Raw genomic sequence first — 57,671 nt, 5'->3', positions numbered from 1 at the left:
GATGTCAATGCGCAACCGTGGCACCCAGTGTTTTCTGCTGATGGGCAATACGTTTATTTCGGCAATAAAGAGGCACATACCGTTACGGTCGTTGATATGGAGTCGCGGTCGGTAGAGAAGGTTATTGAGGGTAATGGGCTGGCTCAACCTCACGGCAGTGCCTTATCTGCTGACGGCAAATATCTCTATATTTCTAATAATAATCGCAAGGGCACCTACAATGCTGAGGGGACGTCACTAAGTGGGGATCCCAATGGAACGGTAACGGTAATTGATACCAAAACCAACGAGATTGTGAAGGTTATCGAGGTGGGAGCCTATACTACAGGCATTGGAACCAACGCCAGCTTGTAGGAGGTTCTCCATCAGCTAAATGAAGAATTTTGAGCATCTTAACTTTTTGCTTTTATCATGACTATTCGTGCATTTCTGTCAATCTCTGCAATAGCAACTTTGCTGATTGGTTGTAGCAGTACTGGTTTGGTGCAGAAAAATGCCGAGTCTGCTGATTTCCAGAAGGTGATTACTCCTATAACCGTTATTGACAGTACAGGTTCGGAGATTGCCCATCCTTTTTTAGGGGGATTTAACGCGCCCCGTCCCCAGTTTGTGGATATCAACGATAGCGGTGATCCCGACCTTTTTGTGCAGGAAAACTCCAATGAACTGATCTTTTTTGAGAATCAGGATTCTGAATTGAAGTGGCAAAGCGATAAGTATCGAGATCTCGATATCGGGGAATGGTACCGCTTTGTCGATTTGGATCAGGATGGGGATATGGATCTGCTAACCGAGCAACCCTACAGCTACATTCGTTATTATCGCAACGATGGTGACGAAAAGAATCCTGATTTTTCGTTGGTTAGCGATACTCTTAAAGGTGCCGGCGGCGAACCTATTTTTTCAGATCGACAGAATATTCCAAACGTAACGGATATTGATTGTGATGGCAGGTTGGATCTATTTATAGGACGGTTAGACGGTACGATAACGCGTTATGAGTCGGTGGGTCGTAATAACGCTGGTGTTCCACAGTTTGAGCTGGTAAACGAGCAGTTTGAGGGTATCGAGATTGTCAAACAAGTGGGCACTATGCACGGCGCTAATACGCTCACTTTTGTAGATATTGATGATGATGGGGACCAAGACCTGTTTTGGGGCGACTTTTTTGAACCCAGTTTGCTATTGGTAGAAAACCGTGGTAGTTGTGGCAATCCTGAATTACAGGGAGAGCCTCAGCCGTTTCCAAATTCGAACCCGGTGGAATCCAGTGGATATAATGCACCAACTTTCGCCGATTGGGAGCAAGATGGTCGGCAGGATTTGTTGATTGGCGTGCTTGGTGGAGCGTATAATGCCAGTAAAACGCTATCGGAGAACCTGTATTTTTATAAGCAAAACGATAATGGTCGATTCAAGCAGCAATCTAAGCAGTTTTTAAATACTATTGATATTGGCAATGAAAGCCTGCCTGCTACGGGCGATATTGATGGTGATGGAGATATAGATCTCCTTTTGGCGAATAAAATTGATCCCGGTGGACGAAAAACGTCTGTAGTTTATAGATTCGAAAATCACAATTCTGATGGTGAGCCGGAACTTCATCAAAATGGAGTAGTAGATTTACCTGATGCTTATCATTACGCCCCGGCGATGGGCGACCTCAATGGAGATGGATTGGATGATTTGCTGGTGGGTACGTGGAGAGGCCGCATAGCGTATTATCGTAATACGGGAGAAGGTTTTGAGGAGGTTGATAACACTTTTATTGAACCTGAACGGGGCAGTAATAGTACGCCCGTACTTGCAGATCTTGATGATGACGGAGACTTGGATTTGTTGGCAGGAGAATCGGGGGGAGGGATCCACTTTTACCGTAATGAAGGTACCGCTGAAAAGCCTAATTTTGTTCTTGAAAGAGATACTTTTTTAGATGTTGAGGTAGGCCATCGCAGTGTGCCAGAATTGTTTGATGTGGATGGTGATGGCGATCTGGATTTATTTATAGGGAATAAGGATGATGGGATGGCTTTTTATCGAAATACCGGTACCAAACAACAGCCTGTTTTTGCAAAAGAGTCATTACCGTTGCCAATTGAGGGTCCTAAACTATCATCACCGCGATTTGTCGATTTTAATGGCGACGGGAGTTTTGACTTCATTTCTGGTAGTCGGGGTGGGGGACTTATTTACTACCGGGGGAGTAAATAACAGATCATTCTTAATGATGCTATCATATGCATCAAATCAAGATATTGAAGTATAAGGATGGTGCAGGTAATACTTGGGACGAGAGTCCAGCCGTACATGAAGCCATGCCACTCCGCCACCGGCGGTATTGAGCCAAATAGGATCACTGGAAAGACAGTTTAAAGTTACACGTCCTACTATTTGCCATAGTTTTTTCTGCTGTTCTTGCGGGGCTTGTTTCGTAAACACCCCAATGTGAGAATAGTTTAGCTGCTGATCGCTTGGCGTAGGTGCAATCAACTTTGCATCACCACCCAAATTATCAAAAGTAATCACCGATTTTTGAGGATCGAGATATTGTCGAAAGGGTCCGGGGTTGGAAGGCAGATCAATTCCCGGGCTTTTAGTGACAACAAATTCAAATGGTTGTTGTTGTGTTTCTTTTGTCACGGGCGGTGTTTCCCAGTGATAGGCCCGAAAGGGAATATCTGATAGCAGGTCTATAAAAAATTGTTGAAAGTCCTCATCGTTTTCAAGATAGTACAAGAAATCTGAATAGCTAAGTACCCCTTGCTGCTTAAAGAGCTGATATCTTTGGGATTCATTATCAGCAATAGTAGTTGTTCGTGACGTAAACATAAAATCTGCTTTAAAACGATTTTAACCTTCTTCACGCTTTATAATAATAAGGGTAATATCATCGCTTTGTTGGTCAGAATCGCTGAACGCCTTGACGTCATCAATAAGCAGTTCAATTGTTTCTTCGGGGGTACAGTTGGGATGGTCGAGCAGCCAGTCCTTAAAGCGGACCTCTTCGTATAGATCGCCATTGGTATTTTGCGGTTCGCTGATGCCATCCGAATAAATAATGATCTGTTGTCCGGGCTTGAGTGCTATTTTTCCTTCTTCAAACTCAATGTCATCCATGATACCTACCATCAAGCCCCCTTTATTGAGATGTGTGATTTCATTGTTTTTGTAATCAATATGGAAAGCATCGGTATGGCCAGCATTAACATACGAAAACGTATGATCTTCAGCATCCAATTGTCCACAAAAGAGCGTGACAAACTTATCAATGGGGGTATCTCTGAACAGGGATCGATTTACAAATTCGAGTGTTTTTGGTGAGGGAGTGATTATTTTCGACCTGTGTGCGTAATACGGCGCGTGATGAGGCCATAAGCAGGGAAGCGGGAACTCCTTTTCCAGTGACATCACCCAAGGCAAACGTACAGCTGGTGTCTCCATTCGTAGAAATAAAATCGTAGTAGTCGCCACCTACATAGGTGGCCGGTTGAGTAATACCCGCAATTTGGTAACCCGAAATAGCTGGTGCTTCTTCTGGGATAAAACCGGATTGAATAGATCGTGCCAAATCAAGCTTTTGTTCAAGCAACATCTTTTGTTTCTGCTGTTCATGCAGACGTGCATTTTCAATAGCAATGGCAGCTTGGTTAGCCAAGGCCTGAAACATGGGAATCTCGTCGGCAGTAAAATTTTGGCCTCCTTTTTTGTTTAATGCCTGGATGATTCCAATGATCTCTTTTTTATGATTGAGCAGCGGTACACAAAGAATATTTTTGGTGGTAAAGAGATCGGGTTCAATATCACCGCCAAAGCGTGGATCTTTATCTACATCGTTTACAATAGCGGGCTCTTCGTTCATGAAAACCCAGCCACCTACGCCTTCATCTTTTGGGATATGTTTACCTGTAATTTCATCTGTTGCCGGGCCCGTGGGGATACTTAGTATTAACTTGTCAGTATCTTCGTCATAGAGCATTAGCGAGCTGGCCTCGGATTGCATGATAAGTTTTACAGCCTTAATGATATCCAAGAGCATATCATCAAGATCAACATTAGAGTTAATCTGACCAGTAAGCTTCATCAATAGGTCAAGATGTTCATCATCTAAAATTTGGTCGGTACTGTTGTGGATAGGGGGTTCCTGGGTGGTCATAATAACATCTCTTGATAAAATTAAGCCTTTCTTTTATAGAACTTAATAAGGGTACTAATTTTCGTTTTGTCTATCAAATTAGCATAATTATCTAAGTGTTGTATATTATGAGTTCTAAATTAATTACAGAGACAATTTAAACTGGATGAAACTTTATGAATTATACGATTAATGAGCGTTATAATTGTATTGTAATAGAATTTAGTGGCAACTTAATGGGTGGTCCTGATGCGAGTACATTCAATGAAGATCTGCATGATTTAATTGATGAGGATAAAAAAGAAGTTGTGGCCGATCTGAGTGGTGTCAAATTTATGAATTCTTCGGGATTGGGAATTCTGATTGGCGGGCTCACGACTATGCGTAATGCTGGAGGAGATTTGCGAATTGCTGGTGCGGATAAACGTATTGAGAGTTTGTTGATGGTCACAAAGTTGGTGACGGTATTCAATAGTTACCGAACGGTCGAGGAAGCGGTCGAATCATATGAGGAAGATCCGATTGGCGAAGAAAGTGAAGAGGAGTAACTATTTTTTGGGAAATATTAGTTAGATTAAAAGTGCCGCGAGATAATACTTGCGGTACTTTTTTTTATTTGTTGGATGTATTAGCAATTCTTTATCAAAATAAAAAAAGGCCACTTTTAAAAGCGGCCTTTTGAAATCAATAAAGTAGAAGTACGAAATTAGATTTCGTCAACTTTGCCAGTGTTTTTCCACTCTTGAATTTCCATTCGAATTTCTTGCGCCTTTTTCTTCATAGCCTGAAGAGTTTTACGAGCGCGTGTACCTGCAGCTTTGTTCCCTTTGTTGTAGAACTTGTTAATGTCAGGTTCCAGTTCGCTTAACAGTTCGCTCATTTCATCGAATCGGCTCATTATATAACTCCGTTTTGATTAGTATTAATAATTTAAAATCTCGATCGATGTGTGCTTTATTACATCGAATGGTCGAATCTATGTATATGCAACTGTTGTGTCAAGTTAAAAGGCCATTTTAATTCATTAAATGCTGTTTTTTCAAAAAAAGTGAAGATCTTGGCTGATTTATTTCGCAAATCAGTCGTTTTGGGAGTTGTCAATCGATATTGTGTGCTCTAAATTTGGCAATTGGTTGAAATCACGAGCGGTCGCCAGACGTATGGGGTGACGATAATCCTCAAAATCGTCGGGGATTTGCTTATCCTTAAATGCCGGTGTCAAGCTTCCCCAGTTCAGTTTGTCGTTATCTTGCTTGTCTGTAAAGATTTCTGATTCATCTGATTTTGAAAATAGAAAAAGCTGGTCGGCATTGAGCTCTTGAAACAAGTACGTTGCAAAATCAGGAAGGGAGAGGATTTCGGTATCATCCTCATCGGCATTATAAATTAGTGTTGAGAGCAACAGAACCGACTGTGATGGAAGGGTATCCAAAAAGGAATGATCGAGCGTTAGTTCGTTATTTTTGCGCGTAATTACCTTGCGCTGATAGGGGTTAATCCCAACAGCTGAGACCCCCTCGTCGGCCAACAGTGCTACCAACCTGTTGTTGAGATCTTTAATGCTCCGTTTCGTAGCCGGGTTACGCATCACCCCCGTTTGAATGATTCGCTCGGTATATTCACTGTCGGAATGGATGATGATGGGGCGGAGGTCAGTATTGCCTTGCTGTTGGGAAAGCGAACGTGCCAGTGTGGTTAAAAATACTCCGTTATCTAAATGATCGTAGTCGAGTGCAGCTATATACTTCATGAAATTGGTAGAAAATTATTTATTTGATAGCGATGTTGATCGAAAACTGTGGGGAAGCAAATCTTCACTAAAATGGATAGATTCGGTTTGATCAGCATGGTGCAAGTGAATCTGTGTTTTGGGCAAGTGTTCAATAATAACTTGTCGGCAAGCGCCACAAGGACTGCTAAATTCTCCTTTACGTGTGTGAATTGCTAAGCTGTTGAGTTTATGTATACCATATGTTAAGGCCTTAGAGATAGCAATCCGTTCGGCACAAAGCCCCATATTCCACGAGCGACACTCGATATTAACCCCCGAAAAGTATCCCTGGTCGGTTTCAATCAACGCCGATACGGGAAAGTCTGATTCGTTTACAATAGCCTTATCTAAAAGCTCTTTTAGTTTTTTTCTTTTGTTAATGTCAGCAGATAGTATGGGGTTGTCAAAAGTGATCCCTTGCAACTGATCTTTATCTAATGGCTGAGCCGAAAGGTTAAACTCCTTTTCCCAGCTCGGTATCATGGGGGATTCGATCTCTTCAGTAAAAAGCTCATCTGGTTGATGCCCCTCGCTGAGACAGCAAAATAGGGCATTTTGTGTGGCGCTTATACTCAGTGGATATGATATGTTTTCAATGCGAACTCCAGGGAACCATTGACCCGTTTGGCTGCGGACAACAGCAATAGATGGTTCCTTAGAATAGGGGACATAATTGTGCTTTGTAAGCTCTTTAATATCCATTACTTAACAATTGATGACATTACTATATCCGCAATCTTAGCTCTTATTTTGCTGATATCTTTCCCATAAGAGCGATGGGGATAGGTTCTATTAGTTAAAATGATGACGGCCAAATCGTTTTGTGGGTCCATCCAATAGCTGGTTCCGGTAAAGCCGGTATGACCAAACGCTTTTTCACTCATGAGCGATCCGGCTGTGCTAAATCCATCACTTTTACGATCAAACCCATATCCGCGATTGACTTGTTTAGACTGTTGTGTTGTAAATGTTTCGATCGTTGATTCCTTCAAAAATCGATGACCGGCATACCATCCATCGTTGAGCAGCATCTGACAGTATTTAGCCAAGTCACCACCAGTAGAAAAAAGTCCGGCATGCCCGGCCACTCCATTTAGATAATAAGCACGTTCGTCATGTGCGTAAGCATGGACGGTAGTATCCCGGTAAGTTGTATCGATTTCGGTAGGAGGAATACGTCGGGTAATATATGTTCCCCGTTTATGGGGATTAAAAAAGGTATTATACATCCCCAGTGGATGGTAGAATTTGTCGTCTACATATTCATCCAGCGTTTGGCCGGTTACCTTTTCGATAATTTCGCCAAGTAAAATAAATCCGAGATCGCTGTACCGGTAGTCGGTACCTGTTTGATACGTGAGTGGTTCATTTTTAACCGCCTTGATAATTTCTTCTTCTGATTTTAGAGAATCAATATATACCCGAAAAGGAGGCAGCCCCGAGTTATGGAGCAAGAAATTTTTGATGGTGATATTCTTTTTATCTCCTTCACTAAATTCCGGAATATATTTTCCAACCTTATCATCCACATTAATTTCTCCCTCTTCAACAAGTTTCATAATAGCCGGGGTGGTGGCTGTTACTTTTGTGAGCGATGCCAAATCATAAATGGCATCTTCGTCGATCTTGTTGAGTTTGTCATATGACTGGTAACCGAATCCGCGTTGATAAGCGACGGTTCCATTTTTAACTACCGTTACAACTCCGCCGGGAAAGGTTGAATCAAAAACTGCCTCATTCATGATATCATCAATGCGACTGAGGGAGTCGGGTGAAAGTCCTGCGACCTCGGGTTCATCGTCGCGCAGTGTCGTTTGAGGCAAGTGTATACCGTGATCGATAGCATACATACCCGGTATATTGATGGGGAGTCGGCCACTGATCTCAGATCCACCAAAAAGGGCAGGTACCGTATTTCTAACCTGGCTGCTATGGGCTGACCATGCCATTAGCTGTACATTGATATCAGGGAGGTCTTGTACCACATAAGGGTTTCCAAAAGCGATAAGAGCCGAGGGCTTATCTTGTGTAAGATCTTGCAAAAAGGATAAGTCTTCTTCGCGCATTTGTGTATTTTCGCCAGAGCGTACATACACAAATGATCCGATTATAATAAGGTCAGCGTCTTTGGCATCCTGTTCCATTGCTCTGCGATCTTCCTTACTCGTCCGTTGATCCAGCACATGGGATTTAATATTGGGATGATAGTTACGCAGTCGAGATACAAAAGAGGAGCCGGCATTTCCACTACTACCATCCGAGACAGAAACCACCATAATATTTTCGAATTCCGAAGCCCTAATAGGCAGGATGTTATCATCATTTTTAAGCAGCGTCAGTGATTTTCGGCTGATTTCATCAGCAATAAGTTGGTGGCTGCGTCGATTGATTTTTTTGTTAAGGCTGTCAATATCGATTTGGCTATCTTCGAAAAGTCCCTGCTGTTTTTTCCATTGAAGCAACTTACGGACTGATCTATCAATGCGTTTCTCAGAAATATCTCCTGATTGTACTGCCTGCTCAATCTCATGGAGGGCGGTTAACTCATCAGGACTCAACAGCATTAGGTCTACACCGGCTTTAAGGGCTTTTATTACGGCTTCTCCCGGTGAAAAATGAGCCGATATTCCACGCATTTCGAGTCCATCACTTACTACTACGCCGTCGAAGTTGAGGCTGTCAGCCAGAATGCTATTGATGATCGATGGATCCATGGTAGCGGGCAGGGCCGTGTCGGGACTAATAGCTGGAAAAGAAATGTGAGCACTCATGATACTATTAATCCCATTATTTATTGCCGATCGAAATGGAGATAGTTCCAACGTATCGAGTCGGGCAAAATCGGCGTTTATAACCGGTAGCGAAAGGTGAGAATCAATATTGGTATCGCCGTGACCGGGAAAATGTTTGGCGGTGGAAATAACATTTTCGGAGCGTACACCTTCAATAAATTTATTACCGAAGACACTTACAACAGAGGGATCTGCTGAAAAAGATCGAACGTTAATGACGGGATTCTGTGGGTTGTTGTTTACGTCCAAAACCGGAGCATAAATTTGGTGTACCCCTAATGCTTTAGCTTCCTGAGCAGTGATTTTACCCATCCAATAGGCATAATCGGGATTTTGTGTTGCCGCGACTCCCATTGCCGGGGTAAATCGTGTTGCACCATCGATACGCATAGCCGCTCCGTATTCCATATCCTGAGAAATCCAGAGTGGAATTTTTGCAGCACGTTGCAGCTTATTCGTCATAACCGCCTGTGCATAAATATCTCCACTAAAGAAGGTGATGCCGCCTACCCCATATTGCTGAACCTTGCGCAGCAGTCGTTGATATTGGGAGTGATCTTCACTCAGATAACGGCCGTTGGCTCGAATAGAGAAGAGCTGTCCAATTTTTTCTTTTAATGATAATTGGGTCAGCAATGTATCTACATTAATAGTGTCAGCTTCAAAAGAAGGTTGGGGGTCGGTCTTTCTTTGAGATTCTTCAGCCTTTTTTACGGAATCAATTTTGGAAAGTAAACTGGGTTGTTCAATGTCTCCACTGATCTCTTCGTTGTCGGTACTTTGCTGGAATGTGGCACATGACTGAAATCCTAAAAAGAGAAAAGTAATGGCGATTATAACAACCAGGGGATGGTGGGGGAATGATTTTTGCTGCATAGCTGCTAAAAGGTCAGGTAGATAATTTATAGGTTAAGAAAATCGAAAGTAACATAGCTTATTGTCACTGGGTAATCAAAAGAAAGGAAGCGGTTTCATTGGTTTTATTGCTAATCTATTCTGGAATAAAGGTCATCGTATTAAACTGGTTTTCATCAAAAAACGTACTATCCTGATAGATAAATTTATATTGCCCGGTGAGCCAGCTTTCAGTTTGATCCCCGTAGTATTGCGAAATAGGGTTGCCCGACTGTCCCGTGGAATTAATGGACCAGCTTTTACTGAGATCAGAGAAGTCAATGATGCGGCGGATGGATGGTCCCAAAATCATTTCGTAAGGGTTATTCCAGCTATATTCTCCATTATTGATGCTCATATCATGTCCATTAACTGGGTGGGGACCGTTACTCAATAAATTATTTACAATCAGTTTTAACGAAGTAGGTGCATTGGGATTGTTAGCTGCTTCTCCAAAAAGTTCGGGTTTAAAAGTGATGGTGTGGAGTTGCTCCCAGCGCCATTCAAAAGGCTCTTCGCCAAAGTTCGACCGAAGGTAGGTAATAGCCTCCGCCATACTTTTTAGGATGATATCATTCCGTGTTTCAACCTTGTCTTCTGTTTCTATATTGTCAAAAAATGTACTTCCGTTTTGCAAGAAACGTGTAAGTGCTCGTATGGGCATAGATGAAAACCGTACATACCGCTGGTAGGCTTCTTCACCCATTTCATCAACAAAGGTGTTTTTAGCCAAATGAATTAAAAAGACATCCATAATAGAGGCCGCCGTTTCTGAGCGATCATAAGTATAGTCCCAATTTTCTAAATATGAGATGGCGGTCCCAAATTCTGAGTCCTCACTTTCTTTGAGGATGGGCAAAATAATTTGGGAGAGTTCCCGGGAGAACTGGGAGTAGGTATCGTTTTGCATCTGCTGAAATGTTTGGGGCGAAAGTTGTTCATCACTGGTCAGGTACCCCTCTATTCTATTGATACGAGAGTCCGGTTCCCAATAGGCCGAAATATAGTAGGGATAGTTACTGCCAGTGGGAGATGTATTGGCATTGGCAACCCAGCCACGGTCAGGATTGATGATGGTGGGAAGTTGATCGTCGGGGACGAAGCCCTGCCAGTCGTGTTCACTGTTCCAGCCCTCGCGAAGTAAAATTGGGTTTTCATCTCGAATGGGAATATTTGCCATCGAGAGCTGGGCAATATTTCCGGCTTTATCGGCATAGATGAAATTTTGTCCGGGCACTTTAAAGTTATAGGCGCCTTCTTGAAATTCCTCAAACGATTGGGCCCAGTTCATCGTCAATAGTGCTTCAATCTCGTTTGTCACCTCATACCCGGTCCATTGCATTGAAATAGCGCGATTATCGATATACTGCTGGTCGGGATATACATCCGAAATAATAGGGCCATGGTTAGTGACTTTTCGTGTGAACAGTGTATCGTTGGCACCCTTAACTTTGATAACCTCTTTTTGGGTTTCAAACTCTTCATAAATAGCTTCGTTGGCCAGCGAATCAATAACGTATTGGTTGGGATTATCGGGGTTTATCGCTTCTTCAAAGAAATCGGTATCATCGAGCATAATATTGGTGAGCGACCAGGCAAGGTGATCATTTTGACCCAATATAACGATGGGAGCGCCGGCCAGTGTTGCACCCGATAGATTTTTCCCGTTCACATTCAGGTGCGCCTCATACCACTTGCCGGGCATGCTTAATCCAAGGTGTGGATCTCCTGCCAGTAAAGGTGCCTCTGTGGTGGATTTTTCTCCACTTACTGCCCAAGCGTTACTTCCCACATGCGACCCCTCCCGACCCAGTATTTTATTCAGCTGTTCGTTCGTTTCGAGCAGGGGCATCAACGTCTGCGCCCAGTTGGAATCGGCACTTGAGGCAGACGCAATAAAGCGGTTGTCAGGTAGTAGTTGGGCAAATTTTTTATCAGAAAGCGTCTGGGAGAAATAGGCGTAGTTGAGTTCCGATTTCCAGGCAAGGTTCAACTCCCAGGCCATCATGCGAGCCAGGGCAATAGAATGAGTGGGGGTCCATGTAATGGGATCCATATCGGCAAGCGAAAACTGAATGGGTAAGCTCTTGGGGTTATTTTGGATGTAAGAGTTTACGCCCGCTGAATAGGCCTTCAGTAATTTTAGCGTTGAATCGGAAAGGGTGGGTTTAATATCCTGGGCGATACGCCAAAATCCTAAGGTACGTTGTAATTTGTCATAAGAAATAAGGTCTTTCCCCAAAAATTCTGCAAAGCGTCCTTCTGCTGCCATCTGACTCAGCGTCATCTGCCAGAGGCGATCCTGGGCGTGGGCATATCCCAGACTGTAGTAAAGGTCGTTCTTGTTATCAGCGTAAATATGTGGAACGCCATGGGTATCCCAGTGGATATCAACTTGTTGCTGAATCGTATCATGCGTTTGAGTAGTTTGGTAATCGGGAAGGGGCCGGTAGAATGTCCAGTAAATGGCTAATCCAGTGATGCCAACAATTAAAATCAGCAGAAAAAGGGCAATACGTACAAATTTATTCATGGCAAACAATAAGTGGTTGATGGACAGTCAAGAATGTAGCAAACATAGCAATAAATAGGTAACCGTAAAAAGCTGTTTGAAGCGTTGAAAATGCCCGAGAAAATCGATACTCTCATTCATCAATAAACAACACCAAATTGCAATAAAGTTTTTGAGTTATGGATATTAAAAAAGTAGCAGTTATTGGCGGTGGTACTATGGGGAACGGCATTTGTCATGTTTTTGCCATGAATGGTATTCCCGTGAATCTTGTGGAGATGGATCAAGAGTTGGCCGACAAAGCGTTGTCTACCATCGAGAAAAACCTTGAGCGAATGGTCAAGAAAGAGAAGATTGATACTGAACAAAAGGTGCAAGCGCTCGATAATATTGAAACGCATACCGATACCGCTGTGGCTGTTGGTGATGTGGATTTGGTGGTAGAGGCGGTGCCCGAAAATTTTGAACTGAAGAAGAAGGTATTTTCAGTCGTTGACGAGGCTGCTCCCGATACCGCTATTTTGGCTTCCAATACGTCGTCGATATCGATTACCAAACTTGCTGCTACCACGGCGCGCCCCGGACGTTTTATCGGGATGCACTTTTTTAATCCTGTGCCGGTAATGAAGCTGGTAGAGGTAGTGCGCGGACTTGATACTGATGCAGAGGTTGTTGAAATCATCGAAGATACTGCTGAGCTATTAGGAAAAAATCCTGTTGAAGTGGCTGATTATCCGGGCTTTGTGTCGAATCGCGTGCTGATGCCTATGATCAACGAGGCCATCTACTGTGTCTACGAAGGCGTGGCCGAGCCCGAAGATGTGGATCAAGTGATGAAACTTGGCATGGCACACCCGATGGGCCCACTGCGACTGGCCGATTTTATTGGCTTGGATGTGTGCCTGGATATCCTGAACGTCCTTCATGATGGATTTAAAGACCCCAAATATCGACCGTGTCCGCTATTAGTTAAGATGGTGGATGCCGGAAAGCTGGGCGATAAGTCCGGTGAAGGATTTTATAAGCATGACTAAAAGTTTAATCTGTGTCATGCTGAACCTGTTTCAGCATCTCTAAGTTGCAATTAGGCCCTCGGGATTTCGATTATTCCGAGGGCTTTTTTATTGAAGGCTTTAGTTAGTATTCTTTTTTTTCTGATCCAGAATTCCGGTCACAAGGGAAAACCGTAAAGCTTTTCGTTTTTTCGCTAAAGGTTTTAAAATACAGAATAGGTTTAGGCTGAAATCACCAAAACCTCCAGTACTCGATATAATTCTTCAGGCGATGGATAAAAACCTTGCCACGGAACCATCCGAATACAAAGCATAAGGACAGAACAGTATAGATGAGTACGGTGGTCATTTCGCTGGCAATGGTTCCCACCTTGTGGTATCCGGCGAACAGGTAGAGGGCACCGATGCCGGCCCCGGGAAACATCCAAAAGATAATAATATTAAGCAGCAGAAATCCCAGCAAGGCACTGAGCAGGGCATGGGTAATGCGTTCGCCGAGAGAAGGGATCTGCTCGTGGGTATGCTCATCGATATGTAATTCGTCTTCACTCAATGATGTTTTGCTCGTTCTTGATCTTCAGTAAGGTCTAAAAGTTGGGGGAGAAATAAAAAGCCCCGGCTGTAAAAGAATATTTCACATCTTCCATTTCTGGTAAATTCTTGTTATTTGTTGACTTCATGTTATTGGTAGAAATAAAGAGGTGGTTATGAATACAATAAAAATTCCTACGCCCCGACAAATTGAACAGGCCAGAGAGAAGTTGGGAGAGAGCGTCCGACGAACGCCTGTTTGGGAGTGGAAAAGTGATGTTAAGGATAAGCTGCTAAGTAAAGAAACGAATCTGTTTTTAAAGTTGGAGCTCTTTCAATATGCCGGCAGCTTCAAACCGCGCGGTGCGCTGATGAATATGCTGGATCTTTCTGAGGAGCAGCTTAAAAATGGTGTTACTGCTGTTAGTGCGGGTAACCATGCTATAGCAGTGGCGTATGCAGCTAAGTCGCTTGGTACGACCGCCAAAGTGGTGATGCCGAAAACGGCTAATAATTTCCGGGTGGAAAAGTGTAAATCACATGGTGCTACAGTAGAGCTGGTGGATGACGTGCATGAGGCCTTCCATCGCGTGAAAGAAATCGAAAAAGAAGAAAACCGTGCCTTTATTCACCCGTTTGAAGGCGAACAAACAGCGTTGGGAACGGCAACCGTTGGGCTTGAATTTGCACAGGATGTCCCCGAACTGGATGCTGTAATTGTTCCCATTGGCGGCGGTGGATTATGTGCCGGTATTGCTGCAGCGATTAAACAGATGGTTTCTGATTGTAAGGTTTATGGCGTAGAGCCGGTGGGGGCCGACAGCATGAGTAAGAGTCGTGTAGCCGGTGAACCCGTGGAAATTGATGAGGTTGATACCATCGCTGATAGTCTGGGCGCTCCCCATGCCGCTCCCTATAGCTTTGGGTTGTGCCAGCGTTTTGTGGACGAGGTGGTGACGGTTACGGATCTGAAAATGGCGCAGATAATGCGTGTGATGTTTGAGGAGTTAAAGCTGGCCGTTGAGCCTGCGGGAGCTTCGGCGCTCGCTGCTGCTACGGGTCCGCTGGCCGACCAGGTTATTGGTAAGAATGTGGGGATCATTGTCTGCGGCACCAATATTGATCCTCAAAGTTTCTTCAGCATTTTGGAAAAAACAAAATGACTTATAACCTCCTTTGGGGCTGAAATATGAATCAATAATATGTCATCCTAAACTCATTACAAGATCTTTAATAAACTAAAAACATAAGTTATCAATGATTGACTTGCGAAGTGATACGGTAACGACTCCAACTGCTGAGATGCGAAAAGTGATGGCGGATGCGAAGGTTGGGGATGACGTCTTTGGGGAAGATCCCACCGTGAATGCACTTGAAAAGAAGATAGCCAAAATGTTTGGTTTTGAGGCCGGACTTTTTACGCCCAGCGGCACCATGGCTAATCAGTTGGCGGTAAACATGTTAACGGATCAGGGAGATGAAGTCCTCATCGAGGAAACGGGGCATATTTTTAATTACGAGTCCACGGCAGCATCGCATTTGTCGTCCGTTCTTCTGCGACCGTTGAAGGGCCAAAAAGGCAAATTGTCAGCCGATCTGCTAAAGGATACGGTTCGCGGCCAAAAGGAATGGGAGCCCCAAACGAGAGTTATTGCCCTTGAAAACTCGACGAATAAGGGCGGGGGATGCTGTTATACCGAACAGGAGCTGGCAGCAATCAGCTCATTTGCCACCCAAAACGAGTTGGGTATCCATCTCGATGGTGCGCGAATCTGGAATGCGATGACTGCTACGAATACAGCTCCCAGTTTTTATAGCCGAATTGCCGATACGATGTCTGTATGCTTTAGCAAAGGACTTGGTGCGCCTGTGGGGTCGATGCTGTTGTCATCCCAGGAAAATATTACCGGAGCACGACGAATGCGTAAGATGTGGGGCGGGGGTATGCGTCAGATTGGGTTGCTGGCCGCCGCAGCCGATTATGCTATTGAGCATCATCTTTCAAAACTTAAAGAAGACCACCGCCGGGCACGCGAGCTGGCCGAAACAGTAAGTCAGTGCTCGCAGCTTTCCATTGATTTGGAATCCGTTGAAACCAATATTCTCATCTTTGATGTCAATGGTATGCCTGCAGAACAAGCGGTAGAATTGCTGGCAGAGGAAGGGATAAAAGTTGTACCATTCGGTCCGCAAACGCTGCGTGCAACCTTCCATTTCCAGATTGATGATGAGGATCTGCAAAGAGTAAAAGGGGCTTTTTACTCAATTTTTAATTGATTAACCACTTGCAAAAAATATTCCCCTTAATCTTTAAGCGGTAAAAAGAAACTTACTCAAGTTCTTCATCGTTGCTGTACGACTGCCAGAGCGGATTATCACGTCCCACAATATCCAGGGTATTGAAATCGCGAACACCTAAGTGGAGTCTTAAGTAGGGACTTACAGCCTTCAGAAAATTCCAGTAAGTATTTTCCTCCATCTCTTTTCGGTACTCTTCCATGAATTGATCCAGCTCTTTTTGCGCTTCAAAAGGAGCCTGATAGTATTGCGTGGAGGAAGGGACATTATACGTACCCATATCCGTAAGCGCTCCGCCCGAAACTGATCGGCTATATTGTTGGTCCAACTGGATGGGAGCATCCGTTTCTTCATCCTGTTCGATAGTAATGCGGGTTGTATCTGTTTCTTGTGCCAATCCCTGTTTAGATATCCCAAACAGTAAACAACCCCCGGTCAGCATCACAATTAATAAATGATTTAAAGACATCCCCATGTATTGCTCCTTATAATTTCACTTACTATAACAAAAATATGGGCATTTTGTTTTCTTAGGATGTAATTTTTTTGATTGCTGATACTAATACCTCAGCTAAGGTAGATAACCCTTCTTTTTTGGTCACCAGCGGCGGCACAAGTCTCATAACATTCCCTTGCGTACAGTTCGATAATACACCTTGGTTCATCATTTCTTCAACCACTTGACGTCCTTCAAACGAAAGCTCCACGCCGATCATCAGCCCTCGACCGCGGATATCAATAACCTCAGCCATCCCTGAAGTGCGATCAGCAATTTCTTGCTTTAAAAAGGTTCCTTTTTGCTTTGCCTGATTGACCAAGTCCTTGTTGATAACTGTTTGGAGAGCAGCAAGTGAGGCCGCACAAGCCAGTGGATTACCGCCATAAGTGCTACCGTGGTCACCATAATTCATTGTTTCAGCAACCTTATTACGGCAGACCATTGCTCCAATGGGAAATCCGCCGCCCATGGCTTTAGCCATCCCAATAATATCAGGTTGCACGCCGTAGTGATTAAAACCAAACATCTTGCCGGTTCGGGCAACACCCGTTTGTACTTCATCTATGATCAGGAGTGCATTATGTTTATTGCAAAGTTCTTGAACACCATCCATAAATTCCTGGGAAGCGATGTGTAGTCCGCCCGAACCCTGGATTGTTTCAAGTACGATACCGAGCGTATCTTCATTAAAATGCGCTTTTAAGGCCGCAATATCATTCATTCCGATCTGTTGGAAGCCGTCTAAGAGGGGATCGTAGCCCTTGGCATACTTGTCCATGCCCATGGATATAGTACCCATTGTACGCCCATGGAAGGCGTTACTAACGGTTAGGATGGCTCCTTTTTTGTCGTGAGCCTGCCCAAATTTGCGTGCTGCCTTGATACATGCTTCCATAGCTTCGCCGCCGCTATTGCAGATAAATCCTTTATTCAAGCCGGTAATTTCTGATAACAATTGCAGCAGCTCAGCCTGCGGCTTGCTGTAGTAAAAGTTAGAGATATGCATCAGCTGACCCACCTGATTTTGAACGGCTTCAACGACATTGGGGTGACAGTGTCCCAAACTGTTGACGGCAATACCGGCCAAAGCATCCAGGTATTTGTTGCCTTCATCATCCCAAACATACGCTCCTTTTCCTTTGGTAATTGTGATGGGATAACGATTGTAAACTGGGAGATGATACTGTTCGGTGAGCTGTTGAAAATTCATAAAATAGAAGAATTAAATTCTAAAAATATAAGCCCTGTATCCTGATAATTATAAGGGGTGGATTACAATAAAATAGTTCACTTATAGTAATAAAAAATAAAGGGAACTTTGAAATGAAAAGTCAGGGGGATAGGGGGCAGATTTGAGGTCTGAAAGTAACCGGACAAATAAGCTAAAAGGGCATGAAAAATAAGGGGGCAAATTCTGCTAAATTTAATGACGAAACAAGATCAATTTGAAGAAATAGTGCTGGTGTCATAATAGAAATATTCATTGTACATAATAGTAGGGATGGCGGATAGACGGAAGTGGTAAAGTGAGGATAAATTCTTCTGAAATTGTAGTGGTTCTGACAAGAAGTTAATGGGTGGGGAAGAGGCGTTTAGCTAATCAAATAAAACAGCAATAGTGGAGATATATGGACTCCCACTTTTTTGGATATCGGGAAATACTCTTTGTCTGGCAATTTGACATAGTAACCAGGTATAGAGGTAAGGTTGAGGGATAAGATAGAATATCATATTGCCTGACAACAACTTAGAAGGATTGATGTAGTAATAGTTGAAAATTTGGGACATACGGGCCAGAATAGCGAATGATTAAATTGTCAATAGTAACTGAATATGACGCATATATTTATGTATTCCTATTGAAATAAGAACGTTAAGTAAATTACTTAAAAAATACTATAGATACTTGGGTATGCTTATTCTGTGCTTTCCCTAAATTATTTAGGTGGGAATGTGGGTCACGCAGCGAGAATTGTATATAAAACGCCTATTTTTGATGATAAGTTCAGTGTTATCAATACTTTATGTTGATATATTATTTGACTATTTCAGCAATTTTCCCCGTAATATAATCGCCTAAATTATTTAGGTAATGTCAAAAAGAGGGAGCTGAGACAATTTATCATGAGTAATTATGATATATGTAATAGTATAATATTCATAAATTTATATAAAACACTTAAAGTATATTTTAATAAATATGGCTTTTTGAGTGACGTTTTTGGATAGTAGTTTCCTGAAATCACCTTAGTATTTTGGACTATTGACCTTTTTGTGGAGTCGGAGAGATGCCAATTTCTTAAAGCAAAGTAAATGTCTTAGAACGAAAATCAGAGATATTTTCTGGGAGGAAGGGAAGAGTGAAACAAAGAATTTTTACCAAAAAACTGAGGGGCCAAACAGTTCATAATTGATTACTGCTTAGCCCCTAAGTTCGAAGAGATTTAAACTAAAAGATAAAGGGAAAACTTAGAAAAATATGGCAGGATAAATTTGTTCGTAGAACACTAATCTACGAGTGATAATCCGATGCGTCCGCGTTCCAAATCGAGGGATACAATCGTGAGTTTTAGGATGTCTCCAACTGCTACAACATCGTGCGGGTCTTCGACTTTTCGATCGGCCATTTTTGAGATGTGTAGGAGCCCGTCTTGCTTCACCCCGATGTCTACAAAAGCACCGAAATCAACGACGTTACGAACCGTGCCTTCAAGCACCTGTCCTTCACTCAAATCTTCCATCTTCATAATATCATTTCGGAGTACTGGTTTGGGTAGCGATTCCCTGGGATCGCGTCCTGGTTTCTGCAAGTTTTCGATGATGAGTTCAAGGGTCGGGATGCCTACTCCGATCTGCTCGGCAACCTGTTTTTTGTCGATGTTTTTGAGCTTCTTTGAAATAGCTTCAGTTTGCTCATTTAATTTTTCCAGCTTAATACTAAAAAGATTGCAGAGTTTTTCGGTAGCTTCATAACTTTCCGGGTGGATAGCGGTATTGTCGAGTGGGTTGTCTGATTCGGGAATGCGCATAAATCCGGCAGCCTGCTGAAAGCGAAATTCCCCGACGCCACTAATATCCTTTATTTCTTCCCGGTCTTTAAACGTCCCTTCCGTTTCTCTGCGCTTCACAATATTTTTGGCAACACGACTGCTTAATCCCGAAATATGGGAAAGTAATGGGGCACTTGCCGTATTGAGGTTTACGCCCACTTGGTTTACACAACTTTCGACGACATCATCCAGCGACTGGGCCAACTGGTTTTGATTCACATCATGTTGGTACAATCCCACGCCAATCGACTTGGGATCGATTTTTACGAGTTCGGCCAATGGGTCCTGCACGCGTCGGGCTATGGAAATATTTCCGCGTTGGGGGGCATCCAGATCAGGGAATTCTTCGGCGGCCACTTTCGATGCTGAATAGACCGAAGCCCCGGCTTCATTGACGATCATATAACTAAGTTCTTCATCGGGATGTTTTTCTTTTCGCTTCTGAATAAAGTTTGCCACAATCTGTTCCGTCTCGCGGCTGGCCGTTCCGTTGCCGATGGCAATAAGATTTACGCTGTATTTATTGATAAGTTTATCAAACACTTCTTCTGCTTCAGCAACCTTTTCTTGTGGAGGAGTGGGATAGGTGGTCGTCCCTTCGAGATACTTCCCCGTCTCATCCACTACAGCTACCTTACAGCCCGAGCGGTAGGCGGGGTCGATACCCATGACTACCTTATGATCGAGCGGCGGCTGCATCAATAAATTAGAAAGATTGGTAGCAAAAGTTTCGATGGCGTGCTGGTCGGCTTTTTCGGTGAGTTGATTCCTTAACTCTCGCTCCAACGACGGAAACAGCAGTCGTTTGTAGGCATCTTCAACGGCATCCTGGATATGGGGAACGAAAATACTCATATCATTGGTGATCACTACATCGTCAATATTCTCAAGGGTGATCTCATCCCAAAGTTCGACATTGACAAAAAGGATATTTTCACGTTCTCCGCGATTGATGGCCAATATTTGGTACGGTTTAAGGTGTTTAGCCTTTTGAGAAAATTCGTAATAGTCCTCAAAGTTGGTGCGCTCATCAACTGCAGGATTTTTCTCCGTTTTGATTACAGCGTGTTCCTGGAAAATATCGCGCAATTTTTCCCTCACGTCGGCTGACTCGTTGATCCACTCGGCGACAATATCGAGGGCACCGTCCATGGCATCTTCAGCGGACTCAACCTCGTTTTCCTCATCAACAAACTTAGCCGCATGCTCCATAGGATCGCCTTTTTCGATCTCTTGTTCCCAGATAAGCTCGGCCAGCGGCTCCAGCCCTTTCTCCTTAGCCATATCGCCCTTGGTACGGCGTTTGGGTTTGTAAGGCAGGTATAGATCCTCCAATGTATTAAGATCAGTACACGATTTAATTTTTTCTTCGAGCTCTTCGGTCAGCTTATCCTGCTCGTCAATAGTTTTGAGAATGGTTTTCTTGCGGTCTTCGAGCGTTCGGTGAAACTCCAGCTTGTCACGAACGCTTCGGATATCCTCTTCATCAAGTCCGCCGGTTGCCTCCTGACGATAACGAGCCAAAAATGGAACGGTGGCCCCGTCATCCAAAAAGTCAGCTACCGTTTTTATCTGTTTCGGTTTGAAATTCAATTCTTGTGCTATGCTGCTAAAAATCTGTGAATCGGTCATTCTTAATAATAGAAGTTTAAAGTTCGAGGCCGGATAAATTGCAATTCTCAGCCAACCCTGAATATAATGCTATCGAAGAATCTAAGTTCAGTTTAATACTGTTTTCATATTCTGAATCCTTAATTCAGAATCCTATATTTGACTTGCTGAAAATAACCACACTAAGACTATAAGTACACATGAATTTTGACTTGGATACTGTACACGAGGCGGCCATTGAAATCGCAGAAAAGGGCGGAGATTATACGCTTAATTATTTTAATAAATCATTTGATGTAGAGCGTAAGTCAGATGATTCGCCTGTGACTGTAGCCGACCGCGAGGCCGAATCGATCATGCGTGAGGAAATCCAAAAACGGTTTCCTGAACACGGTATTGTGGGCGAAGAGCACGACGACCATAATCCTGAGAGTAATGTGCAGTGGATTCTCGATCCCATCGACGGTACGAAATCCTTTATTCACGGTGTGCCGCTGTACACCACGTTGATTGGTGTTGTTGTTGATGAGGAGCCGGTGATCGGCATCATTTATGCCCCGGCGCTGGATGAGCTCTGTGACGCGGCCAAGAATAAAGGGGCACGTCTCAATGGTGAATCATGTCGTGTGCGTTCGTGTGATGGTATTGCCAAAGCCAGTTTCATGAGCACTGATGTGTACACCGCGGCAAAATTTGGCTATGGGGATGCCTTTGATACCCTGATCGAAAAAACGCGTATTCACCGCACGTGGGGCGATGCATATGGACATATGCTCGTAGCTACGGGACGTGCAGACCTGATGTTTGATCCTATTTTGAATATTTGGGATGCGGCGCCGCTGCTTACCGTTTTACAGGAATCAGGTGGGGTTTTTTGTGATACGGATGGGAACGAAACCATCCAATCGGGTAATGGTTTTTCCTGCAGCCGAGAATTACTTCCGGAAGTGTTAGAGGTGTTTGAAGAAAATTAGGAGATAAAGGATTAAACCCGCAGAGTTTTTCTGAATAAGGAGCAGTATCAATTAATACGAAGGGTTTTCGGAAAAGAAACCCTGCGGGTTTGGAGTTAAAACCATGGTTCCGCAGCAGAGCTACGGAACGAGGAAACAATGCAACTCAAATAACCATTAACTAATTACGAATCACATCTCCAGAACTACGCGAAACCGGGCCTCATTATTGATCATTTGATCATAAGCTTCGTTGGCTTCTTCAAGAGGATAGGTTTCAATAGTAGGCGTAATATTTGTCAGCGCACTAAAGTCCAGTGTGTCTTCGGAATCTTTAGCAGTACCACTGGGCCATCCTCGAACGGATTTTCGTCCCATAATAAGCTGGAAGGGACTTACTTCAACCGGTTCTCCGGTAGCAGCCACAATCATGAGCGTACCGTCGGTACCGAGCCCGTCGATGACTGAACTGATAGCATCGCTGTTGGGAGCAGTTGCTAAAATGACTTTTGCTCCGCCCAGCTTTTGAAGCTCTTCGGCAGCGTCATAAGCTTCGGTATCAATAAAATGATCTGCCCCGAGTCCATAAGCCAGTTCCTGCTTATCTGTTCCGCGTGATAGTGCAACGACTTCGCATCCAAATTTATGAGCATACTGCACCCCCAGGTGACCAAGTCCGCCAATACCTTGTACGGCAACCAAGTCGCCTGGATTAAGATTACTGTTGCGCAAGGCATTGAAGGTTGTTATGCCTGCACAGAGCAGGGGAGCGGCTTCGGCAGAATCAAGTGATTCTGGTACCGCTGCCAACGCGTTTTGCGGAGCGGTCATATACTCGGCATAGCCGCCGTCGAAGCTGAGCCCTGTTACTTTTGCGTTTTCGCAGTTGATGAAGTCACCCTTTCGGCAGGCTTCGCATTCGTGGCAATGTCCGCCGTGCCAGCCTACGCCAACGCGCTGACCATCGCTCCATTCGGAGATATTACTGCCGACTGATTCTATCGTTCCGATTACTTCGTGTCCCGGCACACGTGGATATTCAATGCCCGGCATCGTCCCGTCTTTTACAAAAGCGTCGCTGTGACAAATACCGCAGGCTTGAACTTTGATTAATACCTCATCCTCAGAAGGAGTGGGGATATCTTTCTCAACGAGTTCAAAGTCCGAACCCGGTTCTGATACTTGCATTGCTTTCATTGTTCCCATAAAAAATATTTTAGCGTTAAACTTTTTTTGTCCATCCTGAAAACATAAAACAGCAGCGTATCATTTACTGATTTCGGAACAATATAAAAAAGCTTCACTTAGATTTATCGGAAAGCATAAGACTCCTTATATTCCTGCGTTACAATAATATATTCCTGAAATTTAGAAGTGACTTTTAACTATTTAATTTGATGTTGCTCATGCGTACGAATCGTATTGGTTTCCTATCGGCACTTTTGTTAGCTGTTTTTTTGATGATGGGATCTGCCACGGATCTCAGAGCTCAATCATTTGATCACGAGCCCTATCCCAAACTCGATTTTGATTTTATTTCATTAGACCTGAATTTAGGAGTGCAGCCTCAAAATATGCGAATTGATGGTCAGGCGACCTACCAAGTTGAAGCTAATATTAGCGGTGCTGATACACTCACGCTTTACGCTTCTCATCTGGATATTAGTAATGTATCGGTGAATGGAGAATCAGCTGATTTTTCGCTGCAGAACGACTCGCTGTTTGTTCCGGTGGATGATTCGGCCGAGGCGGGATCGAGGTACGAAGTGAATATTCGATATTCTGGTCGACCACAGTTTGGTATGCTACAAGATCATCATGAGACGGTATGGACCTCCTTTTTACCGAAAGCACAACGTCATTGGGTACCTATTGTAGATCATCCCCAGGTAACGCTCCGCACCAATTTCACTATTGCTGTTCCATCTGGCGTACAGGTTTGGGCCACAGGTAAGAAAGTGGATGAAGAGGTTGTATCGGTTGATGCAATGCGGTATCGGTTTGCCTCCCAAAGAGACGTGCCGGCATCAGCTTTGATGTTTACCATCGGAGATTTTGAGCAGCAATCGACCGGTTATGGCATCAAAAAAATTAATGTAGCGGTTGAGAAATCTTTATCTGAGCAGGTGGATCCTAAACAATTACTGCAAAAAGCGTATGATTATTTGGGTATGGTTGAAGATGAAATGGAGCGTGAATATCCCTTTGAAGAGTTGCAGGTAGTAGCACTTGAAGATCATCATGGGGAGACAAAATCTTGGGGCGCTTCCACCATTTATGTGTATGAAAATCGAGGAAATATAGATGTACAGCTGGTGCGTGGTATCATTGGTCAGTGGTTTGGTGTACAACAGCGAGAGCGGCAATGGAGTCAGGCTGATGCTATCAACCTATACCAAACACTGGTTTTTGATAATGTGATGTCAAACGATTCGTTGCTTAATATTCAAGATGACCCTAAAGGTTTTACAGAGGGGGCGTTGTACCAGCATTTTGGTCCAAATCGATGGAATGAATGGCAGCGTGGTATTGAAGAATGGAAAAATGAGTCGATACGATCATTTTTAAAAGGCTCGATTGGAAAAGTATTTGAAAAGAGCAATGTAATAAGGTGGGGGGATTATGCCGAATATTGGTACGAGCACACCGGGCAACCACTGTTTGATATGCCCCGGTTCTCGTTTGAGAAAGAGGGTACTACATCCCGATCCGATTCGGTGGCCTACGAAGTGCATTATGATTTTAATGAAGCAGAAGGAGCACTCACGCTGAACTTTAAAGCAACGCAGGGGTACTTTGGAGAGCTTACCACATTGCAGGCGTACGAAATTTATCCCGGTAAGGTGGATACTTCCGAAGTCACTTTTACTGGAAAGGAAGATACTATTGTTCTTCAGGTTGACCCTACGATTAATACACTTCGATTAGCGTACGATGAGTATCCAACACTGACGCTGGATCAATTCAAACCGTCTTCGTTCTTGATTAATGAGTTGAGAAGTGATGCCCCGGTAGAACAGCGTGCTGAGGCGGCTCAAAAGTTAGGACATCACAGCGATAATCCTGATCTGCAGTTGGCAATACAGGACTTTATGAAACGTGATCTGGAGCCTGAAGTTGAGGCGGGACTGTATCTTTCACTGGCTGAAGTTACGGATGGAGCGTCTGGTACAGAAGAGATGTTTTTGGATGCGTTGCAAAGCGACCATCGTGTTATTAGGGAAGCCGGGTTAATGGCACTGCAAAACTATCCCGAAAATGCGAATGTGATTAATACGGTACGTTCGGTGGCACAAGGAGCCGAAGATAATACGTTGTTTCAAAAGTCGGTGCAGGTGCTGACTACCGTGATGAATAAAGAGTCATTCGGTGGGTTTGTAGAGTCGGTGGTGCAATCCGATACGGTGGGGACACGGTCAGTTTTTGCAATCCAGGAGTTGGCTAATATGGGACAGGTTGAAAAAGCCGTTGAGCAGGCTAATCTGTTTATTGAGAAGGAGTACACATACGAAATTCGAAGTCGTGCTTATCAATTGCTTATTCAGCATGATCATTCTGCAGTAAACTGGTTAGGACGAGCTGAGAATTTGGCTGAAATTTCTGACCCTCGCATTCGATTCTTTTTAATGCGAGGATTGGAGCGCAATGCCAATGATGAGATTCGATCGTATTTATCCGACTATCGGCAAGATGAATATGATGAGCGCGTGTATCGAAGAATAATGGATATTCTTTAAAGAGTTTTTTAATTCTGGTGTAGTACTCCTGGGGCGGTGTGATATCGATATACAACTAACAATTATTCCTTATGCAATCTGGATAGAGCTACGGAATGAGGTGAGATGATTTTTTATAAATGATTGCCAGGTGGTTATAGAATTAGATAACTTTATTGGGTTGGAAGCTATAGAGTGAGGTTACAATAAGTTTATATAATTAATGGCACAAGCGGATGCTTGCGCCATTATCGCAATACTCACTTCTTATATCTCAAGACTTGTTTATCCCTGCCGAATCCATTTGATCAGCTCTTTCCAGTTGGCGCTTTTACCATAGCTTAGAATCCCCACGCTGTAAATTTTTGCGCTCAACCACATCGTGCCTGCAAAAGTTCCAATCATTAGCAAGATAGAAAGCCCAATTTGCCAGAAGGGGACATCTGTAATGGCAATGCGCGTGATCATAACAATGGGGGTGCAAAATGGTATCAGCGAACCAATAACCGATATAGTGCCATCGGGATTGCTCATCGTTTGAAACATGATAACATAGGCGATAAAAATAGGTACCATAATGGGAAACATGTATTGCTGGGTATCGGCTTCGGAATCGACGGCAGAACCAATGGCAGCGAAGAGGGAAGCATAGATTAGGTATCCCAAAACGAAAAAGATAGCAAAATAGATGATCAGAGACGTATCAATTGCAGGAAGGGCAAACATTTCGGGATCAATACTTTGGGCTTGTGAAACCTGAGCTACCTCCTGGGCTTGGGACATTTGGTTCATTTGCTCTGATAAAAAAATGCTTGCTACAGGGCCGGCAGCGGCAGCCAGTCCCAGTAGTGAAGCTACCCAGAAGGTCATCTGTGTTAGTGCCAGTGCCCCGATACCCCCCATCTTACCAAATAATAATTCGATAGGTTTTACGGATGATGCTATAACCTCCACAATACGATTGGTTTTTTCTTCGATCACGCTGCGAGTAATTAGTCCACCGTAACCGGTAATGGAACCAAAGATGATGACGCCCATCACAATACCGACGACCGTTAAAAAGCCGGTGTCGTCATCTGTTTCTTCTCCTGCCTGTGTCAGCTTACGGGTTTCGAGGGTAATATCACTCTCATAAATTTTTTGGATATTTTCGGATACATTCGCTCGGGCCAGACGCTCGTTACGGATTACCTCTCGTAAATCAGTTTGGATATCAGATTGCAGCTTAAGTCCACCGCCGCCACCAGAAACGAACTCAATTTTTTTGTCGCTGCTAATGTGAAGTGAATCCAGCTGGATAAACCCATCAATTTCATTACGCTGTACCAAGGCTCGCAGGGAATCCTCAGTCAAATCCGATAGATTGCTGTAGCGTTCTTTGGAAATTTCTTGTAGTCGTGGGTAAAGGACTTCAGTTTGATCTGAAATACCAATTTTTTGTTCTGTGTCAGAATCCCATACGGCAATGCCTACCATAATCCCGATAAAAACAATCATACCAATGGGGATTAAAATGGTAGCAATAATAAACGCTTTTGAGCGAATACGGGTCATATATTCCCGTTTGAGCACAAGTAAAATTTGTTGCAAACTCATGATGTGAAGCTTAGGCTAATTCGTTTGGATTAATATTGTCTTCGCCAACGGTGGAGATAAAGATTTCAGTAAGGGAGGGTTCAACACGTTCAAACTTGTAAATTTCGGCGTGCTGCATAGCTGTTTTTAGGATATCTTGCATGGATTGCCCATTCAGGACTCGAATCTCTGCAAAATTGGCCGATCGGTTGTTAATGCGTACGTCTTGAAGCTGATCCAAAAAGGAATCATCACCTTCAAATTCAATGTTGACGGTATTTTTACCGTATCGTTGTTTTATTTCGCGTAGATTTCCTTTTAAGACTGTTTTTCCCTTATTAAATAGGCAGATGTCATCACACATCTGTTCAACCTGTTCCATCCGGTGTGTTGAAAATAGAATAGTATTGCCTTTATCACGGAGCTCAATAACAATTTCTTTAAGCATCTCGCTATTGATGGGATCGAGTCCGCTAAACGGTTCATCGAAAATATAGATGTCTGGATCGTGGGCAATGGTGGCAATAAATTGAATTTTTTGCGACATCCCTTTGGACAGTTCTCCCACTTCCTTTTCAAACCAGTCAGAAGCCTCAAAGCGATCGAGCCAATACTTAGTGGTATTTTCTGCCTCGGTACGGGTTAAGCCTTTAAGTCGGGCCAAATAGATCAGCTGCTCTCCTACTTTCATCTTTTTGTAGAGGCCGCGCTCTTCGGGCATATAGCCAATCATGCGTTGCGTTTTAGGGCTTACGGGATGTCCATTAATAGTAACAGAGCCGCTGTCAGCGATAAGAATGTGATTAATAATACGGATAGAAGTGGTTTTGCCCGCGCCATTAGGGCCCAAAAGTCCAAATATACGTCCCTCGGGAATGCTAAAGCTTACATTCTGGACAGCTTTTGTATCCCCAAACGATTTAGAAATGTTATCTACTTCAATTACAGCCATGCTCAATTTTTACTGAATTATTTTTGCCTTGAAAGTAGTGGAAAGATAATGATAAAGAAAGATTTTGATTGAAGCGTAAAGTTTTGATTATTTCAACGTAATATTAAAGCGATAACATATTGTTCTGCAAACAGCTATCACCATTTTAACTGACTAAATTAATGAACGTTTTTCATTTAAGTGCCGAATGTTATCCCGTTGCCAAGGTGGGCGGGCTTGCAGATGTCGTAGGGGCACTGCCCAAATATCTGCATAAAAAAATCGGTCAGGCATCAGTGGTAATGCCCAAATATGCCAATGAATGGATTGCTGAGCACACCTTTGAAACGGTGCTTAAGGGGACGGCACCTTTGGGCGATTGGCAGTTTGAGTTTACTATACAGCGCGAGGTGGATGGTATCCTTGGATTTCCACTCTATGTGGTGGATATTCCCGGCCGGTTTGATCGTCCGGGCATCTATACTGATGCGGAAACGGGTAGCAGTTACTGGGATGATTTTGAGCGTTTTGCCAGCTTTCAGATTGCGGTGTTAGACTGGATGAACGGGATGGAGGAGAAGCCCGATATCATTCATTGTCACGATCATCATACCGGTTTAGTACCGTTTATGATGACACAGTGTTATCGTTATATGGATTTAAAGCATATTCCTACTGCCCTGACGGTACATAACGCTGAGTATCATGGATCATACAGTCATGAAAAATCACATAAATTGCCACAATTTGATGAACGTAATTTTGGATTGCTGGATTGGGATGGGCAGCTAAATTGTTTGGCGGCGGGGCTTAAAACCTGCTGGCAAATTACCACCGTTTCGAAATCGTATATGAAAGAGCTGTCTTATAACAGTAATGGACTTGAATGGCTTTTTCAGAATGAGCAGCAGAAATCGCGCGGTATCATCAATGGGATTGATACGGAAGTTTGGAATCCCAAAACAGATTCCATGATTGCTCATTCTTATGACAAACGGAAAATGGCGGAGGGCAAGCGTAAAAATAAAAAAGTACTTTGCGAGCAGTTTGGATTAGATCCGCAGTATCCGACCATTTCATTCATTGGACGGTTAGTACATGAAAAAGGAGCTGACTTACTGCCCGATTTGTTTCAGACATTTTTAGAGTCGGAGCAGTCGGTAAATTTTGTGGTATTGGGAACGGGGGATCGGGAGCTACATCACCAGTTTGAAGCTATGAATAATCGCTTTGTAGGATATTTTGATGCCACGCTGGATTACAATGAATCTTTAGCGCATCAGATTTATGCCGGCAGTGATTTTATGATTATGCCATCACGGGTAGAGCCCTGTGGGTTGAATCAAATGTACTGTATGCGGTACGGAACGGTGCCTGTTGTTCGTAATATTGGCGGGTTGAAAGATACTGTGAAAGATATTGCCCTTGATGGCGGGTATGGAATTACATTCAATGATTTTGCATTATCACCAGCCCGGGAGGCCGTGCAGCGAGCGATTGATTTGTTTCAAGACGGTCGTACGATGGCGGGCATTCGAAAGCGAATCATGAATCTCGATTTTTCTTGGAATGCCTCGGCTAAAAAGTATATTACAATGTATGACGAGCTGATTGAACAATAGTATTAAAAGAAAATTATAAGTATGCGTAGAAAAGTAATTGCGGTTATTTTAGGTGGAGGACAGGGTACACGTTTATTTCCGTTAACGAAGCTACGATCGAAGCCTGCGGTGCCAGTAGCAGGGAAGTACCGGTTGGTTGATATCCCTATCTCAAACTGTATTAATTCCGGGGTTCGTCGTATCTATGTTCTTACGCAGTTTAATTCAGCTTCGTTAAATCGGCACATCAAAAACTCCTACAATTTTGATGTTTTTAGTCGCGGGTTTGTAGATATTTTGGCAGCCGAACAAACGCCTGATAGCAAAAACTGGTACCAGGGTACTGCCGATGCTGTACGGCAGTCCGTTCATCATATGGAAAACCATTCTCACGAACATGTACTTATTCTTTCTGGTGACCAACTCTACCAAATGGACTACCGAAAGATGATGAAACGTCACGAGGATAATGAGGCTGATATTACTATTGGAACCATACCGGTAGTGGCCGAAGATGCAACGGGCTTTGGTATTATGCAGACCAATAAAGAGGGCTTTATTCAACGGTTTGTAGAGAAACCCGATTATGATGATTTGGATCAATGGAAATCTGATACGCCTGAGCAGTTTAAAAAAGATGATCGCGTATACTTGGCTTCCATGGGTATCTATATCTTCAAAAAAGAGATTTTAAATGAATTATTTGATGAATATGAGGATGCAACGGATTTTGGAAAAGAAATTATTCCTGAGGCTATAAAAGAAGATTATAAAGTTCAGAGTTATGAGTTTGACGGTTACTGGACTGATATTGGAACGATTAAGTCATTCTTTGAGGCGAATCTGGCACTTACAGATGATCTACCCAGTTTTAACCTTTTTGATAATGAAGATTTTATTTATACACACGCTCGTATGCTGCCGGCGTCTAAATTATCAGGTACAACGTTCGATCATTCTGTGTTGGCCGAGGGATGTATTATTGAAGCAAGCAGGGTAGAACGATCGGTGATCGGAATTCGGTCACGTATCGGCAAGGGAACGACCATAGAAAATTCAATTGTGATGGGAAATGATTATTTCCAATCCCAGGAAGAGATTATGGAAAGTGACGATAAAAATCCCCCAATGGGTATTGGGCAGCGCTGCTTTATTAGCAATGCTATTATAGATAAGGATGTAAAGATTGGTAATGATGTCCGTATTGCAGGAGGAGATCATCTTGATGATGGAGAATACGCCAATTATCATGTCGTCGATGGCATTGTCATTATTCCCAAAGGAGAAGTCATCGAAGACGGGACGAAGATATAGTTATTCCAATAGAAACTTTAGCCTGAATAGTTTTTTTTAGCAGTTCATTTGAGAAGTAGCTAATTCAACTGACTTTAATAACGTAGATGAAGGAAGAGATTTATTTGATAACTTGCCTGCTAATTCACGTGACTTTGAGGGCCAATGGTTTACATGAAATTTCATTGGAAGGTGAGGTATTGGTGTTGGATTCCAATTAACACGTCTGTGAATGAGTTGATCATCAACAAACCATCTTAATTCATCTGGTTCCCATTCGATAGCATAAGAATGAAAGTCATTAGTTACATCAAATCCTAAGTTTACTAAAATTGGTGTTCCTCTATATCCATAATCGAATCGCGCTCCCTCATCACCTGGGTTATAAAAGACATTTAGTAATAATTTTTGCGGATATTTACCAAGAAATTCTATATCAACTTCTTGTCTTGGAGAGTTGCGATGCAAAAACAAGCCAGTGATAAGACCAGTTGTTTTAGGTGGTTTAAGAATGGCCTCAAAACGACCAAATAGAAATTCCGTATGAGTCGTAAGAGCTCCTGAACTGTAGTTTCTAACCTTCATATTTTCTTGTCTAACATAAATTTCTGTGGGGGCATCATTATTCAAGTAGATGTTAGATGGTTTAAATAAGGCTAAGTTTCCAGGAAAGGTATCCTCTCGAAGAAACCATGTAGACTTATCTAATTGGTCAAAATTACTAGAAATTCTAATACTATTTTTGCTAGTAGCAAATGAGCTTTTCAATTCTGTATTTAAGGGGATACCGTTCCATCCATTTTTTGATGAAACTATCCAAGGTAAGGAGTCAGACTTAAGCTTTTGCACAGAGGAATTCTTTTTTGATCTCTTTCTATTATGTTGAGAGATCATGCGTTTTCCTTTCTCTGGTAATGATGGGTAAGGAGATGCTGGTGGGACAGTACCTAGAAACTCACATAGTAATTTCCATTTTCTTTGTTCAGTAGAAGGCAAGACTAAGAAACGTTCTGACCATCCGTCAATATATTTTGAAATGTCTATATTCGAACCACTGTCAATTGCTATAATTAATTTGGCTTCTGGATAAAGTTTTGAAAGTTTACTAAGATATTTTTCTACGAACCCGATGTTTACATAAGCATCAAATATTCGTGGCTTACCCTTCGATATTAGCTTGTTTTTTTCCTCATTAGGTAAATCGTCAAGATCGCTGCAACACCTATATCCTAACATAGATAAAGCCATCGAGAGTGAGGTCAGTCCTGAGTTTTTGGTACCTATGGCGAATATAGGTTTTACCAAAGATGGTGCTTGAAATAAACTGGGCGCTTCATTGTTGAGAACACCAATTTCTGAAAGGGCAGGTAGAACAGAATAGGAATTTTCCGAGTTTTGGTCCATACGTTGAAAAATTACAGATTCTGAGGCAGTCAAAGCAGTAATCTCATTAAACTTATGGTTGATCCAAAGATCGACAGGTCCACAAATTGGGAGGAAGTCCAGTAATTTTTTCGCCCCCTTTTTTGATATTACATAACCAGATAGAAACCATAGGCCTCGGAAGAGTTTGAAAACATCCTTTGTTATTGGGTGCTTCTCTGCGCCATTTTCTACCTCTTTATAAGATAAATAGAGAATATCGAATAAGGAAGATTTATCTTGATATGAGCAAATTTGTTGCCATATCTGATCAACATAATTTGCGAAATTGAGACGAATTCCAACATCATCTTCAAGGACTAAGGCATATTTGTCGTTTCCGTTAGCAATTTTCCTCCAAGTCTTAATATGAGATTGTGCAACAGCAATTTCTTGTTCTGTCATTTCGATTTGCTTGTCAAGGTCCAATTGGGAAGGCAATGTTTGGCGGGGTTCCACAAATAGTTGATCACCAAGTGTATAGGTTCGATTAACTACATCAATATCCATAGATTTATCAAACTGGCTGGCATCGATAGCTGAAATACGAGTTGTAAGATCACTTAATGGTTTGTCATTTGAATCAAGAATATTTGATAGTTCTTGGATAGTTTGTTTCCAACGTTGCGGTTGTCGATCTAAGTTAATTACATAGATTTGTTCAATTCTTTTTTGTGAATTATCACCATTCATTTTACCGAATGTTTTACATTTCTTTTTGCCCATTAACCATCTTCCCCTTAAAAACCATCGATATAGAAAATTGAATATCTTGCCTGGTGATTTTGATAAGTTCATTATATATAATTGCCGAATTTTAGTTATTACTCTCTATAAAAGTTTTTTTTATTTGATAGTCGCCAATTTCTATTGTCGTTCCTATATCTAAGTGACCAGATAGTATCAATATAGTTTGCCCAATTTGTTAGCACCCTGAAATGCGTTTCAACTTCATAGGAATTACTAGTAGTCATCTGGGCAACAACGCTTGCAGTTAGATTACCTGGTCCAGTTGTCGACTGGATATCAGGTAGGTTATCATGGTTAGGTTTAAGCAAAATATCAGTTGCTCTTTTTAACGCATATTGGATTATGGGATTTTTGGGAGGAGCAATTATTGGATTGTTGTTGAAATAGAAAATCCAGTTTGTAGAATATTGTTTTGGTTTGGTAAACTTGTTTGGGTCAACCATGCTATTGGTTGAAACATCGTAACAAAGAGGTTGTAACTTTAAACGTGCATCATTGAAAAGATGCTCAATATTTGTTCCACAATAAGCATCATCCGTATCAATATAGCATCCACCATATGAGTGAATGAAGCAAAGACGGAAATAATCACTTTTCATAGCAGGATGATAACAGTGATCATAGGCTTTAACATGACGTTGGTTAAACTTATTGGCAATAAGTTTTCGTGCACTATAATCATTGAATAACAAATGCTTATAGTCTTTTGAATCAAGTTTATCCCACGTCTTAACACATTTGTTTACATCTTTAGGAATTTGCTTTGGATTGTCCCAATATTGAATAATTATTTTAGGGATAGTTCCTTTGGCTATTGAATTACCTTTATATGTTTTTATAAAGTCGCAAACTTTATCAGAACGTTTATGGTCATTTTCAGATATTGAAATAGCCTCTTTTGATGGTTTGTACATTAACATGAGGTGGTTAGTTTTAGAATGTAGTAATTTAAATTACCTCTATCTCCACCCTATTGGATTTAAAGACACATTGAACAGTACCAATAGTATTTTTTACTTCTCAATCCCCTGAATATCCTTTAGCTTATTCATGGCACGATCGTTGAGATTATCAAAGAGCTCCTTAGTAATATCGCCGACGGTATATTTTAGATGAAGCCATACGACATAGGTAGCCATTACATCTTCATAGCAGTAATGCTCAATTTCGTCCAGCTTATCCTCGCGAAACATTTTGAGTACTTCGTTGCCTTCGCCGGTTTGCTTAAAAGGGATGTCAATAAGATAGCCTAAATGCTTGAGTTTTGGCCATGAGCTTGCTCCATAGTTACTGAATTCATCCAGTAGATCAACATTGTCGTCACTGTAGCGATATTTGATTTCGTAATGGTTTAGGCGTTTTGGCATTTGAAGGCCATATTTGAGTGCACGATAGGTAAGCAATGGCAGATCAAATCCGCGCCCGTTATGGTGGACCAATCCAAAATCTTTATAAGTACTTAGGGCGTCAAAAAGTTCTTCAAGTCCTTCTTTTTCATCAGTGCCATTCCAGCCCACTTTCTGTTTGGGTACACCGTTGTTTTCGATCCACAATCCCACCCACGAAATCATGCGGTGATACATGGGAGGCAAAAAGCCGGAAGAATTCCGAGCCAAATCTTCACTGGCCTGGATAAGTAACTCATCTTCATCCTCTAAGGGATCGTCAATCACCTGGCGAACAAATTCAAAATCGGGGACAGTCTCGACATCAAAAACAAAAAACATAATTATTCGGTCATTTCACCAACGATGTTGGCATTAAATTGTTTGATTATGGTATCAGTATCGTCATGCTTGGCAAAAAGATACATTATTTTTGTGAGCGTTGCTTCGGTTGTCATATCACGGGCGCTAAGGGCACCAAGCTCCATAGCTTTTCGGCCACTTTCGTAATTGCTTAGATCCACCGCATCGTAGGCTGCTTGCGAGGTGATAATAAGCAAAATATCATTTTCGAGGCACTGTTCGAAGAATGGAAGCAGGTTTTGTCGGCCGTGAATGGGAAAATTGCCGCTTCCAAAGGCTTCGACAATTAAGGCACGGGTATCATCAAAATTAATTTGCTGTAAAAACTCGGGATTTAGGTTTGGATATATTTTTAAGAGGAAAACTTTATCCGAAAAGTTGGTAGCTACCGACAGCGAATTTGATGCGGGAAGAATGTGATCGCGCAGTTTGATATTTAATCCAATTTCGGCCAGTGGAGGATAATTGGGAGAGGCAAAAGCATCAAAATCACCAATACTCATTTTCGTCGCCCGGTTGCCACGGTACACAAAATCGTTGAAGCAGATTGCAACTTCGGGCAGGGGCAGGGTGGCCATCTCAATAGCATTGACAAGATTCCGGCGCGCATCGCTGCGGATATTACTCATTGGCACTTGGCTACCGGTTAGAATAATGGGCTTGTTTAACCCCTGCAGCGAAAAAGACAGGGCTGACCCGGTATATGCCATGGTATCGGTACCATGTAGAATTACAAACCCATCATAATCCTCATAGCTGTCTTCAATAAATTTGGCCAGTGTTGCCCAATGTTTTTTGTGGATGTCTGAGCTGTCTTCGAAAAAGAGCCGCTCCGCGGTGATATTAGCAATTTCTTCGAGTTCGGGGATGGCCTGATACATCAGCTGTGTCCATTTCTCGGAATTCAGAGTGGGTTTTTGGTCTTCGCTGATATCCATGGCAATCGTCCCGCCGGTCTGGATAAGCAAAATGTCTTTCATGCAGCACAATTTTATGTGGGATTATATTCGGTGCTAATGTTACCAAATTTACAACAAAGTATTGAGTTCAAATCTTTTTTTGCCTTACTTACCAAAACAATATCTATTAGCGGAGGCAAAATGGGCACAACCCACATCCATAGCAGCCTTTCTCTCTTTCCATTCGTGGTTTGTGTTATTTTTGCGTCTATGAGCAACTCCGCTTCCATATCCACATCTTTTAAAACGGAGGTAGCCTATGAATGTGTATAAGCCATCAAAGATCAGAAATATTGTACTATTGGGACATTCCGGTTCCGGGAAAACAACCCTGGCCGAGACGATGTTATTTGAGTCGGGAAGTAAAAAGAGGCGTGGTTCAGTTGAGCAGAAAAATACGTCGTCGGATTACCATGACATTGAACGTGAAAAAGGGAAATCGGTTTTTTCGAGCTTGTTGCATTTCGATTGGAGAGGCAGCAAAATTAATCTTATTGATACACCCGGTACGGCAGATTATATCGGTGAGGTAGCCGGAGCACTGCGGGTGGCAGATACAGCTATTTTTGCCCTCAATGGGGAATATGGCGTTGAGGTTGGTACGGAATTACATTGGAAATACACCGAAAAGTATAATATTCCGTCACTATTTATCGTCAACAAACCAGATAATGAATATGCGGATTTCCAAAATGCGGTGGATTCCGCTAAGGAACATTTTGGTCGTGGTGTAGTGGTTGTTCAGTATCCATACAGCGAGGGCGAAGATTTCCATGCTATTATTGATGTGCTGAAAATGACGATGTACGAGTTTCCTGAAAAGGGCGGCAAGCCTGATAAGTTACCGATTCCAGATTCTCATAAAGCGCAGGCAGATCTGTTGCACAATCAGCTGGTTGAGGCGGTGGCGGAAAATGACGAAACACTACTGGATTTGTACCTGGAGCAGGGGGAGCTTACGGAGAGTCAGATGCGCGAAGGATTACAGCAGTCGTTATTGAACCGGGATATCTTTCCACTTTTTTGCTGCTGCGCCAAACGGAATATGGGTACTGGTCGGGTTATGGGATTTCTCGGAAACGTGGCGCCAAATCCATTAGAAGCAAATCCGCCTAAAACGGTGGGTGGTGAACCGGTGGAACTCAATCCTAACGGTGAACCGCTGATGTTTATCTGGAAAAACAGTTCCGAGTCGCATGTGGGAGATATGCTCTTTTTTAAAATGTATGGAGGTACAGCTACAGCGGGTCTCGATTTAATTAATGAAAGTACGGGTAGTGGCGTACGATTGTCGGGACTTTATGGCATTAATGGGCACAAGCGGGAGGAGGTACCACAAATTCCCACTGGAGATTTAGCTGCGGCTGTTAAGCTTAAAAATACCGGGGTAAATGATACGCTTCATAGTAAGGATCGAGATATTAAAATTGAACCTATTCATTTCCCCGAACCTATCATTCGCACAGCGATTAGGCTTAAACATGATGGTGAGGAAGATAAGTTAGGTAATGCCTTGCATCAGCTCCAGCGCGAAGACCCTTCCATGCAAATTGAGCATAGCCAGGAACTAAAGCAGGTTATTGTGCATGGACAAGGCGAAGAACACTTGGCAGTAATTAAGTACGCCTTGGAAACACGGTTTAACTTGGAGCTGGAGTTTGTCCAGCCACGGATTCCTTATCGCGAGACCATCACCAAAGCTGTACGTACGGAATATAAGCACAAAAAACAGTCGGGCGGAGCGGGACAATATGGGGCCGTTTCAATGTTAATAGAGCCACTTACGGAAAATATGGAGGAACACAGTGATCTGAAAGTACGTGATGTGCAAGAGATTGATCTGGAATGGGGTGGAAAACTAATCTTCAGGAACTGCATTGTAGGTGGTGTTATTGATAATCGTTTTATGCCGGCTATTCTCAAAGGTATCATGGAAAAGATGGAGGCCGGGCCGCTCAGCAATTGCCGGGTTCGGGATCTTCGTATCTCGGTTTATGATGGGGATATGCACTCAGTCGATTCCAATGATGCTGCATTTCGTACGGCCGCGCTCATGGCTTTCAAGGATGGATTTTTGAAAGCGAATCCCAAGTTGATGGAGCCTATCTATACGATAGAGGTGACCGTTCCCGCTAATTTCATGGGTGATGTGATGAGTGATATCAGTACTCGTCGTGGACAGATTCTGGGTATGGATTCGGAGGGATCTATACAGAAAATCAAAGCCCAGGTGCCATTGGAAGAGCTTGATCACTATGCCACCCGACTCAAATCGATGACGCAGGGTAGTGCTCGATATAGTCGTTCCTTTTCGCATTACGATCAAGTACCGTATGATATCCAGCAGCGTGTGATGGAAGAAACAATGCAGGTGCAAGAGGCTTAAGTTATTAAACATAGGATACTCTTTGAGATATCCTATGTTTATGCTTCTAAAAAATTATTCCAGCCACTTGCTGGTTGGGTGATTTTCTTTGAGGTGTCGAATATATTGGCGCGGGAGTTCAAAGAAAAGTTTTTTGGGGATTGGAGGGAAGCGACGCTCCATGTCAGTTTGGGGACGTTGGGGCCGGAGCTCTGGATTCCAACTAAATCCATCCAGTCTTCGATTGGCTGTTTTGTCACTTTCTGGTAGATATGATCCATCAACGGGCCCCATAGCCTTCATTCGATGGAGTTGTCCATCCCTAAAAAAGATACGAATATTAGGAGCTGTCAGATCTACGGCTCCATCGGGTTGATCTTGTTCATTTTTAGTGAATCGCAGCAATTTTGAATTGCCAAAAACATAGATCTCCCAAAGCTGCCCGTCTTTGAAATCAGCATGCAGGGTATCACCTGTGATTTGATTTAGCCGGTCAAGGGCAGTGTCTTGCTGCACCGAAAACGGCCGGGGATACGATTTTAGGCTATCGATATCTCCATTTACAATTTGGGCTTCAATATAGGGTCCGGTAAGCTGCACGTCTTCATGCCAGGATTTAGCATTGGACCAAAGTTCAAAGGTTTCGGTACTATCGGTGTATTTTGAGGTGTCAGAAACCGATGCAAAGGTGGGAGACCAAATTCGAACGCTATCGTATCCAAAAATAATGCCGGTGGTATCAACTGGTGTCCGGTCTTCGAGTGATAAAATGGTATGGGCTCTGATATGGGTCGTATCAGCTTGGGTTGTGTCGGAAGTATCCTGTTCAAAACTTTGGAGCCATGCATTGCCCTCTAATAGTCGCCGTCCGGTGGAATCAGCTTCGAGGTATTCACCTTGGATCATTGAATCGTTTTCATGATCATCTCCAAAAATATCTCCATACAGCTCATAGTATTCCGAGTTTCTATTACTGAACAATGAGTCGCCTTCTAAGTATTGCAGAGAATCGGCAAGCTGAACGTTTCCATAAAATTTAGCACTGTCGGCTTCGCGGTAATAGAATCCTGAATCAGCCACAAGAGTTCCACGCTGATCTTCCAGGCGAATTTCGTCCAAAAAATTGGCTACCCGGGTACTAAATCGGTAGTCTACGCTATTCCCAAAGAGGGTAGTGCTGTCAGCTTCAATAACAACTCTTCCACGCAGCTGACTAAAATCAACATTTGTGTAGTAAGTGAGAGAGTCTGCCCAAATTTTTTCCGTTTCAGTATTGATCTGAATGTTACCATAGGCTCGAATCTCATCCTTATTCACAAACTGGTAGGCGCTATCACAGTACATTTCCATATTTTGAGTCTGCAGATGTACATTGCCCAATATTTTTTGAACCCGATCACCTTTGAATTGTCCCCCCTGAATTTGATCCGCTTCTAAAATATCGACGAGGTTTTGTGCAGCGGTTAGTTGAGGCAGTCCCCACAGAATAGAGATCAGAAGAAAGAATTGCAGAAAGGTTTGCTGGGCACTCTTTTTATGTACTTTGATATTAGTCATTTAATCTACAATTACGCGGCCCTTAGGTTCTTTGATGGTGTAGTCGACTAAGTCGGTATCACCCTTGAAACCGGTACCGGCAATACTGTCGCTGGGTGTTTTTATAATAACGAATTTTGGCGTATTGATGGTGTTATCGGATTGATTCCATTCCAAATATTCTGAATTTAGATACCGGTTGTCGCGTGTTTCAACTTCAACATTTCCAAAAAGTTCAAAGACAGCATCGTCCGGTTTATAAACCGCGCGATTAGAAAAAACTTTTGTCTTGGTAGTTCCTACAGAATCAAATACGTGGATGGTGACAGGACCTTTTATTTTAGTTTCATTACGATCACCATCCGTAAAAGTAGCTGCATATGATCCCCAAAGGCGTACTTTTTTAAGCCCGTCTTCCATAATTTCCATATCAACATCCCAGGTTTCGGTAGAGGAGGTAAGAGAATCGCGGAGAGCTTCATCAACCTTTTGGGACTCCTGTTCAGAAAGTTCTCCACAGGAAGCCAATCCTAAGACAAGGCCAAGTGTAATGACAAAAAGGAAAAGTGATTTATGTTGTTCCAAAATATCGGTCACCCGCATCACCTAACCCCGGTACAATAAAGGCGTCATCATTTAAGTGACTGTCAATGGCAGCTGTAATGGTATGTACCTGGGGATGTTCTTGCTCCAGTTTTTGTAAGCCTTCCGGTGCACATATTAACGATACAAAACGCAGATGTTGTGCGCCCTGATCCTCTAAAAAGGAGAGTGCATCATGGGCACTGCCACCCGTTGCCAGCATGGGATCGACAACCAGCACCATATCATTTTCGACGCCGTCAGGGATGTTAGAGTAATAGTCGACGGGTTGGTGTGTTGTCTCGTCTCGCTCCATCCCAAGATGGCCGACCCGCGCGTCGGGAATAAATTGAAGCAAAGCATCAGAAAGACTAAGTCCGGCACGGAGAATAGGGACAACCATAACGCCCTGATCAATATCGTAGCCTGTTGTCTTTTTGATAGGGGTTTCGACTTCGAATGTTTTTTGGGGCAGTTCCTTCAAAGCATGATATGCCAGAATCATGGCTATACGTTTGATGGCTGCCCTAAATTCGGAAATGTTCGTATTTACATCCCGCAGAATCGTTAAGTCGCGGTTAACTACGGGATGCTTTACGAGTGTTACGTTCTTGAAATCAGACATAACAGTTTGGGTTATACGTCCGGATTTTCGAAGTACTTCTTGGTAATTCTATACGCTACACCAGATAGTGCAAACAACGCAATAATATTGAAGAATGCCATTAGGCCAAGCATCACATCACCAAACGCCCAGATGGTCGTTAGTGTGACGACGGCACCAAAAAAGTGCATGCCCACAAAGGCCAATCGATACCAGAAAATGGACTCAAATCCGAAGAGATATTGTGCCGCACGATCGCCATAGTAACTCCAACTGATAGATGTTGAAATAGCAAACAGTAATACCGCGAAAGTTACGAGATAACCACCGCCCGGAATAAGCGGAGCGAGTCCGCGTTCAAAGGCTGCAGCTGTGAGCGGTGCTCCGTTTTGGACAACACCTCCATAAAGGCTCGATAATTGTTGATCGTTATTGGTGTACACCGTTACGCCACGATATCCATCGCCATTTGATTGTGGAGTAAGTGTAATACGGCCATTGAAAGGTGTTGCATAGGATTCATCGGTATACATGGTATCGACCGGGGCTTCGTAGTGGGTCATTTCACCATTGGTGGGCAGCCCGTCTTCGAAGTAAATAACGGGTGCTCCATCTGCTTGATCTCCATCTATGGCCTCAGCGGAATAGGTATACGTTACGATATCAGCAGTGGGATCAATAGAAGACTTGTGCTGCATATCCCAAGCGCCGGTAGAAATAATAACCAATCCTGTCATCGTACAAATGACGAGAGTATCAATAAAAGGTTCAAGGAGTGCAACAACACCTTCGCGGACGGGTTGGTCAGTTTTAGCAGCAGAGTGGGCGATAGGGGCAGAACCCTGGCCGGCTTCGTTCGAGAATAATCCACGCTGTACTCCATAGCTTAATGTAAAGATGATGGCTCCCGAGCCAACTCCCAGCGCGCCGGCTTGTGGATTAAAGGCGTTGCTTACAATAGCTGTTAATGCTGGAATGACATCCTGATAGTTGATCAGCAAAATTACCAAAGCTCCCAACACATAGAGAATTCCCATAAAAGGGACAAGGCGGGAGGTTACTTTACCAATCCGTTTAATACCACCAAGAACTACAGCTGCAACTAAACTCGCGGTAACAAGCCCGGTAATCCAAACGGGAATTTGAAAATCTGTTTTCATAACATCGGCAACGGTATTTGCTTGTACCGCATTACCAGTAAGGAATGCACAAATAGCTGCTGAAATAGCGAATGCTACTGCTAACCATTTCCAGTTATCTCCTAAGCCTTTTTCAATATAATACATGGGGCCGCCGGAAACACTGCCATCGGGATTAGTGCCGCGATATTCCTGGGCAAGGGTAACCTCGGTATATTTTATAGCCATCCCAAAAACTGCAGTAACCCACATCCAAAAAAGTGCACCGGGTCCACCGTAGTGAATAGCTAATGCCACACCCGCAATATTACCGATACCAACAGTTGCGGAGAGAGCTGTTGTCAAAGCTTGAAAGTGGTTGATGTCTCCCTCGTCTTCCGGATCGTCATAAAAGCCCGTTACAACTTTTAATCCGTGACTAAACTTTCGGATTTGAATAAAACCAAGCCTGAGGGTAATAAATAATCCAAAGGCAAGCAGTATTGCCACCATCGCCGGAAAAGTCTCCGGCCAATTCCAGATGATATCTACAAGCCAACTTATAATTTGATCAAATGTCTCCATGTGCGATAAAAAGTATTCTTCGGTTATTTTGAGAAACAATCAGGCGGAATGTATAAAAAGATTTCCGAATTTTTTAAGTTTAATTGATAATCTGCTATGACAAACCATTAAAAAACGTTAAAATGATATAGAAGAGTTTTTCTTCCAATGTACTAATGTACTTACATTTAGCAGATTCAATGGTTAATTGTGATTGCAAATAAAAAGGTGAGGTTTTATGACAAAAGCAGATATTGTTGATGTGATTGCATCTTCAACGGGACTTACGAAGGTTGAAACCGAGGCTGTTGTGAACGGTTTTATGGAAACAGTGATTGATGCCATGGAGAGAGGAGAACATATTGAATTACGAGGATTTGGAACATTTAAGGTCGTTAAAAGAGCTCAGCGTGTAGCGCGTAACCCAAAAACGAATGAAGAAGTTATTGTCCCCGAGCAATATGTGCCGGTTCTAAAAATGTCGAAAGATTTTAAGGAATCGGTTAATGAATCTATAATGGAAGATGAAGATGAGTAAACTCTAACGCGAGAGTAGAAAATTTTCAGGTTTTATGTTCGGAATGATTGTATCTTTCCGGGTTAATACTATTATCCCAGATACTTTTAGTTAGTATCAAGAATTTTAAATAAGCAGGTGACTGTTATGCCAAGCGGAAAGAAAAGGAAACGATCAAAGATTGCTAAGCACAAACGAAAAAAACGATTGCGCAAAAATCGTCATAAAAAGAAGTAGCGCGATTAGTACCATTTTAGAAAAAGCCTTCAGCACAAACTGAAGGCTTTTTTATTGAGTAAGGTTACAGAAAGATATCAAGCAGCCTGAGATTCTAACGTCTGGTCAGCTATCTGGAGTACTCGGTTTGATTTTACTAACAGTTCTTGCAGGCATCGGCTCACAAATTCATGGACGTCGTTAAGACTGTTCATATCTTCTAACGTATATTGGAAGTAAGAAATTAGATTTACAGCCGATAAATATTTTCCACTTTCTGATCCTTCCACTTCAATGTGCCAGCGGGTGATAATATCATCATCTGCCAAGAGCTCATTAACTTCTTTGCTAATATCTTCCATCCATTGGCTGGCCTCTTCCAGGCGATGATGTCCGTTTTGGGCTGCTAATCCTGACTGAGGCGATTTTTCATTGAACAACCACGTAATCTCAATATCGATAGCCGGTGATATGGAGGTGCTTACCATTTTATCTTCTTGCAAAAAAGGATGTTCTTCCATCCCCTTAAGTTGTTTGGCAAGTACAGTTTCACGGAATCGATCCCAGTCAAAATTTATAGATAGTGCCTTAAGGAAATCCGACTTGGGACGAAGATCAAATTCAATTTCCAGTCCCGTTGCATTTATTCTATCTTCATTCCAAGTTCGAAAGGTATTTATGGTAAAGTCTCTCTTTATTAAGTCACTTTCTATCCGGTTCACTACAGAGTTGAAAATCGGATATGTCATTCGTCCAACTTGTTAAGTTTAAATTTTTTGTTTTAAGAACGTCTCTTTAAAGCATGAACAACTTTTATACACTAATATATTTAAACCGTGAGATAAAAGAAAAAATTGAGGGTTCATTTTTTGACTTTGCTATTTCTCCTCACAAAGACGTTCTCCATATTTATGTGACGGATAACAACGAGACATCGCGGTTAATATTTAGTGCGAATCCGCGCGAAACTGTTTTGTTTTTGGATTTCTATCGACCTCCCAAAAAAAGTAATGTCATTGATTTTTTTGAAGGGCTTGAGGGACAAGAAATTATTGATATGCGATTGGCTGATAAGGATCGGTTGGTTTCTATCTATTTTGATAACGGTCAGCATTTGCTCTTCAAACTTTTCAGTGGAAACCCTAATGTGTTTTTAGTTGAGGATGGGGTGATTGTTGATGCGTTTAAAAATCCCGGTGAGGTGAAAGGGGAGCAGCCGCCTGAACCGGAGGCGCCTGAATTTTTAGAGGAACTGAGTCCCCGGCGATCGGCAAAGAACCAGATGACGGAAGCCAATCCACTATTGCCGCGAAATTTACTGCCATATTTAATAGAGCAGCATGATGTGGATGAGATGAGCCCCGAAGAGGTAAAGAAATTTACGGACGAAGTTTCGGAAGCGCTATTGGAAGATCCCCATCCACGTGTACTGAAGACCGGTGATTTTTGTTTATGGTCGAAGGAGTGGCTCGATATTGAAAGTGAAAAAGAGTGTACCGAAGTGAACGACTGTGTGGCCTTCGGGTATAAAAATGCCGTTCATTTGCGGCGCCTGCATGAAAAGAAGGAAGAAGTTGTCCAGTTTTTGGAGCGGAGTGAATCCCAGAAGGAATCTTTGATCGAACAGCTGCAACAGGCTGATAAAAGTTTAGAACGGTCGGAGGAGTATGAAAAATATGGTCATCTATTGATGGCTCACGCGCACGAAAAACTGCACGATGGGACTACTGAAATTACTATTGAGGATTTTTATGAAGGTAATGAGCAGATTACCATCCCGCTGAAGGAAGATAAATCGATTCCCGAGAATGCAGAGTATTATTACGAAAAGTCGAAGGATGCAAAAAAGTCGTATGAACATGCTAAGCAGCGGCTTCCAAAAGTAAAAAGGGAATTGGGACAGATTAAAGAGTTATTAGCGGAGATCGAAAGGATCGATCATCTGCCGGATATGGATAGCTGGATTAAAAATAATATCAATACCCTCGAAGAGTTTGGTTATGGCAGCAATGACGATAATCAGGCTACATCGCCATTCAGAAAATACAAGGAAGGCAAGTTTGAAATCTGGATCGGAAAAAATGCCAAAAGTAATGATAAGTTGACGAGCCATGCACATAAAGAAGATATCTGGCTGCATGCCAGAGGGGTGGGGGGATCGCATGTGGTTATTCGGATGGGGAATCGGAAGGATTATCCCCCACAGCATGTCTTGCTGAAGGCGGCCAGCTATGCGGCGTATTTTTCGAAGGCCAAAGGAATGCAATCGGCCCCAGTGATGTATACGAAAGTGAAGTACGTCCGCAAGCCTAAAGGAGCTGCCCCGGGAGCTGTAGTGGTAGAGCGCGAGGAAGTGGAAATGGTGCCGCCAATGAAACCCAAACAGTGATAGTGCTATTGATATAAAATGAGGAGTGATACACTTTAGCAAAAGCAGTATATCACCCTGAATTTATTTCAGGGTCTTTAAGAATTATTTTAATTAGCAGATTCTGAAACAAGTATTACTATGCCAAGGCTTCGTAACACAAGTTCAGAATGACACTTTACTTAAATCTTGAACATGATATCGAATTTACCTGGACGTATTTTTTTATGTGGATTTATGGGTGCTGGCAAGTCGGTTATTGGTCGACAGTTAGCTGAGAGCTTGGAGTGCAATTATTTGGATTTAGATGATCGTATCGAAGAAAAGGCTGGCCATGCTATCCCCGAAATTTTCGAGCAGGAGGGCGAAGCAGGGTTTCGTACGCTGGAACGGCAGGCTATTTTAGAAGTGGTCCGCGAGTTTGAGGGCGTAGTTTCGCTGGGTGGGGGCAGCCTGCACAATCAGCACATGGTTGATCACATCAAATTAAATGGGTTGCTTGTTTTTATTGAGACACCTATTTCTGTTATTTTAGAGCGCATATCCGCGGATGAGAATCGCCCGCTTTTGCTCGACGAGCAAGGAAATTCCAAAAGTAAAGAAACATTACAAACCGAGTTGACGGCGCTGTATGAAGAACGATTGCCGTTATACAAACAGGCGGTCATTACGGTTGAAAACGACGGCAGTGAGCCGGTGAAACAGATTATAAAACAGTTGTTGAATAAGATTAGAAATCATGTCGAACATTATTGATATCGGAATTGATCTGAAGCAGCAGTATCAGATTTATGTAGGACAGCATTTAGGAGAAGATTTTAAGGCGTTTTGCAAAGGGCGATACCCATCAGCAAAAGCATTCGTGATTATCGACGAAAATGTGTACCAGCTGCATGAAGAGCGAGTTAAAACATTAATGGACTTTTTTGATGAGGTTCATTTTTTGACGGTGCCTCAGGGAGAAACATCGAAATCGGTGAAGTTGTGGCATCGATTTGTAAATGAGATTTTAGAAATTGGTCTTGAGCGGTCAACGCCTATTATTGGCATCGGAGGTGGAGTAACGGGAGATCTGGCTGGTTTTGTGGCCGCAACCGTTTTGCGCGGTGTGCCGCTGGTTCACGTGCCAACGACCTTGCTGGCTATGGTAGATAGTTCGATTGGTGGCAAAACGGGGGTTAATCACAGTACAGGTAAAAATTTAATTGGTAGTTTTTATCAGCCGGATGCTGTTTTTGCAGATATCGCTTTTCTCGAGACGCTGGAGGAATCGGAGTGGATTACGGGAATGGCTGAGATTTTGAAATATGCCGCTATTCGAAATCCCAAACTATTTGGGGAATTGGACGAATTGGTGCATCAGCCGTTGACGCCAAAATCGCGTTGGGCGGATGTGATAGAAGAGAGTGCCCGTATTAAATCTGATATTGTACAAGAAGATACCCTTGAGGCGGGCAAGAGGGCCTACCTTAATTTTGGTCACACTTTTGGTCATGCCTTAGAAAAGGTCAGCGGGTATGGTGCCATTACCCATGGAGAGGCGGTTTTTGTGGGGATGATTGCTGCTACCTATTTCTCGGATCAATTAGATCATCCGGTGGATGATACACGTTTTTCTCCTTTCCTGGCGTTGTATAAAAAGCAGATGTCTCCACTTTCGGCTAATGCCGAAGAACTAATTGAAGCGATGAAATCCGACAAAAAAGTAAAAAATAATATCATTCGATTAGTGTTATTGAATGATTGGGGATCCCCTTATCTTTATAGCTGTGAGCAACGTGCACTATTGGAAGAAAGTTGGAGTTATACATTGAAAAAGTTTAATCAATAATTATTGAGCGTACGTGTTTTATCGCTGGTTACATAAGAGCTGGAAATATTTTTGGAGATTTATCTTTGCCGTGCTTGTGTTAGTAGCACTGTTGGGGGGGATTGTTATCGGTGTGTTGCAGCTCGATGTAACGAAGAATTATTTAGCAAATCAGATTGAGCAGGAGATTGAGAAGACCTATATAACAGAACTCGAAATTGGAGGTATTGATGGATTTCTTCCTTTCTGGGTAAGTTTGCATGATGTGAGCTTAATGAAAGGGGATACTGTTAATGCAGACACATTGCTGGCTATTAATCAGATCGACAGCCGGGTTGATGTATGGGGATTGCTGCAAAATAAGCTTACCATTGTGGGATTTTCGATGCAGCAGCCGGAAGTTCATCTTACGTCTGATGAGAACGGTCGGTTGGTATTTCTCGAACGCAGACCCAATGCAAAAAAGCGTTCGGCTTCGGGGATAAATAATTTATTAGAACGAGTTGAAATTATAGCCCCTCAAGTGCAGATAACGGATGGAGAGGTGCATTTGGAAGCAGAAACGAAAGAGCATCAAATAGGAAATCTGCCTATTAACTTTTCGCTCAATAACTTGAATACGACATTATTTGTGGATTGGAGTGCTAATCAGCGGTATCTTGATATTGAGTCATTTAGTGCCCGGCCCGAAAATCTACAAGTCGATAACCTGAATGTTTACGGTCAGTTGTATAATGATGAGCGGTTTTTGGAGTTTAATTCATTTTATCTGACCCTTGGTAATTCTCAGCTTATCTTTAATGGTGAAATTGATGGCGTTAATATTCTTGAGCCTGATATTACGGGGCAATTAACGGAGGCGTCATACGATTTGGATATTCAATCGGATGAAGTTTTTCTTGGAGACTTGCGCGATCTTATTGCAAAAGTGCCTGATATTAAGGAGCCGCTGAGTCTGGAATTTCGCACCGAGGGATCAGCTGATTCTCTTTGGGTTGACCGGGCAGAGCTGGGTATTGGAGAAAGTTATGTCAATATTAACGGATTGGTGCAAAATGTTATAACTCCTCGGCAGTTGTCGTATGATTTATATTTCGAAGGGTTGAATTTACGTAATCAAGACCTGTCTGCATTGTTAGATACATTAGCTATCCCCAATAATGAAGCCCTTCAAAGTTTGACTATTAATGGGCATGCAAAAGGGAGTTTAGAAAATGTGAATGCTGATTTCGATATATCCAGTACCTTGGGAGATATTGCGTTGAAGGGAGAAACCCAGCTGGTGCGTCCCTATCGTTACCGGGGCACTGTATCAGTAGATTCAGTAGATATAAGTCCCTTTTTTACCGGGCGTATTGATACCACTTCGCTAACGGGCGAAGCTGAATTTGAAGGAGAGGAGTTTACTCTGGCCAAAGCTGAATCTGAGCTACGTTTCTCGTTAACAAATAGTTTGATTGGAGACCACCAGTTCGAGGAACTAATGCTTAATTCCACATTGTCCAATAAAGTTTGGAACCAAAAGTATTTCTATCGTAATGGCAATGAAAAGTTTTCAGGTTCTATATCGGCCGATTTTAACCCGGATGATCCTAAGCTATTGGTCCGGGGAGATGCCACTAATATAAATCTGGCTGATTTTTTCCCAGCAAACACAATAGCACAAACGAGCCTCAATTTTGATTATAATATAGAAACCCAGGGACTGAATACAGAACGCATCCAGGGAAGGGCTAATCTCGATATTAATCCATCTGTTATTGCGGGTGATACGGTGCGGGCTCACCAGCTGTATATGGATTTAAATTCTCCAGATGCATCTACGCGGCAATTCCGGTTAACGAGTTCGTTATTAGATCTTAATATAAGCGGAGAGGTAACTCCTGCTGATGTTCTTGCGCAAGTGCGGTTTTGGAGTCGTCATCTTACAGAGCAGTTCAAGTCGGAAATTACGATGACTGAACCTGCCGATACTTCTTTTTCAGTTAATCCCCCCGGCAATAAGAATGTAGTAGTTGATGGAACGATAGAAACGAAAGATTTGGGATTAATAAATCGATATTTCCCCCAATTCCCATCTTTGTATGCCGATTCTGATATTTCATTTAATGTTAATACGGATGGCACTCGTTTGTTGTTCTCTGCAAAAATGGCCGCCGATACCGCGCAATACAACAGTTTTAGTTTTAATGATGCCACTACCCAGTTTACGGCCAGTGTAAGGAGTGATCGTAGACTGCAAGAATTTTCAACATTTGATTGGGAAGCGGATGTATTACGGCTGGAAACAGAATCGGTTGATTTCGATTCTCTTTCCCTTGATTTAGCCGTTAAGCAAGATTCGGTTTATTTTAACCAACAGGTGGGACGAATTTCGGATGATGCAGAATTTAATATGACACTGGAATCAAGTATTGCTGACAGTGCCATTTATGTTTCCATCCGTGATTTTTATTTAGGCAATAATACGTATGCCTGGACCAACGAGCAGGTGCCATCATTTACCTATCACCGATCCGGTGAAGTGGACTTTAATCAATTTAGTTTTGAAAACAACAACGAATATTTTCGTCTCCAGGGAAGTCTCAGTCCCGATCGGGCAGATTCGTTAACCTACACGCTGCGTGATATTAATCTTAGCAGAATATCAGATCTCATCAAAGGCAAGATCGATTTCGCCGGTATCTTAAATGGGAAATTAATAACCAAATCCTTAACACAGCAACCTACTATACAGGGCGATTTAAATGTTAATCGGTTCCAGATGAATAACCGTATGGTTGGGGATGTTCGTTTTAGTAGTCAATATAATTCGGATAGACAGCGATTTGATACCCAGATTGATGTTGTTACCGATAGTACGAAATACGAGGATTATTTGGAGCGCAATGATGGTATTGGTCAGGATATCAGGCTCGATGGATATTTTGTGACGCCTGACCCTAATGTACAACAGGATACGGTATATCATTTTGATGCCGATTTTGATCAGGTTGACCTTTGGTTCTTGGCGGTAATTGCAGAAAACGTTTTTGCCGAGATGGAGGGGCAAGCTTCAGGAACGGGCTATATTACCGGTAACTTAGAGGATTACGACTTTGGCTCTCAGTTCCAGACCGAAAATGTTTTTGTACGTCCCCAGTTTTTGAATACCAACTATTTTGTGAGCGGTCCGGTGCAGTTTAACAGGGATGAAGGGGTAGTTCTGGATTCGCTGAATGTTATGGATACCAAGGGTGGAACCGGCACAGTATGGGGTACTGTTGACCTTAATGATTTTGATCCCATCACGTATCTGGACCTTTCTTTAGAAATGAACCGGCTTCAGTTCCTCAACAATAATATGGATCCTGATATACCTTTCTATGGAAACGTTTCAGGCACAGGATTGGTACGGCTTTCGGGGTCTAATACCGATGTCTATATGCGGACCTCCAACCCGGTACAGGTTACCAACAATTCGCATATATCTATTCCCCTGTTAGAGGAAACGGAGCTGCAGGAAAGCGGTAAATTTATTCAATTTGTAGACTCTTTCGACGAAGTCTTCAAGAAGTCGCAATCTGCTATCGAAAGCACATCTAATCAATCGCAACGTACTGAGGAGGCCCTCGAACAGGCGCTTGAAGAGATGACATTTACCGAGCGTTTTGATCTGGATTTACAGTTTGAGGCTCCTGAAAATGTAACGGTTGATCTTATCTTTGATCCCGTAATTGGAGATGTGTTGACAGCCCAGGGTACTGGACAGCTTCGCATTACTATGCAAGATCAAGACGTACAGATGTTTGGACAGTACAATATTAATGGTGGGACCTACCAGTTTGTAACCGGGGAAATTATCAGTCGCAGACTTCAGCTCGAGGAAGGGGGAACCATTGTTTGGGAAGGCCCCCCCGATAATGCACGGCTTAATATCAGCGCTATTTATAATGCCCGCCCCAATGTATCTACCTTGATAAGTGAGGGAGGGCTTAGTGATCAAAATCAAAATGGCGGCCAACAGGTTCCTATCGAACTTATCGTGGAAATAACAGGTACACTTAATAGTGTCGAAAATAATTACTATTTTAGGCTTCCTTCCACAATAGATCTCTCCTCAAACTCTACGTTGCAATATACGATTAATCAAATTAACAGGGATGAGCAGCAGAAGCTATTACAGGCAACCAGTATTCTGTTTACGGGGCAATTTATCCCCACACAAGGTATTGGCAGTGGAACGGCTGAACTTAGTCAAAATTTAGCGCGTGGTTCTACGTATTTAAATCCACTGCTATCAAATCAGGTGAGTTCGTTATTATCAAACCAAATAAATACATTACTAAATAGTGATGTAAGCCGATTGGATATTGATTTTAACTTGAATGCCTATAACGAGGTGGATTTAGGTATTGCTTTACGACTTTATAATGACCGACTGATTTTGCGAAGAGAAGGACAAATAACAGGATCCGGTGAGCAAAATAATCCCGGAGATCGTATTGGAGATTTAAATGCAACGTACCGAATCAGAAGAGGATTGTCACTGACAGCTTTCCACCGACAGGATCAAGCTCTTAATGGCGTGCAGGCAACCAGCCCACAGGCAGGAGATGTAACGCCTTATGTGGATGGATTAGGGCTTGAGTCGAGAGTACAGTTTAATACCTGGCAAGAATTAGTCAGTCGTATTAAAGCTGTATTTAGCGGAATTTTTGGGAGCGATAAAAACTCCGAAAACAATGAATAAGAATTTTTTGTTGAATAACTGAAGAATTAAAGAAGTACGAATTTTTTATAACGTTTTATTAGATATAATTGATGAAGAAAAGTAAGAAAGAAACATTTGAAGATATTATTCTCGATATCTTGCAGAATAATCCGGAGGCACAGCTGCCATTCGAAGTTCTGCAAAATATTTTGAGAGTGAACGGTAAGAAAGATAATCAGCGTCTTAAAGATGCTATTAACAGTTTGTATGATCGAAACCTGATCATCAAAAGAAAGGGAGGAGCCATACAGCTTTCTCCCAATGGAAGTGACAATAATCGGAGCGATAAAAATACGGTAGTCGGCAAAATAGATATCAGCCGACGCGGTACGGGTTATCTAATTGCTGATGGATATGATGAAGATATTCGTGTCCCCTCGAAACATTTGGGGACGGCTTTGCAGGATGACACCGTAGAAGTTCAGCTTCTTCGCAAGAAAGGACGAAAAAGTCGCCAGGAAGGAAAAGTTGTTAATATTGTTGAACGCGGACGAAATATTTTCGTCGGTATTCTAAAAAAGCAGGGCAAACAGAACTATGTTATCGAGCCTGATGAAAAATCGGCTCATATTGAGTTTTTTGTGCTCCCCAATAACATCGGTGATGCCCAGCCCGGCGAAAAAGTGGTATTTGAATTGGTAGATTGGGTGCATCCCAAATCACTACCGGAGGCCAAAATTGTTGAAGTTCTTGGTAAAGAAGGAACGAACGATGCTAACCTGCTATCCATTTTGGCTGAAAACCAGATAAAAGCTGGTTTCCCTGATGAAGTCCAAGAGTTTGCAGATGATATCGACCGGGAAATTACCCAGCAAGAAATTACCCGCCGGCGCGATATGCGGGACGAGGTGGTACTTACCATTGATCCCGACACGGCCAAGGATTTTGACGACGGACTGAGCATTAAAATGTTGGATAACGGTAACTATTATTTGGGCGTCCATATTGCGGATGTAACGCATTACTTGCCTCGTAACACGGTGCTTGATGAAGAGGCGATAAATCGTGCAACAAGCGTGTATTTGGTAGATCGCGTAATCCCGATGCTGCCGGAAGTGCTCAGTAATGATGTGTGTAGCCTTAATCCCAAGGAGGATAAGCTGGCATTTAGCTGTTTTATGGAGATTGCTCCCAACGGTAAGTTGGTAGACTATTCAATTGAAGAGACGGTGATCCATTCGAACCGGCGCTTTACGTATGAGGAGGCACAAGAAATTATTGATGGCAAGAATCATAAGTTTTCGCAGCAGATTCAGACTGCAGCGAAGTTAGCTCATGTACTTCTTGATAAGCGTTTTCGGGAGGGAAGTATCAATTTTGAGACGCCCGAGCCTAAATTTGTACTGGATGAAAATGGGAAGCCGATTGATGTAAAACTCAAAAAACGATTGTTTGCACATCGTCTCATTGAAGAATGCATGCTGATGGCGAATCGAACGGTGGCAAAATACATCGAAGATAAACGCAAGGAATCAAATAAGGAAAAATCGAAAGATCTGTTTCCGTTTTTATATCGTATCCACGATCAGCCCGATCTGGATAAGCTCAAAAATATCGAAGAAAATGTGAAGCCGATTGGAATTAACTTCCATATTGATAGTCCTACAGTAAGTTCGAAAGCTATAAATGTGCTTCTTGAACAAATCGAGGATACATCGCTCGAAATGACCATCAATGACCTGATGCTCCGTGCTATGTCGAAGGCGGAATACAGTCCGGATAATATTGGACACTTCGGCTTAGGGTTTAAAAATTATGCACACTTTACGAGTCCCATACGACGTTATCCTGATGTACTGGTACACCGATTGCTAAAAAGTTATCTTTCTGGGAAACCCAGTTATACATATAATGAACTTAAACAGTTGGGTTCACATTGTAGTGAACGAGAACGGGCGGCAATCGATGCCGAACGTGATTCTGTGAAATTGAAACAGGTCGAATATCTGAGCGAACACCTTGGTGAAGATTTTGAGGGTGTTATCAGTGGTGTAATGGATAGCGGTATTTTTGTGGATTTAAAAGATATCCATTGCGAAGGAATGGTTCGTGTAAGTGATCTTGATGATGATTATTATGAGTATGATGAGCAACGTCATTGTTTGGTTGGAAAAAATCATGGTAAAAAATATCAGCTGGGGAAAGAAATTCGTGTTAAAGTCGTTAATACAGATCTAAAGGCACGACAGATTGATCTTAAGCTGGTTGATGATGGCAGTTAATTAAATCTTAAGATATAGATATGCAATTTTCTCAATTTGTTCGGCGATTTACTGTATTTCTGTTCCTCGGCATCTTTATCGGAGGAATTATAAACGAGGCTCAAGCCCAGTATTTTTCCTTCGGTAAAAACAGGGTTCAGTACAATGACTTTAAGTGGAAGTACATACAGTCAGAGCATTTTGATATATACTATTACCAGACTAAAAATTATGATTTGGCTAACTTTACCGCCTATACCATGGAGGCGGCCCTTCAACAGCTGAGTGAAGATTTTGATCACGAAATTGCAGATCGTATTCAAGTTATTATTTATGATTCTCATAATGATTTCTCTCAAACAAATGTAGTGCCGTTACCGGTTGATGCCGAGGGTATTGGTGGAGTTACTGATGCCTATAAAAACCGGATTACGATGCCTTTCAATGGGAACTATGCAGAGTTCAGAAGTACCCTGCATCATGAGCTCGAACACGCCGTAATAAATGACATGTTTTATGGCGGTAATGTTCAGTCGCGACTGAGCGGGAATGCGTTGCAAATTCCACTTTGGTTTAACGAAGGTATGGCCGAGTATACCTCTCTTGGTTGGGATACGAATACCGATATGTGGATTCGTGATGCCACGATCAATAATTACTTACCGCCAATAAATCGGTTAGGGGGATATTTTGCTTATCGAGGAGGTCAGTCGGTATGGAACTATATTGCAGAAGAATATGGTCGTCCCAAGATTACCGAAATAATGCAGACCCTCCATAACCAACGCAACCTGGAAGTTACAATTCAAAGAACCCTTGGGTTAAGCCTTGAGGAATTGTCAAAACGTTGGCAAGATTTTTATCGCAAACGGTATTTACCGGAGGTAGCCAATCGCGAAGATATCACTTCGTTTGCGGATCATGTGACAGAACGTGGCAAATCAGGATCATATAATACCAGTCCCGCTGTATCTCCCCAAGGCGATAAAATAGCAATGATCACCAATAAGCGTGGCTATTTTGATGTTGTGGTTATTAGTGCAATCACCGGCGAAAAGATTAAGACGCTTATTAAGGGAGAAGATAACATCAACTTTGAAGAGTTGAATATTTTGAATCCCAACTTGACCTGGTCCCCTGATGGACGAAAAATTGCGCTTTCTACAAAATCAAAAGGGAATGATAACTTAGCCATTGTCGATTATGAAACAGGTAAAGTGCAGATGGTTCGTTTTCCCAAAGTGGATGCGATCGGTTCAGTAGCGTGGTCACCAGATGGAAATAAAATTACGTTTGACGGTAATATTGGTCCCAACAAAGATATTTATGTCTACAATCTGCAAACGCAGGAGTTTAGTAACGTAACGAATGATGTGTATTCTGATTACGAACCGGCTTGGGGGGCTGATTCTGAAACGATCTATTTTGTATCGCACCGAGGTGACAATGTCCGTCTGAATAATGTAAAAAATACGTCCCGGCTGTTGATGAGCGAGGATATATATAGCTCAGATATTTACGCGGTAAAGATTGGTAATGCCCGGGCTGATCGCCTTACGAAAACGCCTCAGTGGAATGAAAACCAGCCGGCGACAAGCAGAGATGGAAAACTCTTTTATATTTCTGATGAAAACGGTATCCCCAACGTTTATTTGATGAATTTAGAGGATCGAACTTCATCGCCCATAACGGATCTGCAAACTGGAGTTATGCAGATGTCAATTAGTGCTGATGCCAGTCGGTTAGCGGTGAATTCGATTAATGAAGGGGCATTGGATATTTTTATGATTCAATCGCCGTTAAGTCGCATTAAGGATCAGCCTTTGGAGCCCAACCAATGGGCGAAACGACGGGCACAGGAATCACAAGGTGAGCGTGTGCCGGCTACAAGATATGTCCAAAATATGCTTACGAAGGAGCCATTAAGCCAAACAAGCTTGACAGATGCTGTTGCTTCTCAAGTTGATCCGGAACCCAAAGAGGCGATCGTAGATACGAGTGCAACTGTGCAAGATACGATGGCAACGGTCCAAGATACTACCGAGCAAGAAGAGGGTGATAATTTTGATTTTCGTAATTATGTATTTGACTCTTCGGTAGAAGAAGACACGGCTTTTGTGGCTGAATACATGGATGAGGCAAAATTTAACCTTGAAGGAAATCGGACCGAGGATGGACGATATATTCCGCAAGAATATCGCCTGCGTTTCAGTACCGATATTATTTATGCAGGCGGAAATATATCCACCTCATATGGAACGTATGGTATTACCCAGATACAGTTCAGTGACCTTTTAGGGAACCATCAAATTGCATTTGGTACGAATTTGAACCTGGATTTGAGAAATAGTACCTATTTCTTGCAATATGCGTATTTAGAAAACAGGACAAACTGGCAGTTTACCTTTTTTCATAATGCTAACAACTTCCAGGATTTTTCCGGCCAGTTATATCGCTTTCGCTCGTTTGGGGGTGGGGTGAACATGCAATATCCTATTGATAAATTTCGCCGTATTGATGCCGGAATCTCGATGATTGGGGTAGCCCAGGACTACAGCGTTGCTTATGCTGATATTACTCAAAATGAATCAACCTCTTTTGCATATCCGCAGATTGTTTACACCAGTGATAAAACGCTCCCCGGTTATTTGGCTCCCGCCGGAGGGTCGCGTTATTCAATTAGTTTAACAGGGAGTCCGCCCATCACGAATGAGACTTTACAGTTTGCTTCTATACTGGGCGACTACCGGAAGTATTTTAATTTGGGATCCCGATATTCATTAGCATTTCGTGGTTCGGGAGCAGCTTCTTTTGGACGAGATGCGCAGACCTTCTTTATGGGGGGTATGCTTGGATGGATTAATGCGCGATATTCGGGACGAAGTATTCCTTCCGACCGTTTTGGCAGTACATTTTTCACCTTACCCGCGCTGCCGTTACGAGGGCATCCCTATAATTCGATCTATGGTGATCGGTTTTCTTTGAT

General features: G+C 42.6%; 42 protein-coding genes (2 of these 42 only partly in view). 18 read left to right on the top strand and 24 right to left on the bottom strand.

Going from position 1 to position 57,671, the window contains the following annotated elements:
• Nucleotides 1-354 carry the end of a YncE family protein gene (locus AAFH98_RS13525; RefSeq protein WP_342523300.1) on the top strand. Its footprint begins 747 nt before the window's first position, so only the last 354 of its 1,101 coding nucleotides appear in the window; its start codon lies beyond the left edge, outside the window; its stop codon occupies nt 352-354.
• A 57-nt stretch (nt 355-411) separates the two neighbouring features.
• The gene (locus AAFH98_RS13520) at nt 412-2,211 is read left to right on the top strand and encodes an FG-GAP and VCBS repeat-containing protein (protein WP_342523299.1); all 1,800 of its coding nucleotides are present in this window, start codon (nt 412-414) and stop codon (nt 2,209-2,211) included.
• A 36-nt stretch (nt 2,212-2,247) separates the two neighbouring features.
• On the opposite strand, the gene AAFH98_RS13515 is transcribed toward AAFH98_RS13520, so the two are convergent.
• Genes AAFH98_RS13515 through AAFH98_RS13505 form a run of 3 tightly spaced genes read right to left on the bottom strand, consistent with a single transcriptional unit; the run spans nt 2,248 to nt 4,153 of the window.
• Nucleotides 2,248-2,829: a DUF6940 family protein gene (locus AAFH98_RS13515; protein ID WP_342523297.1), complete on the bottom strand. Its 582-nt coding sequence runs from the start codon at nt 2,827-2,829 to the stop codon at nt 2,248-2,250.
• Between the two features lie 21 nt (nt 2,830-2,850).
• Nucleotides 2,851-3,270, bottom strand: a complete 420-nt coding sequence (locus AAFH98_RS13510; protein ID WP_342523466.1) for a PP2C family protein-serine/threonine phosphatase — start codon at nt 3,268-3,270, stop codon at nt 2,851-2,853.
• Nucleotides 3,266-4,153, bottom strand: a complete 888-nt coding sequence (locus tag AAFH98_RS13505) for a GAF domain-containing SpoIIE family protein phosphatase (RefSeq protein ID WP_342523296.1) — start codon at nt 4,151-4,153, stop codon at nt 3,266-3,268. Before AAFH98_RS13505 ends, AAFH98_RS13510 begins: the two co-directional genes overlap by 5 nt.
• Before the next feature lie 155 nt (nt 4,154-4,308).
• Between AAFH98_RS13505 and AAFH98_RS13500 the strand changes: the two genes are divergently transcribed.
• Complete coding sequence (locus AAFH98_RS13500) at nt 4,309-4,680, top strand: STAS domain-containing protein (protein WP_342523294.1); 372 nt, start codon at nt 4,309-4,311, stop codon at nt 4,678-4,680.
• Between the two features lie 158 nt (nt 4,681-4,838).
• Here the strand turns inward: AAFH98_RS13500 and AAFH98_RS13495 are convergent, their stop codons facing one another.
• The 5 genes from AAFH98_RS13495 to AAFH98_RS13475 form a co-directional block, all read right to left on the bottom strand.
• Nucleotides 4,839-5,030 (bottom strand): histone H1, encoded by a 192-nt coding sequence (locus AAFH98_RS13495; protein WP_342523293.1) that lies wholly within the window; start codon nt 5,028-5,030, stop codon nt 4,839-4,841.
• Between the two features lie 180 nt (nt 5,031-5,210).
• Entirely contained in the window at nt 5,211-5,882 is a 672-nt protein-coding gene (locus tag AAFH98_RS13490; RefSeq protein WP_342523292.1) for an amino acid kinase family protein, read from the bottom strand.
• A gap of 15 nt (nt 5,883-5,897) precedes the next feature.
• Nucleotides 5,898-6,605 carry a cytidine deaminase gene (locus AAFH98_RS13485; RefSeq protein WP_342523291.1) on the bottom strand — a complete coding sequence of 236 codons (708 nt, stop codon included), beginning with the start codon at nt 6,603-6,605 and terminating at the stop codon, nt 5,898-5,900.
• Entirely contained in the window at nt 6,605-9,571 is a 2,967-nt protein-coding gene (locus tag AAFH98_RS13480; protein WP_342523289.1) for a serine hydrolase domain-containing protein, read from the bottom strand. The genes AAFH98_RS13485 and AAFH98_RS13480 overlap by 1 nt, the downstream gene beginning before the upstream one ends.
• A 115-nt stretch (nt 9,572-9,686) precedes the next feature.
• A complete protein-coding gene (locus AAFH98_RS13475; protein ID WP_342523287.1) occupies nt 9,687-12,122 on the bottom strand; it encodes a penicillin acylase family protein in 2,436 nt (811 codons plus the stop codon).
• 164 nt (nt 12,123-12,286) lie between these two features.
• On the opposite strand from AAFH98_RS13475, the gene AAFH98_RS13470 reads away from it, so the two are divergent.
• Nucleotides 12,287-13,135, top strand: coding sequence for a 3-hydroxyacyl-CoA dehydrogenase family protein (locus AAFH98_RS13470; protein ID WP_407935512.1), 849 nt, complete (start codon nt 12,287-12,289; stop codon nt 13,133-13,135).
• A gap of 211 nt (nt 13,136-13,346) precedes the next feature.
• On the opposite strand, the gene AAFH98_RS13465 is transcribed toward AAFH98_RS13470, so the two are convergent.
• Nucleotides 13,347-13,667: a hypothetical protein gene (locus AAFH98_RS13465; RefSeq protein WP_342523283.1), complete on the bottom strand. Its 321-nt coding sequence runs from the start codon at nt 13,665-13,667 to the stop codon at nt 13,347-13,349.
• Nucleotides 13,668-13,821: 154 nt separating this feature from the next.
• On the opposite strand from AAFH98_RS13465, the gene AAFH98_RS13460 reads away from it, so the two are divergent.
• Nucleotides 13,822-14,808 (top strand): threonine ammonia-lyase, encoded by a 987-nt coding sequence (locus tag AAFH98_RS13460; RefSeq protein WP_342523281.1) that lies wholly within the window; start codon nt 13,822-13,824, stop codon nt 14,806-14,808.
• Between the two features lie 94 nt (nt 14,809-14,902).
• The gene (locus AAFH98_RS13455; RefSeq protein WP_342523279.1) at nt 14,903-15,922 is read left to right on the top strand and encodes a threonine aldolase family protein; all 1,020 of its coding nucleotides are present in this window, start codon (nt 14,903-14,905) and stop codon (nt 15,920-15,922) included.
• Nucleotides 15,923-15,974: 52 nt separating this feature from the next.
• On the opposite strand, the gene AAFH98_RS13450 is transcribed toward AAFH98_RS13455, so the two are convergent.
• The 3 genes from AAFH98_RS13450 to AAFH98_RS13440 form a co-directional block, all read right to left on the bottom strand.
• Complete coding sequence (locus AAFH98_RS13450) at nt 15,975-16,412, bottom strand: hypothetical protein (protein ID WP_342523278.1); 438 nt, start codon at nt 16,410-16,412, stop codon at nt 15,975-15,977.
• 61 nt (nt 16,413-16,473) lie between these two features.
• Nucleotides 16,474-17,652 (bottom strand): aspartate aminotransferase family protein, encoded by a 1,179-nt coding sequence (locus AAFH98_RS13445; RefSeq protein ID WP_342523277.1) that lies wholly within the window; start codon nt 17,650-17,652, stop codon nt 16,474-16,476.
• 1,297 nt (nt 17,653-18,949) lie between these two features.
• The gene (locus AAFH98_RS13440; protein WP_342523275.1) at nt 18,950-21,124 is read right to left on the bottom strand and encodes a Tex family protein; all 2,175 of its coding nucleotides are present in this window, start codon (nt 21,122-21,124) and stop codon (nt 18,950-18,952) included.
• Between the two features lie 179 nt (nt 21,125-21,303).
• Here AAFH98_RS13440 and AAFH98_RS13435 point away from each other — a divergent pair, with 179 nt between their 5' ends.
• Nucleotides 21,304-22,077 carry an inositol monophosphatase family protein gene (locus AAFH98_RS13435; protein WP_342523273.1) on the top strand — a complete coding sequence of 258 codons (774 nt, stop codon included), beginning with the start codon at nt 21,304-21,306 and terminating at the stop codon, nt 22,075-22,077.
• A 171-nt stretch (nt 22,078-22,248) separates the two neighbouring features.
• On the opposite strand, the gene AAFH98_RS13430 is transcribed toward AAFH98_RS13435, so the two are convergent.
• Nucleotides 22,249-23,253 (bottom strand): alcohol dehydrogenase, encoded by a 1,005-nt coding sequence (locus tag AAFH98_RS13430; RefSeq protein ID WP_407935511.1) that lies wholly within the window; start codon nt 23,251-23,253, stop codon nt 22,249-22,251.
• 209 nt (nt 23,254-23,462) lie between these two features.
• On the opposite strand from AAFH98_RS13430, the gene AAFH98_RS13425 reads away from it, so the two are divergent.
• Entirely contained in the window at nt 23,463-25,793 is a 2,331-nt protein-coding gene (locus AAFH98_RS13425; RefSeq protein ID WP_342523271.1) for a hypothetical protein, read from the top strand.
• A 264-nt stretch (nt 25,794-26,057) separates the two neighbouring features.
• Here the strand turns inward: AAFH98_RS13425 and AAFH98_RS13420 are convergent, their stop codons facing one another.
• Both AAFH98_RS13420 and AAFH98_RS13415 read right to left on the bottom strand, forming a co-directional pair.
• Complete coding sequence (locus tag AAFH98_RS13420) at nt 26,058-27,368, bottom strand: ABC transporter permease (RefSeq protein WP_342523270.1); 1,311 nt, start codon at nt 27,366-27,368, stop codon at nt 26,058-26,060.
• Nucleotides 27,369-27,378: 10 nt separating this feature from the next.
• On the bottom strand, nt 27,379-28,299 hold the full coding sequence (locus AAFH98_RS13415) for an ABC transporter ATP-binding protein (protein ID WP_342523269.1): 921 nt from the start codon (nt 28,297-28,299) through the stop codon (nt 27,379-27,381).
• 161 nt (nt 28,300-28,460) lie between these two features.
• On the opposite strand from AAFH98_RS13415, the gene AAFH98_RS13410 reads away from it, so the two are divergent.
• Both AAFH98_RS13410 and AAFH98_RS13405 read left to right on the top strand, forming a co-directional pair.
• A complete protein-coding gene (locus AAFH98_RS13410; protein ID WP_342523267.1) occupies nt 28,461-29,900 on the top strand; it encodes a glycogen synthase in 1,440 nt (479 codons plus the stop codon).
• A gap of 21 nt (nt 29,901-29,921) precedes the next feature.
• Nucleotides 29,922-31,193 (top strand): glucose-1-phosphate adenylyltransferase, encoded by a 1,272-nt coding sequence (locus AAFH98_RS13405; RefSeq protein ID WP_342523265.1) that lies wholly within the window; start codon nt 29,922-29,924, stop codon nt 31,191-31,193.
• Nucleotides 31,194-31,229: 36 nt separating this feature from the next.
• On the opposite strand, the gene AAFH98_RS13400 is transcribed toward AAFH98_RS13405, so the two are convergent.
• The 4 genes from AAFH98_RS13400 to AAFH98_RS13385 form a co-directional block, all read right to left on the bottom strand.
• Entirely contained in the window at nt 31,230-33,320 is a 2,091-nt protein-coding gene (locus AAFH98_RS13400; protein WP_342523264.1) for a family 16 glycosylhydrolase, read from the bottom strand.
• A gap of 98 nt (nt 33,321-33,418) precedes the next feature.
• Nucleotides 33,419-34,258 (bottom strand): glycosyltransferase family 32 protein, encoded by an 840-nt coding sequence (locus AAFH98_RS13395; protein WP_342523263.1) that lies wholly within the window; start codon nt 34,256-34,258, stop codon nt 33,419-33,421.
• 99 nt (nt 34,259-34,357) lie between these two features.
• The gene (locus tag AAFH98_RS13390) at nt 34,358-35,071 is read right to left on the bottom strand and encodes a ribonuclease H-like domain-containing protein (protein ID WP_342523262.1); all 714 of its coding nucleotides are present in this window, start codon (nt 35,069-35,071) and stop codon (nt 34,358-34,360) included.
• A 2-nt stretch (nt 35,072-35,073) separates the two neighbouring features.
• On the bottom strand, nt 35,074-36,072 hold the full coding sequence (locus AAFH98_RS13385; protein WP_342523261.1) for an asparaginase: 999 nt from the start codon (nt 36,070-36,072) through the stop codon (nt 35,074-35,076).
• 238 nt (nt 36,073-36,310) lie between these two features.
• Between AAFH98_RS13385 and AAFH98_RS13380 the strand changes: the two genes are divergently transcribed.
• Nucleotides 36,311-38,437 (top strand): elongation factor G, encoded by a 2,127-nt coding sequence (locus tag AAFH98_RS13380; protein ID WP_342523259.1) that lies wholly within the window; start codon nt 36,311-36,313, stop codon nt 38,435-38,437.
• A 54-nt stretch (nt 38,438-38,491) separates the two neighbouring features.
• Here AAFH98_RS13380 and AAFH98_RS13375 read toward each other — a convergent pair whose 3' ends face one another.
• Genes AAFH98_RS13375 through AAFH98_RS13360 form a run of 4 tightly spaced genes read right to left on the bottom strand, consistent with a single transcriptional unit; the run spans nt 38,492 to nt 42,841 of the window.
• Nucleotides 38,492-39,973, bottom strand: coding sequence for an OstA-like protein (locus AAFH98_RS13375; protein ID WP_342523257.1), 1,482 nt, complete (start codon nt 39,971-39,973; stop codon nt 38,492-38,494).
• Nucleotides 39,974-40,537, bottom strand: coding sequence for an LPS export ABC transporter periplasmic protein LptC (lptC, locus tag AAFH98_RS13370; protein WP_342523256.1), 564 nt, complete (start codon nt 40,535-40,537; stop codon nt 39,974-39,976).
• Nucleotides 40,524-41,159 (bottom strand): uracil phosphoribosyltransferase, encoded by a 636-nt coding sequence (upp, locus tag AAFH98_RS13365; protein ID WP_342523255.1) that lies wholly within the window; start codon nt 41,157-41,159, stop codon nt 40,524-40,526. Before upp ends, lptC begins: the two co-directional genes overlap by 14 nt.
• An 11-nt stretch (nt 41,160-41,170) precedes the next feature.
• On the bottom strand, nt 41,171-42,841 hold the full coding sequence (locus tag AAFH98_RS13360; RefSeq protein WP_342523254.1) for an alanine/glycine:cation symporter family protein: 1,671 nt from the start codon (nt 42,839-42,841) through the stop codon (nt 41,171-41,173).
• A 217-nt stretch (nt 42,842-43,058) separates the two neighbouring features.
• Between AAFH98_RS13360 and AAFH98_RS13355 the strand changes: the two genes are divergently transcribed.
• Nucleotides 43,059-43,358, top strand: coding sequence for an HU family DNA-binding protein (locus AAFH98_RS13355; RefSeq protein ID WP_342523253.1), 300 nt, complete (start codon nt 43,059-43,061; stop codon nt 43,356-43,358).
• Between the two features lie 293 nt (nt 43,359-43,651).
• Here the strand turns inward: AAFH98_RS13355 and AAFH98_RS13350 are convergent, their stop codons facing one another.
• Entirely contained in the window at nt 43,652-44,302 is a 651-nt protein-coding gene (locus AAFH98_RS13350; protein ID WP_342523252.1) for a hypothetical protein, read from the bottom strand.
• A gap of 53 nt (nt 44,303-44,355) precedes the next feature.
• On the opposite strand from AAFH98_RS13350, the gene AAFH98_RS13345 reads away from it, so the two are divergent.
• The 6 genes from AAFH98_RS13345 to AAFH98_RS13320 form a co-directional block, all read left to right on the top strand.
• Nucleotides 44,356-45,942, top strand: coding sequence for an NFACT RNA binding domain-containing protein (locus AAFH98_RS13345; protein WP_342523250.1), 1,587 nt, complete (start codon nt 44,356-44,358; stop codon nt 45,940-45,942).
• Between the two features lie 174 nt (nt 45,943-46,116).
• Nucleotides 46,117-46,677: a shikimate kinase gene (locus AAFH98_RS13340; protein ID WP_342523249.1), complete on the top strand. Its 561-nt coding sequence runs from the start codon at nt 46,117-46,119 to the stop codon at nt 46,675-46,677.
• Nucleotides 46,661-47,752 carry a 3-dehydroquinate synthase gene (gene aroB / locus AAFH98_RS13335; protein WP_342523248.1) on the top strand — a complete coding sequence of 364 codons (1,092 nt, stop codon included), beginning with the start codon at nt 46,661-46,663 and terminating at the stop codon, nt 47,750-47,752. The genes AAFH98_RS13340 and aroB overlap by 17 nt, the downstream gene beginning before the upstream one ends.
• Before the next feature lie 13 nt (nt 47,753-47,765).
• Entirely contained in the window at nt 47,766-52,463 is a 4,698-nt protein-coding gene (locus tag AAFH98_RS13330; RefSeq protein WP_342523247.1) for an AsmA family protein, read from the top strand.
• Between the two features lie 71 nt (nt 52,464-52,534).
• Nucleotides 52,535-54,706: a ribonuclease R gene (rnr, locus tag AAFH98_RS13325; protein WP_342523246.1), complete on the top strand. Its 2,172-nt coding sequence runs from the start codon at nt 52,535-52,537 to the stop codon at nt 54,704-54,706.
• 20 nt (nt 54,707-54,726) lie between these two features.
• A protein-coding gene (locus AAFH98_RS13320) for a peptidase MA family metallohydrolase (RefSeq protein WP_342523245.1) crosses the window boundary here: on the top strand, nt 54,727-57,671 show its 5' portion. Its footprint extends 406 nt past the window's final position; only the first 2,945 of its 3,351 coding nucleotides appear in the window; the start codon lies at nt 54,727-54,729; the stop codon falls past the right edge of the window.

It is taken from the genome of Fodinibius sp. Rm-B-1B1-1, assembly GCF_038594945.1.
GTDB lineage: Bacteria > Bacteroidota > Rhodothermia > Balneolales > Balneolaceae > Fodinibius > Fodinibius alkaliphilus.
The sequence above is the reverse complement of the archived record's forward strand: the minus strand, read 5'-3'. Positions and strand labels throughout refer to the sequence as shown.

What these genes read in the sequence shown, in the direction of transcription:
- AAFH98_RS13520 (WP_342523299.1), top strand. Translation starts at nt 412, where the DNA reads ATGACTATTCGTGCATTTCTGTCAATCTCTGCAATAGCAACTTTGCTG.
- AAFH98_RS13515 (WP_342523297.1), bottom strand. Translation starts at nt 2,829, where the DNA reads ATGTTTACGTCACGAACAACTACTATTGCTGATAATGAATCCCAAAGA.
- AAFH98_RS13505 (WP_342523296.1), bottom strand. Translation starts at nt 4,153, where the DNA reads ATGACCACCCAGGAACCCCCTATCCACAACAGTACCGACCAAATTTTA.
- AAFH98_RS13500 (WP_342523294.1), top strand. Translation starts at nt 4,309, where the DNA reads ATGAATTATACGATTAATGAGCGTTATAATTGTATTGTAATAGAATTT.
- AAFH98_RS13495 (WP_342523293.1), bottom strand. Translation starts at nt 5,030, where the DNA reads ATGAGCCGATTCGATGAAATGAGCGAACTGTTAAGCGAACTGGAACCT.
- AAFH98_RS13490 (WP_342523292.1), bottom strand. Translation starts at nt 5,882, where the DNA reads ATGAAGTATATAGCTGCACTCGACTACGATCATTTAGATAACGGAGTA.
- AAFH98_RS13485 (WP_342523291.1), bottom strand. Translation starts at nt 6,605, where the DNA reads ATGGATATTAAAGAGCTTACAAAGCACAATTATGTCCCCTATTCTAAG.
- AAFH98_RS13480 (WP_342523289.1), bottom strand. Translation starts at nt 9,571, where the DNA reads ATGCAGCAAAAATCATTCCCCCACCATCCCCTGGTTGTTATAATCGCC.
- AAFH98_RS13475 (WP_342523287.1), bottom strand. Translation starts at nt 12,122, where the DNA reads ATGAATAAATTTGTACGTATTGCCCTTTTTCTGCTGATTTTAATTGTT.
- AAFH98_RS13460 (WP_342523281.1), top strand. Translation starts at nt 13,822, where the DNA reads ATGAATACAATAAAAATTCCTACGCCCCGACAAATTGAACAGGCCAGA.
- AAFH98_RS13455 (WP_342523279.1), top strand. Translation starts at nt 14,903, where the DNA reads ATGATTGACTTGCGAAGTGATACGGTAACGACTCCAACTGCTGAGATG.
- AAFH98_RS13450 (WP_342523278.1), bottom strand. Translation starts at nt 16,412, where the DNA reads ATGTCTTTAAATCATTTATTAATTGTGATGCTGACCGGGGGTTGTTTA.
- AAFH98_RS13445 (WP_342523277.1), bottom strand. Translation starts at nt 17,652, where the DNA reads ATGAATTTTCAACAGCTCACCGAACAGTATCATCTCCCAGTTTACAAT.
- AAFH98_RS13440 (WP_342523275.1), bottom strand. Translation starts at nt 21,124, where the DNA reads ATGACCGATTCACAGATTTTTAGCAGCATAGCACAAGAATTGAATTTC.
- AAFH98_RS13435 (WP_342523273.1), top strand. Translation starts at nt 21,304, where the DNA reads ATGAATTTTGACTTGGATACTGTACACGAGGCGGCCATTGAAATCGCA.
- AAFH98_RS13430 (WP_407935511.1), bottom strand. Translation starts at nt 23,253, where the DNA reads ATGAAAGCAATGCAAGTATCAGAACCGGGTTCGGACTTTGAACTCGTT.
- AAFH98_RS13425 (WP_342523271.1), top strand. Translation starts at nt 23,463, where the DNA reads ATGCGTACGAATCGTATTGGTTTCCTATCGGCACTTTTGTTAGCTGTT.
- AAFH98_RS13420 (WP_342523270.1), bottom strand. Translation starts at nt 27,368, where the DNA reads ATGAGTTTGCAACAAATTTTACTTGTGCTCAAACGGGAATATATGACC.
- AAFH98_RS13415 (WP_342523269.1), bottom strand. Translation starts at nt 28,299, where the DNA reads ATGGCTGTAATTGAAGTAGATAACATTTCTAAATCGTTTGGGGATACA.
- AAFH98_RS13410 (WP_342523267.1), top strand. Translation starts at nt 28,461, where the DNA reads ATGAACGTTTTTCATTTAAGTGCCGAATGTTATCCCGTTGCCAAGGTG.
- AAFH98_RS13405 (WP_342523265.1), top strand. Translation starts at nt 29,922, where the DNA reads ATGCGTAGAAAAGTAATTGCGGTTATTTTAGGTGGAGGACAGGGTACA.
- AAFH98_RS13400 (WP_342523264.1), bottom strand. Translation starts at nt 33,320, where the DNA reads ATGGGCAAAAAGAAATGTAAAACATTCGGTAAAATGAATGGTGATAAT.
- AAFH98_RS13395 (WP_342523263.1), bottom strand. Translation starts at nt 34,258, where the DNA reads ATGTACAAACCATCAAAAGAGGCTATTTCAATATCTGAAAATGACCAT.
- AAFH98_RS13390 (WP_342523262.1), bottom strand. Translation starts at nt 35,071, where the DNA reads ATGTTTTTTGTTTTTGATGTCGAGACTGTCCCCGATTTTGAATTTGTT.
- AAFH98_RS13385 (WP_342523261.1), bottom strand. Translation starts at nt 36,072, where the DNA reads ATGAAAGACATTTTGCTTATCCAGACCGGCGGGACGATTGCCATGGAT.
- AAFH98_RS13380 (WP_342523259.1), top strand. Translation starts at nt 36,311, where the DNA reads ATGAATGTGTATAAGCCATCAAAGATCAGAAATATTGTACTATTGGGA.
- AAFH98_RS13375 (WP_342523257.1), bottom strand. Translation starts at nt 39,973, where the DNA reads ATGACTAATATCAAAGTACATAAAAAGAGTGCCCAGCAAACCTTTCTG.
- upp (WP_342523255.1), bottom strand. Translation starts at nt 41,159, where the DNA reads ATGTCTGATTTCAAGAACGTAACACTCGTAAAGCATCCCGTAGTTAAC.
- AAFH98_RS13360 (WP_342523254.1), bottom strand. Translation starts at nt 42,841, where the DNA reads ATGGAGACATTTGATCAAATTATAAGTTGGCTTGTAGATATCATCTGG.
- AAFH98_RS13355 (WP_342523253.1), top strand. Translation starts at nt 43,059, where the DNA reads ATGACAAAAGCAGATATTGTTGATGTGATTGCATCTTCAACGGGACTT.
- AAFH98_RS13350 (WP_342523252.1), bottom strand. Translation starts at nt 44,302, where the DNA reads ATGACATATCCGATTTTCAACTCTGTAGTGAACCGGATAGAAAGTGAC.
- AAFH98_RS13345 (WP_342523250.1), top strand. Translation starts at nt 44,356, where the DNA reads ATGAACAACTTTTATACACTAATATATTTAAACCGTGAGATAAAAGAA.
- AAFH98_RS13340 (WP_342523249.1), top strand. Translation starts at nt 46,117, where the DNA reads ATGATATCGAATTTACCTGGACGTATTTTTTTATGTGGATTTATGGGT.
- aroB (WP_342523248.1), top strand. Translation starts at nt 46,661, where the DNA reads ATGTCGAACATTATTGATATCGGAATTGATCTGAAGCAGCAGTATCAG.
- rnr (WP_342523246.1), top strand. Translation starts at nt 52,535, where the DNA reads ATGAAGAAAAGTAAGAAAGAAACATTTGAAGATATTATTCTCGATATC.